Origin of the sequence: Micromonospora sp. NPDC050397 (assembly GCF_044901685.1) — a bacterium.
Taxonomy (GTDB): domain Bacteria; phylum Actinomycetota; class Actinomycetes; order Mycobacteriales; family Micromonosporaceae; genus Micromonospora_G.
The window spans coordinates 787,258-844,928 of the sequence record NZ_JBJDPS010000001.1; the positions used below are offsets into that span (position 1 = coordinate 787,258).

Annotated in this window: 46 protein-coding genes and 1 pseudogene (2 of these 47 only partly in view); 26 read left to right on the forward strand and 21 right to left on the reverse strand. The window is 70.9% G+C overall.

What is annotated here, in order from left to right; translation table 11 throughout:
- A protein-coding gene (locus tag ACI2K4_RS03005; RefSeq protein ID WP_404508257.1) for an ABC transporter ATP-binding protein crosses the window boundary here: on the reverse strand, positions 1–227 show its 5' end (the start). Its footprint begins 793 nt before the window's first position; only the first 227 of its 1,020 coding nucleotides appear in the window; its start codon is at positions 225–227; its stop codon lies off the left edge, out of view.
- Positions 208–1,209: an ABC transporter ATP-binding protein gene (locus tag ACI2K4_RS03010; protein WP_404508258.1), complete on the reverse strand. Its 1,002-nt coding sequence runs from the start codon at positions 1,207–1,209 to the stop codon at positions 208–210. The genes ACI2K4_RS03005 and ACI2K4_RS03010 overlap by 20 nt, the downstream gene beginning before the upstream one ends.
- Positions 1,210–1,457: 248 nt before the next feature.
- Between ACI2K4_RS03010 and ACI2K4_RS03015 the strand changes: the two genes are divergently transcribed.
- The 10 genes from ACI2K4_RS03015 (at position 1,458) to ACI2K4_RS03060 (ending at position 13,938) form a co-directional block, all read left to right on the forward strand.
- Positions 1,458–2,666, forward strand: coding sequence for a dipeptidase (locus ACI2K4_RS03015; RefSeq protein WP_404508259.1), 1,209 nt, complete (start codon positions 1,458–1,460; stop codon positions 2,664–2,666).
- Positions 2,667–4,250, forward strand: a complete 1,584-nt coding sequence (locus ACI2K4_RS03020) for an ABC transporter substrate-binding protein (protein ID WP_404508260.1) — start codon at positions 2,667–2,669, stop codon at positions 4,248–4,250.
- Between the two features lie 5 nt (positions 4,251–4,255).
- Positions 4,256–5,221, forward strand: a complete 966-nt coding sequence (locus tag ACI2K4_RS03025; protein WP_404508261.1) for an ABC transporter permease — start codon at positions 4,256–4,258, stop codon at positions 5,219–5,221.
- Positions 5,218–6,111, forward strand: a complete 894-nt coding sequence (locus ACI2K4_RS03030) for an ABC transporter permease (protein ID WP_404508262.1) — start codon at positions 5,218–5,220, stop codon at positions 6,109–6,111. Before ACI2K4_RS03025 ends, ACI2K4_RS03030 begins: the two co-directional genes overlap by 4 nt.
- Before the next feature lie 5 nt (positions 6,112–6,116).
- On the forward strand, positions 6,117–7,283 hold the full coding sequence (locus tag ACI2K4_RS03035; RefSeq protein ID WP_404508263.1) for a M24 family metallopeptidase: 1,167 nt from the start codon (positions 6,117–6,119) through the stop codon (positions 7,281–7,283).
- Between the two features lie 42 nt (positions 7,284–7,325).
- On the forward strand, positions 7,326–8,171 hold the full coding sequence (locus tag ACI2K4_RS03040) for an alpha/beta fold hydrolase (RefSeq protein ID WP_404508264.1): 846 nt from the start codon (positions 7,326–7,328) through the stop codon (positions 8,169–8,171).
- Entirely contained in the window at positions 8,161–9,156 is a 996-nt protein-coding gene (locus tag ACI2K4_RS03045) for an Lrp/AsnC family transcriptional regulator (RefSeq protein WP_404508265.1), read from the forward strand. The genes ACI2K4_RS03040 and ACI2K4_RS03045 overlap by 11 nt, the downstream gene beginning before the upstream one ends.
- Positions 9,157–9,457: 301 nt before the next feature.
- The gene (locus ACI2K4_RS03050; protein ID WP_404508266.1) at positions 9,458–11,587 is read left to right on the forward strand and encodes a hypothetical protein; all 2,130 of its coding nucleotides are present in this window, start codon (positions 9,458–9,460) and stop codon (positions 11,585–11,587) included.
- A 219-nt stretch (positions 11,588–11,806) separates the two neighbouring features.
- A complete protein-coding gene (locus tag ACI2K4_RS03055) occupies positions 11,807–12,691 on the forward strand; it encodes a 2-hydroxy-3-oxopropionate reductase (protein ID WP_404508268.1) in 885 nt (294 codons plus the stop codon).
- Between the two features lie 11 nt (positions 12,692–12,702).
- Positions 12,703–13,938: a pyruvate kinase gene (locus ACI2K4_RS03060; RefSeq protein ID WP_404508269.1), complete on the forward strand. Its 1,236-nt coding sequence runs from the start codon at positions 12,703–12,705 to the stop codon at positions 13,936–13,938.
- 66 nt (positions 13,939–14,004) lie between these two features.
- On the opposite strand, the gene ACI2K4_RS03065 is transcribed toward ACI2K4_RS03060, so the two are convergent.
- Together ACI2K4_RS03065 and ACI2K4_RS03070 are read right to left on the reverse strand one after the other, a co-directional pair.
- Positions 14,005–15,312, reverse strand: a complete 1,308-nt coding sequence (locus ACI2K4_RS03065) for a molybdopterin molybdotransferase MoeA (protein ID WP_404508270.1) — start codon at positions 15,310–15,312, stop codon at positions 14,005–14,007.
- Positions 15,309–15,557, reverse strand: a complete 249-nt coding sequence (locus ACI2K4_RS03070) for a DUF6457 domain-containing protein (protein ID WP_404508271.1) — start codon at positions 15,555–15,557, stop codon at positions 15,309–15,311. Before ACI2K4_RS03070 ends, ACI2K4_RS03065 begins: the two co-directional genes overlap by 4 nt.
- Positions 15,558–15,748: 191 nt before the next feature.
- Between ACI2K4_RS03070 and ACI2K4_RS03075 the strand changes: the two genes are divergently transcribed.
- Together ACI2K4_RS03075 and fdhD are read left to right on the forward strand one after the other, a co-directional pair.
- A complete protein-coding gene (locus tag ACI2K4_RS03075) occupies positions 15,749–17,119 on the forward strand; it encodes an MFS transporter (RefSeq protein ID WP_404508272.1) in 1,371 nt (456 codons plus the stop codon).
- A 79-nt stretch (positions 17,120–17,198) separates the two neighbouring features.
- Positions 17,199–18,056: a formate dehydrogenase accessory sulfurtransferase FdhD gene (fdhD, locus tag ACI2K4_RS03080; protein WP_404508273.1), complete on the forward strand. Its 858-nt coding sequence runs from the start codon at positions 17,199–17,201 to the stop codon at positions 18,054–18,056.
- Positions 18,057–18,147: 91 nt separating this feature from the next.
- Here the strand turns inward: fdhD and sucD are convergent, their stop codons facing one another.
- Together sucD and sucC are read right to left on the reverse strand one after the other, a co-directional pair.
- Entirely contained in the window at positions 18,148–19,035 is an 888-nt protein-coding gene (sucD, locus tag ACI2K4_RS03085; RefSeq protein ID WP_404509167.1) for a succinate--CoA ligase subunit alpha, read from the reverse strand.
- 5 nt (positions 19,036–19,040) lie between these two features.
- Positions 19,041–20,219: an ADP-forming succinate--CoA ligase subunit beta gene (gene sucC / locus ACI2K4_RS03090; protein ID WP_404508274.1), complete on the reverse strand. Its 1,179-nt coding sequence runs from the start codon at positions 20,217–20,219 to the stop codon at positions 19,041–19,043.
- 328 nt (positions 20,220–20,547) lie between these two features.
- Between sucC and frc the strand changes: the two genes are divergently transcribed.
- The 5 genes from frc to ACI2K4_RS03115 all read left to right on the forward strand — a co-directional run bounded on the left by frc (position 20,548) and on the right by ACI2K4_RS03115 (position 27,291).
- Positions 20,548–21,777 (forward strand): formyl-CoA transferase, encoded by a 1,230-nt coding sequence (frc, locus tag ACI2K4_RS03095; RefSeq protein ID WP_404508275.1) that lies wholly within the window; start codon positions 20,548–20,550, stop codon positions 21,775–21,777.
- Between the two features lie 67 nt (positions 21,778–21,844).
- Complete coding sequence (locus ACI2K4_RS03100) at positions 21,845–24,013, forward strand: acetate--CoA ligase family protein (RefSeq protein ID WP_404508277.1); 2,169 nt, start codon at positions 21,845–21,847, stop codon at positions 24,011–24,013.
- 146 nt (positions 24,014–24,159) lie between these two features.
- On the forward strand, positions 24,160–25,683 hold the full coding sequence (locus ACI2K4_RS03105) for an Nramp family divalent metal transporter (protein ID WP_404508279.1): 1,524 nt from the start codon (positions 24,160–24,162) through the stop codon (positions 25,681–25,683).
- 16 nt (positions 25,684–25,699) lie between these two features.
- Positions 25,700–26,257 carry a hypothetical protein gene (locus ACI2K4_RS03110; RefSeq protein WP_404508281.1) on the forward strand — a complete coding sequence of 186 codons (558 nt, stop codon included), beginning with the start codon at positions 25,700–25,702 and terminating at the stop codon, positions 26,255–26,257.
- A 2-nt stretch (positions 26,258–26,259) separates the two neighbouring features.
- Entirely contained in the window at positions 26,260–27,291 is a 1,032-nt protein-coding gene (locus tag ACI2K4_RS03115; protein WP_404508283.1) for a TerC family protein, read from the forward strand.
- Between the two features lie 7 nt (positions 27,292–27,298).
- Here ACI2K4_RS03115 and ACI2K4_RS03120 read toward each other — a convergent pair whose 3' ends face one another.
- Entirely contained in the window at positions 27,299–27,505 is a 207-nt protein-coding gene (locus ACI2K4_RS03120) for a hypothetical protein (RefSeq protein ID WP_404508284.1), read from the reverse strand.
- Positions 27,506–28,613: 1,108 nt separating this feature from the next.
- Here ACI2K4_RS03120 and ACI2K4_RS03125 point away from each other — a divergent pair.
- A complete protein-coding gene (locus ACI2K4_RS03125) occupies positions 28,614–30,341 on the forward strand; it encodes a thiamine pyrophosphate-binding protein (RefSeq protein ID WP_404508285.1) in 1,728 nt (575 codons plus the stop codon).
- A 276-nt stretch (positions 30,342–30,617) separates the two neighbouring features.
- Here ACI2K4_RS03125 and ACI2K4_RS03130 read toward each other — a convergent pair whose 3' ends face one another.
- From ACI2K4_RS03130 to ACI2K4_RS03160, 7 genes are all read right to left on the reverse strand, one after another.
- Positions 30,618–31,373, reverse strand: a complete 756-nt coding sequence (locus ACI2K4_RS03130; protein ID WP_404508286.1) for a GntR family transcriptional regulator — start codon at positions 31,371–31,373, stop codon at positions 30,618–30,620.
- Between the two features lie 243 nt (positions 31,374–31,616).
- Positions 31,617–33,332, reverse strand: a complete 1,716-nt coding sequence (gene gcl, locus ACI2K4_RS03135; RefSeq protein ID WP_404508287.1) for a glyoxylate carboligase — start codon at positions 33,330–33,332, stop codon at positions 31,617–31,619.
- A 156-nt stretch (positions 33,333–33,488) separates the two neighbouring features.
- Complete coding sequence (locus ACI2K4_RS03140; RefSeq protein WP_404508289.1) at positions 33,489–34,325, reverse strand: hydroxypyruvate isomerase family protein; 837 nt, start codon at positions 34,323–34,325, stop codon at positions 33,489–33,491.
- Between the two features lie 98 nt (positions 34,326–34,423).
- Positions 34,424–35,965 carry an aldehyde dehydrogenase family protein gene (locus ACI2K4_RS03145; RefSeq protein WP_404508291.1) on the reverse strand — a complete coding sequence of 514 codons (1,542 nt, stop codon included), beginning with the start codon at positions 35,963–35,965 and terminating at the stop codon, positions 34,424–34,426.
- Between the two features lie 394 nt (positions 35,966–36,359).
- Positions 36,360–37,361, reverse strand: a complete 1,002-nt coding sequence (locus ACI2K4_RS03150) for a 2-dehydropantoate 2-reductase (RefSeq protein ID WP_404508292.1) — start codon at positions 37,359–37,361, stop codon at positions 36,360–36,362.
- A 378-nt stretch (positions 37,362–37,739) separates the two neighbouring features.
- Positions 37,740–38,897 (reverse strand): NAD-dependent formate dehydrogenase, encoded by a 1,158-nt coding sequence (locus ACI2K4_RS03155; RefSeq protein WP_404508293.1) that lies wholly within the window; start codon positions 38,895–38,897, stop codon positions 37,740–37,742.
- A gap of 179 nt (positions 38,898–39,076) precedes the next feature.
- The gene (locus tag ACI2K4_RS03160; protein WP_404508294.1) at positions 39,077–40,027 is read right to left on the reverse strand and encodes a LysR family transcriptional regulator; all 951 of its coding nucleotides are present in this window, start codon (positions 40,025–40,027) and stop codon (positions 39,077–39,079) included.
- Positions 40,028–40,251: 224 nt separating this feature from the next.
- Between ACI2K4_RS03160 and sthA the strand changes: the two genes are divergently transcribed.
- Positions 40,252–41,655: a Si-specific NAD(P)(+) transhydrogenase gene (sthA, locus tag ACI2K4_RS03165; RefSeq protein ID WP_404508295.1), complete on the forward strand. Its 1,404-nt coding sequence runs from the start codon at positions 40,252–40,254 to the stop codon at positions 41,653–41,655.
- A 19-nt stretch (positions 41,656–41,674) separates the two neighbouring features.
- Here the strand turns inward: sthA and meaB are convergent, their stop codons facing one another.
- From meaB to ACI2K4_RS03180, 3 genes are read right to left on the reverse strand one after another with little or no spacing between them, the layout of a single operon-like run.
- Positions 41,675–42,670: a methylmalonyl Co-A mutase-associated GTPase MeaB gene (gene meaB, locus ACI2K4_RS03170; protein WP_404508297.1), complete on the reverse strand. Its 996-nt coding sequence runs from the start codon at positions 42,668–42,670 to the stop codon at positions 41,675–41,677.
- Positions 42,667–44,883, reverse strand: a complete 2,217-nt coding sequence (scpA, locus tag ACI2K4_RS03175; protein WP_404508299.1) for a methylmalonyl-CoA mutase — start codon at positions 44,881–44,883, stop codon at positions 42,667–42,669. The genes meaB and scpA overlap by 4 nt, the downstream gene beginning before the upstream one ends.
- Positions 44,883–46,742 (reverse strand): methylmalonyl-CoA mutase family protein, encoded by a 1,860-nt coding sequence (locus tag ACI2K4_RS03180; RefSeq protein ID WP_404508301.1) that lies wholly within the window; start codon positions 46,740–46,742, stop codon positions 44,883–44,885. The genes scpA and ACI2K4_RS03180 overlap by 1 nt, the downstream gene beginning before the upstream one ends.
- Positions 46,743–47,092: 350 nt before the next feature.
- On the opposite strand from ACI2K4_RS03180, the gene ACI2K4_RS03185 reads away from it, so the two are divergent.
- Both ACI2K4_RS03185 and ACI2K4_RS03190 read left to right on the forward strand, forming a co-directional pair.
- A complete protein-coding gene (locus ACI2K4_RS03185) occupies positions 47,093–47,959 on the forward strand; it encodes an alpha/beta hydrolase (RefSeq protein WP_404508302.1) in 867 nt (288 codons plus the stop codon).
- A gap of 181 nt (positions 47,960–48,140) precedes the next feature.
- Positions 48,141–49,187: a poly(3-hydroxybutyrate) depolymerase gene (locus ACI2K4_RS03190; RefSeq protein WP_404508306.1), complete on the forward strand. Its 1,047-nt coding sequence runs from the start codon at positions 48,141–48,143 to the stop codon at positions 49,185–49,187.
- 13 nt (positions 49,188–49,200) lie between these two features.
- Here ACI2K4_RS03190 and ACI2K4_RS03195 read toward each other — a convergent pair.
- A pseudogene (locus ACI2K4_RS03195) lies at positions 49,201–49,722 on the reverse strand (hypothetical protein); the annotation flags it as partial.
- Positions 49,723–49,867: 145 nt separating this feature from the next.
- On the opposite strand from ACI2K4_RS03195, the gene ACI2K4_RS03200 reads away from it, so the two are divergent.
- The 4 genes from ACI2K4_RS03200 to ACI2K4_RS03215 all read left to right on the forward strand — a co-directional run bounded on the left by ACI2K4_RS03200 (position 49,868) and on the right by ACI2K4_RS03215 (position 54,243).
- A complete protein-coding gene (locus tag ACI2K4_RS03200) occupies positions 49,868–50,764 on the forward strand; it encodes an ABC transporter ATP-binding protein (RefSeq protein WP_404508308.1) in 897 nt (298 codons plus the stop codon).
- Between the two features lie 139 nt (positions 50,765–50,903).
- Complete coding sequence (locus ACI2K4_RS03205; RefSeq protein WP_404508309.1) at positions 50,904–51,920, forward strand: aliphatic sulfonate ABC transporter substrate-binding protein; 1,017 nt, start codon at positions 50,904–50,906, stop codon at positions 51,918–51,920.
- A 128-nt stretch (positions 51,921–52,048) separates the two neighbouring features.
- Positions 52,049–52,888, forward strand: a complete 840-nt coding sequence (locus ACI2K4_RS03210; protein WP_404508311.1) for an ABC transporter permease — start codon at positions 52,049–52,051, stop codon at positions 52,886–52,888.
- Positions 52,889–52,995: 107 nt separating this feature from the next.
- Positions 52,996–54,243: an esterase-like activity of phytase family protein gene (locus ACI2K4_RS03215; RefSeq protein WP_404508313.1), complete on the forward strand. Its 1,248-nt coding sequence runs from the start codon at positions 52,996–52,998 to the stop codon at positions 54,241–54,243.
- 109 nt (positions 54,244–54,352) lie between these two features.
- Here ACI2K4_RS03215 and ACI2K4_RS03220 read toward each other — a convergent pair whose 3' ends face one another.
- Both ACI2K4_RS03220 and ACI2K4_RS03225 read right to left on the reverse strand, forming a co-directional pair.
- The gene (locus ACI2K4_RS03220; protein ID WP_404508315.1) at positions 54,353–55,063 is read right to left on the reverse strand and encodes a carbonic anhydrase; all 711 of its coding nucleotides are present in this window, start codon (positions 55,061–55,063) and stop codon (positions 54,353–54,355) included.
- Between the two features lie 289 nt (positions 55,064–55,352).
- Entirely contained in the window at positions 55,353–55,886 is a 534-nt protein-coding gene (locus ACI2K4_RS03225; RefSeq protein ID WP_404508317.1) for a TrmH family RNA methyltransferase, read from the reverse strand.
- A 262-nt stretch (positions 55,887–56,148) separates the two neighbouring features.
- Here ACI2K4_RS03225 and ACI2K4_RS03230 point away from each other — a divergent pair, with 262 nt between their 5' ends.
- On the forward strand, positions 56,149–57,141 hold the full coding sequence (locus ACI2K4_RS03230) for an endonuclease/exonuclease/phosphatase family protein (protein WP_404508318.1): 993 nt from the start codon (positions 56,149–56,151) through the stop codon (positions 57,139–57,141).
- Between the two features lie 75 nt (positions 57,142–57,216).
- On the opposite strand, the gene ACI2K4_RS03235 is transcribed toward ACI2K4_RS03230, so the two are convergent.
- Positions 57,217–57,671 carry the final stretch of an enolase C-terminal domain-like protein gene (locus tag ACI2K4_RS03235; RefSeq protein ID WP_404508319.1) on the reverse strand. 820 nt of this gene lie beyond the right edge of the window, so 455 of the gene's 1,275 nt are visible here — the last part of the coding sequence; its start codon lies off the right edge, out of view; its stop codon occupies positions 57,217–57,219.

The window sequence follows — 57,671 nt, forward strand, 5'->3', positions numbered from 1 at the left end:
TCGATGCTGCCGGAGTCGGGTCGCTCCAGGCCGACCAGCATCCGGGCCAGCGTCGACTTGCCGCAGCCGGATTCGCCGACGACGCCGAGCGACTCACCGGCGTGCAGGCGCAGGCTCACCCCGTCGACCGCGCTGACCCGTGACCTGCGCAGGCCGGACCGGCCGGTGGCGAAGGTCTTGTGCAGGTCTCGGGCGTCGAGCACCAGGTCACCCGGCGACGGTGGCATGGCGCACCTCCTCGCTGCGGTGGCAGGCCGCGGTGCGGCCGGCGGAGATGACGGTGAGCGCGGGTCGTTCGGTCCGGCAGCGGTCGACCACCAGGGCACACCGGGGGTGGAACGGGCAGCCGTCGGGTTGGTGGGCCGGGCTGGGTGGGCTGCCGGGGATGGCGTAGAGGTCCTGGCCGCGTTGGTCGGCCTGGGGCACCGAGCGCAGCAGCGCCTCGGTGTAGGGGTGTGACGGTTGGCTGAGCAGGTCGTCGGCGCTGCCGGCCTCGACCACCCGGCCGGCGTACATGACCATCACCCGGTCGGCGACCTCGGAGACGACACCGAGGTCGTGGGTGATCAGCAGGACGGCCATGTTCAGTTCGCGGCGCAGCTCGTCGAGGAGTTCGAGGATCTGGGCCTGCACGGTCACGTCGAGCGCGGTGGTCGGCTCGTCGGCGATGACGAGTTCGGGGCGGAGCGCGATCGCCATCGCGATCAGGATGCGTTGCCGCATGCCGCCGGAGAACTGGTGCGGGTAGTCGTCGACGCGGCTCGACGGGGCCGGGATGCCGACCTGTCCGAGCAGGTCGATCGCTGACGCGCGGGCCTGCCGGCGGGACACCTGCCGGTGGGTACGGAACAGTTCGCCGAGCTGGTCGCCGATGGAGAGGACCGGGTTCAGCGCGGAGAGCGCGTCCTGGAAGACCATGCTCATCCGGTTGCCCAGGATCTCGCGGCGTTGCCGGTCGGGCAGGGCGAGCAGGTCGGTGTCGCCGAGTCGGAGCTGGTCGGCGGTGACGGTGGCGTTGGGCGCGGAGAGGCCCATCATCGCGCGGGCGGCGGCGGACTTGCCGGAGCCGGATTCGCCGAGCAGGGCGACGAGTTCACCGCGCGCGACGTCGAGGTCGACGTCGACTACCGCGGGTACGGGACCGCGCCGGGTGCCGAACGTTACCGAGAGGCCGCGTACGTGCAACGCGGCGTCGGGCGGGTGACGCATGTGTTTCCTCCCGGTGAATCATCCGGACGCTTCTGCCCGTAGCTCGCTCACCGAGCACCATCAGTGCCCGTTCTTCTTTTGCATCTTGACTTCGGTGCCGGATTATTGCAAGCCTTGCATGGGTCGCCCCGGTCGCCGGTTTTCCGGCCGGAGCGGTGACCGAATCGCGCCATCACCCATTCGGCAGTACGGCGGCACTGAACGTCACCACCTGGTGGCAACGGGACGTCACGAAGGAAGGGGCTTTGATGCTTGACAGCGCAAAGCGATACACCGGCTACACCGCGTACGACTACCTTGAGCCGGGCAAGGACTACAGAATCTTCAAGTACGCCGAACAGATCAGCCGGGTCCCCGCCTACCAGGGGCTGGAGCTGTCGGACAGCCAACGGGAACGGACCGTTCGGCTACTCACCGACGAGATCGTGATCTCCCTGCACGACCACGTCCAGGTCTTTCCCGAGGACATGGGGCAGTTGCGCGAGCACATCCGGCAGGGCCGCGAACCCACCGGATACCAGGGCCTGGCCCGCTCCGGGATGACCGCGGTGTTCGACAACGGCATGGACGGCACCTGCTGCATCTCCAGCGACGCCGGCTGGAAGTACCAGGACGTCCTGTTCGACCTCGGCGTACGCATGGCCGACCTGGCCCACCAGGACTACGTCGTCAAGGCCGAGTCGCTCAGGGACATCCACCACGCGCACGAGACCGGGCGGCTCGCCCACGTCTTCGCGCTCGAGGCGGCCACCCCGATCGAGAACGAGGTCGACCGGCTCGACGTGCTGTACGGCTTCGGCGTACGGCAGATCGGCATCGCCTACTCCGAGGCCAACTACCTCGGCAGCGGGCTCAAGGAGCGGGGCGACGGCGGGCTGACGTACTTCGGTGAGCGGGCCGTGGAGCGGATGAACAAGCTCGGCTTCGCCATCGACATCTCGCACTCCGGCGACCGCACCGCGCTCGACGTCATCAACTACTCCAAGAAGCCGGTCCTGATCACCCACTGCGGCTCCCGCGAGGTCTGGCCGACCAACCGGATGAAGCCGGACGCCCTGATCAAGGCGTGCGCCGAGCGCGGCGGTGTGATCGGCATCGAGGCCGCACCGCACACCACGCTCTCCGCGGCGCACCCGAACCACTCGCTCGAATCGGTGATGGACCACTTCACCCACCTGGTCGACAAGATCGGCATCGACCACGTGACGTTCGGCCCGGACACCCTCTTCGGCGACCACGTCGGCCTGCACGACGCGTTCTCCAGCAACCTGTCCATCTCCCAGGCGCACGGCCACGTCGAGCACCCGAAGGTGGAGTACGTCGACGGCCTGGAGAACCCGGCCGAATGCTTCTACAACATCATCGGATGGCTGGTCAGCCACGACTACTCGGACGACGAGATCCGCAAGGTCGTGGGCGGTAACACCATCCGGGTTCTCGAGGAGGTCTGGGTCTAGATGCGTGTTCGACTACCCCTCGTCGCGGTCGCCGCCCTCGCCGTCGCGACCACGGTCGCCGCCTGCGGCCCCTCCGCCCCGTCGAAGACGGCCGGCGGCAGCGACACGACGCTCACCATCGCCACCACCACCGACGTGGTCAACTTCAACCCGCTGGTGGGCAACAGCCGTACCGACAACTGGATCACCAGCCTGATGTACCCCCGGCTGCTGACCATCGACGCCAACGGCGCCAAGCAGCCCTACCTGGCCAAGTCGTTCGGCTACACCAACCCCACCACCGGTTACTACGAGCTGCGCGACGACATGAAGTGGAGTGACGGCAAGCCGGTCACCGCCGCCGACGTCGCGTTCACGATCAACGCGATCCTGAAGGACAAGCCGGCCGGCAACACCACCTACGGCCAGCTCGTCAACGTCGACACCGCCACCGCGCCGTCGCCGACCCGGGTCGAGCTCAAGCTCAAGACCGCGGACTCGACCGTGGTCAGCGAGGCCGGCTTCTGGATGAACGTGGTCCCGCAGCACGTCTTCGAGCCCGCCGGGAACGTGGCCACCTTCCCCAACAACAGCAACTGGGTCAGCGCCGGGCCGTACAAGCTGACCAGCTTCGCCAAGGGACAGAACTACACCCTGGAGCGGGTCACCCCGTACCCGTTCGCGCCGAACGGCACCCCGACCGTGGCGAAGATCGTCTACCGGGTCTACCCGGACGTGAACACCGAGATCCTGGCGTTGAAGAACGGCGACGTCGACCTGATCGCCAACGCCCTGCCGCCGGCCCAGGTGAAGAACCTCCAGGGCGCCCCCGGGGTCAAGGTGCAGGAGGTGCCCGGCCTCGGCTACGCGCACATGACGTACAACATGAAGCGCAAGCCGCTGGACAACGTCAAGGTCCGGCAGGCCCTCGCGCACACGGTCGACTACAACGCCATCCGTACGGTCGTGTTGCAGGGCCAGGCGGTCACCACCGGATCCAGCCCGATCCCGCCGGTGCTCAAGGAGTTCGTCGACCCGTCGCTCGAGGAGTACAAGTTCGACCCCGAGCTGTCGAAGCAGCTCCTCGCCGAGGCCGGCTACGGCGCGGGCAAACCTCTCTCGCTGACGATGATCTACTCGCTCCAGGACGCGGTGACCTCGCAGTGGGCCACCATCGTCAAGGACGACGCGGCCAAGGCCGGCATCACCATCAACCTTCAGGGGATGGACCGCAACACCTACCTGGCCAAGACCGACGCCGGGGAGTACGACATCTACGCCGGCAACTTCGCCATCATGGACGACCCGACCACCAACATGGCGCTGACCTACCTGCCCGGCGGTGCGATCAACTACTCGCTGGTCGACGACCCGGCGCTGAACGCCCTGATCACCCAGGCGCAGGCCAGCACCGACCGGGCGCAGCAGCGCTCGCTCGCCCAGCAGGCGGCCAAGCTGGTCCACGCCAACGTGTACGACAACGTGATGTACATGCAGAACCTCTACTTCGCGCACAGCGACAAGTGGAGCGGTTTTGTGGTCAAGCCCAGTGAACTGCTCTCCGTGGTGGACCCGCAGTCGCTGGCCAACGTGACGAAGGGCTGACGCCCATGCCCCAGGCTGTCCGATTCGCGGTCCGCAGACTCGGTAGGGGACTGCTGACCCTGTGGTTCGCCGCCACGGTCACCTTCCTCCTGCTCCGGCTGCTGCCGGGTGACCCCGCGCTGGCGGTGGCCAGCCCGAACATGACTCCGGAAGCGCGCCAGATCCTGCTCCACCAGTACGGTCTGGACCAGCCGCTGCTCACCCAGTACGGCAAGTACCTGTGGCAGTTGCTGCACGGCAACCTGGGGATCTCCTTCACCCAGCAGATCTCGGTCACCGACGTGCTCCTGGAGCGCCTGCCGTGGACCCTGCTGCTGACCATCTCGTCACTGGTGGTGACGGTCGCCGTCGGCATCCCCCTGGGGGTGCTGGCGGCGACCCGCCCACGCGGCTTCCTGGATCGCCTGGTCCAGGTCGGCGGCGTGACCGGCCAGTCGCTGTTCGTCCCGAGCGTCGGCATCTTCCTGCTCTTCGTCTTCGGGCTGCAACTGCACTGGCTGCCCATCGGCGGCGCCTACAGCCCCGGGGTCTACGGCCCGGCCTGGTACGGCGACGTCGCCCTGCACCTGGTCCTGCCCTGCTTCAGCCTGGTCCTGGTGCAGCTCGGCTCGTACGTGCTGACCCTGCGCTCCACCCTGATCGACTCCCTGGGCGAGGACTACTGCGTGCTCGCCCGCGCCAAGGGGCTGCCCAACCGCAAGGTGGTCTGGAAACACGGGCTGCGCAACGCCCTGCTGCCCACCACCACCCTGGTCGGGTTGCAACTCGGCTTCCTCGTCGGCGGAGCGGTGTTGACCGAGACCGTGTTCGCGTACCCGGGCATCGGCCGGGGTATCTACGAGGCGGTCACCCAGCTCGACTTCCCGGTCCTGCAGGGCGCGTTCGTGCTGCTGGCCGCCGCCGTGGTGATCGCCAACGTGTTGACCGACCTGGCCTACGGACTGCTCGACCCGAGAGTGAGGACGGCATGACCACGGCAGCCACCGCCGGAGTCGGCCCGCTGGAGACCGTCGCCGCCGACCAGGTCACCGCCGCCCGCGCCACCTGGGCCGCCTTCCGGCGCAACCCGCTCGGCCTGGCCTCGGTCGGCATCCTCGCCGTACTCGTGATCGTCGGGGTCTGCGCGCCGCTGATCACCGACTCCCCGTCCGGGTACGGCGAACAGGTGCTCCAGGGCCCCTCCGGGGCGCACTGGTTCGGCACCGACAACCTCGGTCGGGACATCTTCGCCGAGGTGGTCTGGGGAGCCCGGCTCAGCATCGTCATCGCCGCCCTCTCCTCCGCGCTGGCGATCGTGATCGGGGTGCTGGTCGCCGTGCTCGGCGCCTACTTCCCCAGGGCGGACCCGGTGATCGGCACGATCGTCGACCTCTGCCTGTCGCTGCCGGTGCTGCCGCTGATGATCCTGGTCGCCGCGCTGGCCGGGCCGAGCCTGGTCACCCTGGTCCTGGTCATCGCCTTCTTCTCCTGGCCCGAGGTGACCCGGGTGGTCCGCTCCCAGGCCCTGTCGGTGGTCCGGCTGCCCTACATGGACGCGGCGCGGCTGACCGGCGGCTCGCACGTCTGGATCATCCGCAAGCACCTGCTGCCCGCGGTCGCCCCGGTGATCGTGGTGTCGGTGGTGCTGACCGCCTCCCGGGCCGTACTCTCCGCCGCCGGCCTGGCCTTCCTCGGCCTCGGTGACCCGAACAGCTGGTCCTGGGGACGGATCCTGTACGAGGCCCAGCAGTCCGGCGCGATGTCGAGCGCCTGGTGGACCACCCTGTTCCCGTCACTGGCCATGCTCGCCTTGGTGGTGTCGGCCACCCTGATCTCGATCGCCTACAACGACGCCCGCAACCCCCGCACCCGGGAGGACTAGCAACGATGCTGGAAACCCAACGGCTGTCACCCACCTTCTACAAGGCACTCCAGGACGACCTGCGCGCCGACCTGGCCCGCCGGGGCCTCGACGCGATGCTCGCCGACGACCCGCAGGACGTCGCCTACCTGACCGGTTTCTTCCACCACCCGGGCGAGCGGCCGGTGGCGGTGCTGCTCCCGGTCGACGGGACCACCCGACTGCTCCTGCCCGAGTTGGAGCGGGAGCACGCCGAGGCGCAGCACAGCGCCGCCGAACTGGTGGCGTACCCGGAGTTTCCCGGGCTGCGCCCCCAGTTCGAGCACCTGGCCCCGGTCACCGGCCGGATCGGGTACGCCGGCAGCATGAGCGTGGACCGGCTGGCCCAGGTGACGGCGGCCTTGCCGGGCGCCACGTTGGTCCGTACCGACGCGGTCACCCGGGCCCGGTTCCGCAAGCGGCCGGAGGAGATCGCGCTGCACGCGGAGGCGGCCCGGATCACCGACCTGATGCTCGCCGCCGGCCGCACCCTGGTCGAGGACGCCGTCGCCGCCGGAGGCGAACTGCCCAGCGAGGCGGAACTGGCCGACCACATCACCACCGTCGGCACCCGCACCATGTACGCCGAGCACGCCGACGTGGTGGTGGTCTCGCCGCTGGCCGGCGGGCTGGTCTACGCCGGCCCGAACAGCGCCCGCCCGCACGCCCTGCCCTCGGGTTACCGGCTGCGTCCGGGTGACACCTTCATGCTCTCGCTCGGCTGCGCGGTCGGCGGCCGGTTCGTCGAGGGGGAGCGGACCTTCATCCTCGGCGAGCCCACCGCCGACCAGCGCCGTTACTACGAGGCGGTACGGCGGGCACAGCAGGTCGGCGGCGAGGCGCTGCGCCCCGGGGTGCCCTGTTCCCGGGCCAACACCGAGTGCCTGGACGTGATCCGGGAGGCAGGTCTCGCCGAGTACCTGCGGCACCGGCAGGGCCACGGCATCGGGCTCGGCATGCACGAGCCGCCCTGGCTCGCCGACGGTGACGACACGCCGCTGGAGAGCGGCATGGTTGTCTCCAACGAGCCCGGCATCTACATCCCCGGTCACGCGGGCTACCGCATCTCCGACTCGATGCTGATCACGAGCGACGGCGCCCGGCCGTTCACCGCGTACCCGCGCTCGCTCGACGACGTCGTCATCGCGTACTGACCGCGACCACCCCCAAGCAGGACCAGTAAGAGAGGTACGACTGTGCGGCTCACCATCAACGGCAACGAGCTGGAGGTCGAGGTCTTCGGCGCCGACGACGCCCCGGTCCTCATCGCCCACCACGGCGCGCCCGGCCTCGGCTCACGCAGCGAACCGAGGGCGACCTTCAGCCCGTTCGCGGACACCTTCCGGGTGATCGTCTTCGACGCCCGGGGTTCCGGGGCGAGCGAGGGGCAGCCACCGTTCAGCCACGAGCAGTGGGTCGCCGACGTGGACGGCCTGCGCGAGTGGGCCGGGGTGGAACGGTTTGTCATGGCCGGCGGCTCGTACGGCGGTTTCATCTCGATGGAGTACGCCATCCGTCACCCCGAGCGGGTCCGGGCGCTGGTGCTTCGGGACACCTCGGCCGACCACGAGAACGACAAGGCCGCCCGGCACAACGCCGAGACCTCCACCCGGGTCACCATCGACCTGGAGAAACTCGACCGGATCAACAACGGACTGACCCGCGACGACGCCGACCTGCGCGACTGCTGGCGGGAGATCCTGCCGCTCTACGACCACGTGTACGACCCGGCGAAGGTCGCCGAGCGGGTGGCGGCCACCCCCTACCGCTACCAGACCCACAACTACGCCTTCGCCGTCAACATGCCGAACTACGACATCAAGTCGCGGCTGCACCGGATCACCTGCCCGACCCTGGTCACCGTCGGCCGGGACGACTGGATCACCCCCGTGGCGAGCAGTGAGGTAATTGCATCCCTGATTCCGGACGCTAGGCTCGTCGTGTTCGAGAAGTCGGGTCACTCGCCGCAGGTCGAAGAGGCGCCACGCTGGCGGCAGGTGGTACGCGACTTCCTCCACGAGATTGGCGCCGATGAGCAGTAGCACCGACGACCTGGACGACCTCGACCGCCGCATCATCGCGGCGTTGCAGAGCGACGGCCGGGCGAGCTGGACGGAGATCGCGGAGCTCTCCGGCAGCTCGGTCGCGACCGTTGCCCGGCGCGGGCAGCAACTGCTGCGCGAGGGGGTCGTCCGGGTCGCGGCCATCCCCGGTAACAACCACGCCGGCGCGGCGGACCTGTTCGTCCTGCGCATCACCTGCGAGCCGGGCACCCAGATGGAGGTGGTCTCGGAACTGGTCCGCCACAGCGACCTGCGCTTCCTCAGCCTGGTGACCGGTCCGTACGACATCCTGGCCGAGCTGAACCTGCGACGGGAGGAGTCGTTACAGGCCCGGATCGTCGAGCGGATCCTGGCCATCAAGGGGGTGCAGCGCTGCGACACCGACCTGACGCTGCACGTCTACAAGGTGTCGCACGACTGGAGCCGGCAGTTGCTCGGCGACGACCCGCCGGAGGAGGTGGCCGAGGCGCACCAGTGCGACCCGAGCCACTTCGACGCGGTCGACCGGCAGATCATCGACCTGATGCGCGAGGACGGCCGGTCCAGCTTCCGGACCGTGGCGGCCGAGGTCGGACTGAACGAGAGCACCGTACGCCGACGGTTCGAGACCCTGCTCAGTCGCGGCTGCATCCTGGTCACCACGCTGGTCCCGGCACCGGCGCTGGGCTTCGAGTCGGAGATCGTCCTCAACGTCACCGTCGCGCCGCCGTTCCTCGACTCGGTCGCCCGCACCCTGTCGCGTTACCGGGGCGTGCGGTACGTCGCGGCGATGCTGAGCAACAACGCGCTGATGTGCGAGCTGATCCTGCCGACCACCCAGGACCTCTTCGAGTTCACCACCAACACGCTCGGCCGGCTGGAGGGTGTGCAGGGCTGGACGGCGAGTGTGGTGCTGCTCGTGCTGCGTCGTGGTTTTGTCGAGACGCCCTGGTGGCGGGGGAGCATCGAGACCGCGCAGCGGTGAGCGGCGGGGCGCCGTACCGGGTGTGTTGTCGGCTCCGGCCCTCGTCCGTGAGCGGGCTCCGGTAGCCGTCTGGTTGCCGTACGGGATCGTGCCTGGTTGCCGGTGCGCCGGTCGCGTTGCCGTGCGGTGATGACCTGACCGCGTCGATCGACAACCGGTGCAGGGTCTATGTTGTGGGGGCGTTTCTGGTGGTTCGGCGCGGTTGCGACGCCGAACGACGTACCGAGGCGGACCGGTGCCACCCGCTTCCACGACCGCCGGGCCAGCGGCGGTCGGCCCCGACGAGAGGAACCGCGACCCGATGTCTGCTGCCCAGGGCGGTTACCGGCAGGACGACCCGGTGCGCGGGCTGCCCGGCGGGCAGGGCCGGGAAACTCAGCCGCCGGTCGGTGGGCCACCGCCGGAGGAGGACGCCGACCTGGCCTCGGCGGTGCGTTCGACCACCCGGATGCGTACCGCGTTCTACGTGGTGGTGCTGCTGATCGCGCTCGGCGGCCAGGTCTCCGGCGCGATGGAGGCGCTCGGCATGCCCTGGTACGTCGCGCTGCCGGCGGTCGGCGCGCTCGAACTCGGCGGCATGGTGGTGCTGGCCAACGCGGACGTACGGCGACGCCTCGGCGAGCACGCGACCCTGTCCCGGCTGCTGTCGGCCGGGATCGCGGGCGGTGCGGTGGCCTTCAACTGGCTGGCTCACGAGAACCACCTCGAAGGCGGCTTCTACGGCGGCATGTCGCTGCTCGGCTACCTGGTGTGGCTGATGAACACCGAGAACAAGCGCCGCGACCGGTTGCGGGCCAAGCGGCAGCTCCCGCCCACACCACCCGCGTACGAGGTGGTCGGGCACTGGTTGCGGCACCCGCTGCTGACCCGGCGCGCGCGTACCCTGGCCAAGGCGGCGCCCTCGCTCGGCCTCTACGGCTCGCTGGAGGCCGCCCGTACCCAGGTCCGCACCGAGCGGCGACAGGCGGCCCTGTCCAAGGTGCTCCGTCGCAAGATCAGGCGCGCACTGGACGGAACCACGGCCGACATCGCGGTGGCGGTCTACGACCTCGACGAGATCGCCCGGCGGTTGGCCGAGCGCGCGGACTACGACGGTCTGACCGCCCTGATCGCCGCCGACCTGGCGCCCGCCCGGGTGCTCGCGGGCAACCTGCCGGCGGGACGCAGGCGGTGGTGGCGACGGCGCTCCGGCGGCCCCGACGCGGTGGCGCTCGCCTCGGCCGACCGGCTGCTCAACGACGCGCTGGCGGTCCCGGACCCGGGCCGGATCCACCCGGCACACCGCGCCGCCGCCGAACTGGCACCGGCACCGGCACGGGTCGCCGAGCCGGTCACGTACGCGACGGGACGGAACGAACCGGCGATGGCCGACACCGACCGGTTCGACCCGCCGACGGTGGTCGAACGCCTCGACCCGCCGTCGCCCGCCAGCGGTGAGCGTCCGCCGGAGGAGGCCGACCCGACGGCCGAGAAGGCCGACCCGGCCGCGGACCAGGCCGACCAGGCGGGGGAGAGGGCCGAGCCGGTCCTGACCGACGAACACGTCGAGCGGGGCGTGCGGAGCGAGCCGGTCGAGCAGGGTGTGCGGAGCGAGCGTGCTGTCCGGACCGCCGAGCCGCGCGCGGAGCGTGGGCAGCGGACGAACGGGCGGGCCAGCCGCGCCGTCGACCGCGCGGCGGGAGCGGAGCCGGAGCAGTCCGGGCAGCCCGACGTGGTCGACCGGCCGGAGCCGGCCCGGCCCCGCTGGGACGCGCTGACGGCCGAGGTGAGCGCCATTTTCTCGACCGCGCAGCGGCGTCCCGCGCGCACCTCCGTCGAGCGGGAGGCGGCGGCCCGATCGGCGCCGGCCGAGCCCGAGCCACCGGCGAGCCCCGAGCCCTCGCCGGGTTCGGTGACCCGGTCCGAGGTGGCTGACCAGCCTGAGCCGGTGACCCGGCCCGGGATGGTGCACCAGCCGGTGACCCGGCCTGGAATGGTGCATCAGCCTGACGCGGTGACCCGGTCGGCGTCCGAGGCCGCGAGCCCGTTCGAGCAGTCGCCGTCCGAGCAGCCACCGGTCGTGCCGATCACCGAGCGGCCGTTGCCCGACCTGGTCGCGGCGGCGGCGACCCGTACGCTGCCGCCGTCGCAGGTCGCCCCCCGGGCCTCGGTCGAGCCGGTGCGGGTGGCCCGGGGCGTGGCGTCGGTGCCGTCCGGTGGCGAGGGTTCGTTGCGCTCCCGGGTGTACGCGGCGCTGGACGAGCTGGTCTCGCCCGACGACGAGCGGGACAACGCCACCCTGACCGACCTGATGATGACCGACCTCCGGCTGACCCCGGCCGACCGCACCAACGTGGTCAAGTACGTCCGGACCTGGCGGGCCGACACGACCGCCGGGCGTCGTTCGCCCGCTGACGCGGACCGACGGGTGCGGGCGGTGCCGGGGCAGTAGTCCTCGGACGACGATCCATCCTCGCGGCCGGCATCCTCGGATGCCGGCCGCGCCCGTGTGTACCGCTTCGACGACCATGCCTTGACGGACCTCCATACTGCATACAGAATCCTATGAGGTGACAGCGGTATCACCGTCGGTGGTAGGCGGGCGGCGGCCCGACCTACCGCCCCACCGCGCCGGCAGGGCGACCTGGAGCAACGTGAGGAGATCGCTGAGATGACACGCGTGGGTTTCATCGGCCTCGGCATCATGGGCGGCCCGATGGCCGGCAACCTGGTCAAGGCCGGCTTCGACGTGATCGGTTACGACTACAGCCCGGCCCGGACCGAGGCGCTCGCCGCCGCCGGTGGCCGTGCCGCCAGCGGAATCACCGAGGTGGTCCGGGAATCCGACGTGGTCGTCACCATGGTTCCCGACTCGCCGGACGTGGAGGCGGTGGCCCTCGGCGAGGACGGCATCCTCGCCACCGCCCGGCCCGGTCAGCTCTACGTCGACATGAGCAGCATCTCGCCGAAGACCGCCCAGGCTGTTGCCGAGGCCGCGAAGCCGTACGGCGTACGGGTGCTCGACGCGCCGGTCAGCGGGGGCGAGCAGGGGGCGATCGAGGGCACCCTCTCCATCATGGTCGGTGGCGACCCGGCCGACTTCGAGCAGGCCCGCCCGGTGCTGGAGGTGGTCGGCGCGACCATCGTGCACGTCGGCCCGCACGGCTCCGGTCAGACGGTCAAGGCGGCGAACCAGTTGATCGTCGCCGGAACCATCGAACTGGTCGCCGAGGCGATCGTCTTCCTCGAGGCGTACGGGGTGGACACCGAGGCGGCCGTCCGGGTGCTGGCCGGCGGTCTGGCCGGCAACCGCATCCTGGACCGCAAGGCGGCCGGGATGCTGGCCCGCCAGTTCCAGCCCGGGTTCCGGATCGACCTGCACCACAAGGACATGGGCATCGTCACCTCGGCGGCCCGCGAGGCCGGCGTGGTGATCCCGCTCGGCGCCGCTGTCGCCCAGCTCATCGCCTCGCTGAAGGCACAGGGGCACGGGGGACTGGACCACTCGGCGCTGCTCAAGCTGGTCGAGCAGCTCTCCGGTCGTACCTCCGACTGAGGCCGCTCCCGATGGCCCGCCGCGCGAAGATCGTCTGCACCCTCGGACCCGCGACCGCGAGTGCGGAGCGGCTACGGGAGCTGGTCGAGGCCGGGATGGACGTGGCCCGGCTCGACCTGGGGCACGGCACCCGCGCCGACCACGCCGCCACCTACCACCTGGTACGCGAGGTCGCGGCGCGCGCCGGTCGTACCGTCGGCGTTCTCGCCGACCTGCGCGGACCGCAGATCCGGTACGGACGCCTCGCGACCGGCGCCGCGCTGGCCGAGCAACGCGCCGCGGACCTCCGGTTCGTCCTCGGTCTCGGCGTCGACCTGGTGGCGCTGTCGTTCGTCAGCTCCGCGGGGGACGTGGCGGTCGCCCGGGAGGTGATGGCGGATCTCGGGGTGTGGCGACCGGTCCTGGCCAAGTTGGAGACCCCGACGGCGGTGGAGCACCTCGACGCCATCGTTGACGCCTTCGACGGCGTGGTGGTGGCCCGCGACGACCTCGGGGTCGAGTTGCCGCTGGACGAGATCCCCCTGGTCCAGAAGCGGGCCGTGCGGCGCTGCCGCGAGCTGGCCAAGCCGGTGGTCGTGGCCGCGCAGATGCTCGACTCGATGGTCGAGCAGCCGCGCCCCACCAGGGCCGAGGCGTCCGACGTGGCGAACGCGGTGCTCGACGGCGCCGACGCGCTGCTGCTCGCCGACGAGACCAGCGTCGGTGCGTTCCCGGTGGCGGCGGCGGCGATGATGGCGCGGATCGTCGAGTCGGCCGAGGCGAGCGCTTCGGCCCGGCCTCCCGTGCCGGCCGCCGGGCCGGTGGAGAACGCGGACGCGGTCACGGTGGCCGCGACCGAGGTGGCCCAGTCGCTGACGGTCGGCGCCATCTGTTGCTTCACCCGGTCCGGGGCGACCGCGCGACAACTGGCCCGGCACCAGCCGGAGATGCCGCTGCTGGCGTTCACCCCGGACCGGGGCGTACCCGCCCGGCTCGCCCTGACCTGGGGCGTCGAGACGTTCACGGTGCCGGTCGTCCGGCACACCGACGAGATGGTCCACCAGGTGCAGGACACGCTGCTGTCGTTGGGCCGTTTCCAGGTCGGCGACCTGGTGCTGATCGTCGCCGGCAGCCCGCCCGGACTGCCCGGCTCGACCAACACGATGCGCCTGCTCCGGCTGGGTGACCGGGTGATGGCCCGGCCCCCGGCACACGCGGCGGTACGACTGCTCCAGCGGGCCGCCCCCAGCCCGGAACCGGTGCCCTGACCGCGCCGGAGCGCACCCACCCGTCACCGGTCCGTGCTGGTCTGACCGCGACCGTCGCCGACGGCCTCACCCCTCGGCGACGGTCGCGGTGGCCAGCGGCAGCCGGTCGGGCAACCGGAGGGCGCCGCCGGGCGGTTCGGCGACCCCACGGGGTGCCCGCTCCACACTGTCCGGCGTGGTGGGACCGTCGGTCGCCAGCCGTACCATCGCGGCGACGGCGGTGTCGGCGTCCGGCAGGGCGAGCAGTTCGACCTCGTCGCCCTGCCAGCCGGGCGGCACCACGGCCAGCGCGTTCGCCTCGGCGGCACCCCAGAGCAGGCCGGGCCGGTCGTGACCGACCGGCACCACGGCCGAGCCGTCCCGCGCCACCGGCACCAGTCGGGTGTCCCGGTCGAGGACCTTGACCGGGCCGACCAGCCGGGCGGTGACCGGGCGCCGCTCCGACCGCCCGGCCAGCCGACCGAGCAGCGGCGCGAGCAGCGTCAACGCGGCGACCAGGGCGGCGTACGGATTTCCGGGCAGGCCGACGACGCAGCGCCCGTCCGGCATGGTGGCGAGCAGTTGCGGGTGACCGGGCCGGCAGGCGACCCCGTGCACCCGTACCCGGGCCGCCACCGTCTCCAGCGCACCGCGCAGGTGGTCGGCGGCGCCGACCGAGGTGGCGCCGCAGACCACGATCACGTCGGCGTCGGCCCGTCGCATCGCCTCCACCAGCGCGGTCAGGTCGTCGGTGACCCGGGTCGTCCAGGCGATCTCACCGCCGGCCGAGCGCACCAGACCGGGCAGCATCGGGCTGATCGCGTCCCGGACCCGACCGGGTGACGGCAGTCCGGCGGAGAGCAGTTCGGCGCCGGTCACCACCACCCCGACCCGGGGCCGCCGGTGTACGGCGAGCCGGTCGTGGCCGAGGCTCGCCGCGAGTCCGAGCAGGGTCGGCGTGACGAGGGTGCCGGCCGGCAGCACCTCGGCGCCGAGCGGGCAGTCGTCGCCGCGTCGGCGGATGTGCCGGCCCGACTCGATCTCCCCGTGCACCTGGTCACCCCGGAACCGGGCCCGCTCGTACGGCAGCACGGCGTCGACGCCCGAGGGCACCAGGGCACCGGTGGCGATCTCCATCGCGCTTCCCGGACCCAGCGGCTCGACCGGTCGCGCGTCACCGGCGAGGATCCGGCCGAGCACCTGCCACGGTCCGGTGCCGGCGACGGCGTACCCGTCCATCGCGGCGGCGTCGTACGCCGGCAGCGGGGAGAGGGCGACCAGCGGCTCGGCCAGGGTGGCGCCGAGCGCGGCGGGCAGCGGGACGTCGACCGGATCCAGCGGGGTGCCGGCCTGGCGGGCGATCCGGCGGGCCTCCGGCCAGCTCGTCGCGCTCATGACCGGCTGCCCCGTTCCGGCCAGCCGGCGGCGAGCGTGGCCAGCCGCTCGGCGGCCTGTCGCGGGTCGGCGCCCCGGCCGACCGCGACGCCGAGCAGGTAGGTGGTCAGTGGTGCCGCGGGTCGGGCCACCCCGTGCGCGACGTCGCGGGCCAGGTCCAGGACGCGCTTCTGGTCGAGCGTGCCCTGGTCGAGGCCGAGTTCGTCGAGCGCCTGGCGGGTCCAATCCTCCAACTGGCTCATCAACGCTCCTCGTTGTTCTCCGGTCGGTGGCGCCTGTGCCCTCCATCGTGCCCGACCCCGGGGGTGCGGACCGATTGAACCTGGACAGGCGCTCGTCCCTGGTAGACACTAGTGCACGTAACATACTGTATACAATGGCCGCCGGTGGGTGGATCACGACGCTCGCCGCACGGGTGACAGGCGGAGGTACGAGCATGCCGGACCCCAGTAACGCCCTACCCGTCCGCGAGGTACGTGACGTCTACGGGCGCCGCTACCGGGTCGGGGAGACCGACGTCGACCTCACCGGACGATCCCGGGCCTGGATGCTCCGGCTCTGCTGGGCCTCGATGCTCGCGATCAGCCTCTTCCAGTACGGCTTCGGCGCCGCGATCCCGGCGCTGACCCGGGCCAACGGCTGGACCCTCTGGGAGGCGTTCGGCGTACTGGCGGTCTGGATCGTCTGCCAGGCCGGCACCGCGCTGCCCGCCGTCTGGCTCTACCGGCGGGCAAGGGTCCGCCTCGCCGCGCCGATGCTCGCCGGCGCGTCGCTCAGCCTGGTCGCGCTGACCACGCTCGGGCAGAGCCGGGACCTGACCACGGTCCTGCTGGGCTACGCGGTGCTCGGCGGGATCGGCGCCGGCCTGGTCTACATGACCTGCATCGCCACCGTCACCGAGTGGTTCCCCGAGCGGACGGCCACCACGGTCGGCGTGGTCAGCGGCGCCTTCGGCTACGGTGCGATCCCGTTTGTCGTGGTCGCCGCGTACGTCCTGGCGCCGGAGAACCTGCCGCTGGTCCTGAACGGCACCGCGATCGCCGTGTTCGCCGTGGTGGCCACGAGCGGGCTGCTGCTGCGCAAGCCGCCCCGGCACTGGTGGCCGGCGGAGATCGACCCGCAGCGCTGGGCGGTCGACCGCCGGCTCAACCGGAGCATCCCGAACAACATGCCCGCCATCCGTGCCTACTCGCCCCGGGCGGCGGTACGCAGCGGCATGCTGCCCCTGATGTTCTTCCTCGTGGTGCTGACCGCCGCGATGGCGCTGTTCGACATCGCGTACCTGGTCGGGTTCGCCCACCACCGGGTCGACCAGCCGTTCCTGATCGTCGCCTCGATCGGCGTACTCGCCGTCGCCACCGGGATCGGCCGGGCGGTCACCAGTTCGCTCTCCGACCGGCTCGGCCGGCGCCGTACGCTCGGGCTCGCCCTGGCCGTCGGCGGGGTCGCGCAGTTCGGGCTGCTCGCCGCCGTACAGGCCGAGCAGGTGCTGGCGGTGGTGGCGTTCGCCGGACTCGCCGGCGCGGGCACCGGAGCCGGATACTCTCTGTTGGTCAGCCTGGTACGGGACTGGTTCGGCGGCGAGGCCACCCTGTTCAACTACGGCATCGTCTACACCGGCAAGGTGGTCGGCGGGCTGGCCGGCATCGGCCTGGCCGGTCTGGTGACCGGCACGCCCGGGGCGATCGCCGCCTTTGTCGCGGCTGGCTGTCTCGGCCTGTTCGGTGCACTGTTGACGAGCGGGATGCGCCAACCGGGACGACCGACGCTGTCGGTGCTGCCCCGGCTGCGCCCCGACAAGCTCTGACCGTGGTCCCGGTCGCCGGTCGAATCCGGTTCCCGGACGACCCCGGACCGGTACCGGATCGACTGATGGGTGGTGGCTGATGGGACGCGTGACAAGCCGGCGGCGCGTGGTGCGGGTGGTCGACGGGAAGGCCACCGAACCGGTGGACACCCTGGTGGCCGAGGAACCACTGGAGATCCGCGTCAACGGACGCGCGCTCACCATCACCATGCGTACGCCCGGCGACGACTTCGACCTGGCGGCGGGCTTCCTGGTGAGCGAGGGCGTGGTGCAGCGCGGCGAGCACGTCGCGGGGATTCGCTACTGTGCCGGCGCGACCGACGACGGGGTCAACACCTACAACGTGGTCGACGTGGTGTTGGCGGCCGGGGTGCCGGCGCCGGACCCGTCGTTGGAGCGCAACTTCTACACCACCTCCTCCTGCGGGCTCTGCGGCAAGGCCAGCCTGGACGCGGTGCGTACCACCGCCGCCTGGTCGGTGGCGGAGGACCCGCTGCGGGTCGACCCGGACCTGATCGCCGCCCTGCCCGACCGGCTCCGGGCGGCCCAGCGGGTGTTCGACCGCACCGGCGGGCTGCACGCGGCCGGACTCTTCGGCGCCGACGGGGAACTGCTCTGCCTGCGCGAGGACGTCGGCCGGCACAACGCGGTCGACAAGGTGGTCGGCTGGGCGCTGCGCTCCGGCCGGGTGCCGCTGCGCGGCACGGTGCTGCTGGTCAGTGGCCGGGCCTCGTTCGAGCTGGTGCAGAAGGCGGTGATGGCCGGGGTGCCGGCGCTCGCCGCGGTCTCCGCGCCCTCCTCGCTCGCCGTGGACCTGGCCGAGGACTCGGGACTCACCCTGGTCGGCTTCCTGCGCGGCGCGTCGATGAACGTCTACACCGGCGCGCACCGGCTGGGGCTCGCCGAGCACGCACCGGCCGCGAGCGCGCTCTCCTGAACCCCGGCGTACGCCCGCCAGCTCGCGCCGTACCCCGACAGCCTCCCGGCCTCCCCCGCCTGACGGTGGGGGAGGCCGGGATTCGGCGTTCCTACCGGGTGGCCATCCGGGACAGCAGGGTCTCGCGCATCAGCCGGGCCGTCTCCGACGGCGTCTTCCCGACCCGTACGCCGACCGCCTCCAGCGCCGCCTGCTTGGCGGCGGCGGTGCCGGACGACCCGGAGACGATGGCCCCGGCGTGTCCCATGGTCTTGCCCTCCGGGGCGGTGAAGCCGGCCACGTAGCCGACCACCGGCTTGGTGATGTTCGCCGCGATGTACTCGGCGGCCCGCTCCTCCGCGTCACCGCCGATCTCGCCGATCATGACGATCGCGTCGGTGTCCGGGTCGTCCTGGAACGCCTGGAGGCAGTCGATGTGGGTGGTCCCGACGATCGGGTCGCCGCCGATCCCGACGCAGGTGGAGAAGCCGAAGTCGCGCAGCTCGTGCATGAGCTGGTACGTCAGCGTCCCGCTCTTGCTGACCAGGCCGATCCGTCCCGGACCGGTGATGTCGGGCGGGATGATCCCGGCGTTGGACTGTCCCGGGCTGATCAGGCCGGGACAGTTCGGGCCGATGATCCGGGTCTGGTTGCCGGTGGCACGGGCGTACGCCCAGAAGGTCGCGGTGTCGTGCACCGGAATGCCCTCGGTGAGCACGACGACCAGGGCGAGCCGCGCGTCGATCGCCTCGATCACCGCGCCCTTGGCGAACCGTGGCGGTACGAAGACCACCGAGGTGTCGGCGCCGGTCGCGGCGATCGCCTCGGCGGTGGTGTTGAAGACGGGGATGCCGTCCACCTGCTGGCCGCCCTTGCCCGGGGTCACCCCGGCGACGATGTTCGTGCCGGCGGCGACCATCCGTCGGGTGTGCTTGGTGCCCTCGGCTCCGGTGATGCCCTGGACCAGCACCCTGCTGGCGTCGGTGAGGAAGATTGCCATCGCGGTCATGCCCCCTTCGCGGCGAGTTCGGCGGCGAGGCGGGCCGCGCCGTCCATCGTGTCCACGGTCCGTACGCAGTCCAGGGCGGCGGCGTCGAGGATCCGCCGCCCCTCCTCGGCGTTGTTGCCGTCCAGCCGGACCACCAGCGGTTTGGTGATCTCGGCGCCGTCGCGGGTGAGCAGCTCGATCGCCTGCACGATGCCGTTGGCGACCGCGTCGCACGCGGTGATGCCGCCGAAGACGTTGACGAAGACGCTGCGTACGGCCGGGTCACCGAGGATGATCTCCAGGCCGTTCGCCATCACCTCGGCCGAGGCGCCGCCGCCGATGTCGAGGAAGTTGGCCGGTTTCACCCCGCCGAACTGCTCTCCGGCGTACGCGACCACGTCGAGGGTGCTCATCACCAGGCCGGCACCGTTGCCGATCACCCCGACCTCGCCGTCCAGCTTGACGTAGTTGAGGTGCTTCTCGGCGGCCAGCGCCTCGAGCGGGTCGGCCGCCGCGCGGTCGACGAAGTCGGCGTGGTCGGGGTGGCGGAACCGGGCGTTGTCGTCGACGGTGACCTTGCCGTCGAGGGCCCGGATGGAGCCGTCGGCCAGCTTCGCCAGCGGGTTGATCTCCACCAGGGTCGCGTCCTCCTGCTGGAAGACCGTCCAGAGCCGGACCAGCACGTCGGTGACGCCCTCGTGGACCTCGGGCGGGAGCTTGGCGTCGACGCAGAGCCGGGCGGCGGTCGCGGCGTCCAGCCCCTGCGCCGGGTCGACCGGCAGCCGGATCAGCGCGTCCGGGTTCTCCGCCGCGACCTGCTCGATCTCCATCCCGCCCTCGCGCGAGACCATGGCGAGGAACGAGCGGTTGGAGCGGTCGAGCAGGAGCGAGACGTAGTACTCGTCGGCGATGTCGCTGGCCTCGGTGACCAGGACCCGGCCGACGGTGTGGCCCTTGATGTCCATGCCGAGGATCGCGCTGGCGCGCTCGTACGCCGCGTCCGGGTCGTCGGCGAGCTTGACGCCGCCGGCCTTGCCCCGACCTCCGGTCTTCACCTGAGCCTTGACCACGACCCGACCACCGATCTCGGCGGCGGCCTCCCTGGCCTGTTCGGCGGTGCTGGCGACGCGGTACCTACCCACAGGTACGCCGTGTTTGGCGAAGAGGTCCTGTGCCTGGTGCTCCAACAGATCCACTGAGGGCCTTCCTCTCTTCCGACCTTCGTGGTAAGTCGCGCCCGGACTCGGGACGGGTGGGCGCCGACTGGCGAAGCGGGCGTGGGACTGCGGGCGTTCCGCAGGTGAGGCCGGCCCGCGCGGGGTTCGCAGGAATTCGTTTTGCTACCCCCTAGACACCCCGCTGTTACATGCGCCACGATATTGCCTACCCCATACGGTATGCAATCCCCGAGGACGCGGAGGGTGCCGATGACCCGACGGTCAGGCCCGGCCCGCTCCGAGCGGATCTCGGGTCTCTTTCCCCTGATCAGCAACACGTGGCGTGTCACGTACAGGAGGTTGGCTCATGGGTAAGGCACTGGAGGGCATCCGGGTCCTCGACATGACGCACGTGCAGTCCGGTCCCTCGTCCACTCAGATCCTGGCCTGGCTCGGCGCCGATGTCATCAAGTTGGAGGCGCCCGGTTCCGGCGACATCACCCGGGGCCAGCTCCGCGATCTGCCCGATGTGGACAGCCTCTACTTCACGATGCTCAACTCCAACAAGCGGAGCATCACCCTGAACATGAAGAGCGAGCAGGGCAAGGAGGTCTTCACCTCCCTGGTGTCCGGGGTGGACATCCTGGTGGAGAACTTCGGACCCGGGGTGGTGGAGCGCTTCGGCTTCCCCTGGGAGCGGCTCCAGGAGATCAACCCCAAGCTGGTCTACGCCTCGATCAAGGGCTTCGGCCCCGGCCGGTACGCCAACTTCAAGGCGTACGAGGTGATCGCGCAGGCGATGGCCGGCTCGATGAGCACCACCGGTTTCGAGGACGGCCCGCCGACCGCCACCGGCGCCCAGATCGGCGACTCCGGCACCGGCATCCACCTGGTCGCCGGCATCCTCGCCGCGCTCTACCAGCGCACCAACACCGGCCGCGGCCAGCGGGTCCAGGTCGCCATGCAGGACGCGGTGCTGAACCTGTGCCGGGTCAAGCTGCGCGACCAGCAGCGGCTGGCGCACGGGCCGCTGGGGGAGTACCCGAACGAGCAGTTCGGCGACGAGGTGCCGCGCTCCGGCAACGCCTCCGGTGGCGGCCAGCCCGGCTGGGCGGTGCGCTGCGCGCCCGGCGGGCCGAACGACTACATCTACGTGATCATCCAGCCGGTGGGCTGGAAGCCGATCACCGAGCTGATCGGCAAGCCCGAGCTCGCCGACGACCCGGCCTGGAACACCCCGGCGGTCCGGCTGGCCAAGCTCGACAAGGCGTTCGCGCTGATCGAGGAGTGGACCGAGAAGCACACCAAGTGGGAGGTCATGGAGAAGCTGAACGCCCACAACATCCCCTGCGGCCCGATCCTGTCGACCAAGGAACTGATCGAGGACGAGACCCTCGCCGAACTCGGCTCGGTGGTCTCCGTCGACCACCCCGAACGGGGCGTCTACAAGACGGTCGGCAACCCGATCAAGCTGTCCGACTCGACCGTCGAGATCGAGCGCTCGCCGCTGCTCGGCGAACACACCGCCGAGGTGCTGGCCGAGCTCGGCTACGACGAGCGGCAGGTCGCCGACCTGCGCGCCGCCGGCGCGATCTGACCATCCCGCTGTTCACAGGCGTCCGCCACCACCGGCGGGGCGTACGGCTCGAAGGAGAGACGAGGAAATGCCAGATATCGCAACCAGTTACGACCGCGAGGCGGTACGCCGGGTCCTCGACCAGGTCCGTGCCGAGGGCCGCGACTCGCTGACCGCACCCGAGGGTCGGCTGGTGGTCGAGGCGTACGGCATCGCGACACCGAAGGAAGGACTCGCCACCAGCGCCGACGAGGCGGTGACCCTGGCCACCGAGATCGGCCTGCCGGTGGTGCTGAAGATCGTCTCGCCGGACATCCTGCACAAGACCGAGGCCGGTGGCGTGCTGGTCGGGCTGAAGACCCCGGCCGAGGTGGCCGACGGCTTCCAGACCATCATCGACAACGCCAAGGCGTACCAGGCCGACGCCCGGATCGTCGGCGTGCAGGTGCAGCAGTTGCTCTCCTCCGGCCACGAGGTGATCGTCGGCACCGTCACCGACGAGACCTTCGGCAAGGTGGTCGCCTTCGGGCTCGGTGGCGTGCTGGTCGAGGTGCTCAAGGACGTGACCTTCCGGCTCGCCCCGACCGACCACGTGACCGCGCTGTCGATGATCGACGGCATCGCCTCGGCCGAGATCCTGCGCGGCGTACGCGGCGCCGAGCCGGCCAACCGCGAGGTGCTCGCCGGCCTGATCCAGCGCCTCTCCGACCTGGTCACCGACTTCCCGGAGCTGGCCGAGGTCGACCTCAACCCGGTGCTGGCCACCTCGACCGGCGCGACCGCGGTCGACGTGCGGATCCTGATCGACGAGAACGCGGCGAAGACGCCGGAGCGCTTCACCGAGGCCGAGATCCTGGCCAGCATGAACCGGATCATGCGGCCCACCGCGATCGCCGTGATCGGCGCCTCCGCCGAGACCGGCAAGATCGGCAACTCGGTGATGAAGAACCTGGTCAACGGCGGCTTCCAGGGCGAGATCTACCCGATCAACCCGAAGGCCGACGAGATCCTGGACCGCAAGGCGTTCCGGAGCATCTCCGACGTACCGGGGCCGGTCGACGTCGCGGTCTTCGCCATCCCGGCGAAGTTCGTGCCGCAGGCGCTGGAGGAGGTCGGCGCCAAGGGCGTGGCCGGGGCGATCCTGATCCCGTCCGGCTTCGGCGAGACCGGCAACCACGAGTTGCAGGAGGAGGTCGTCGCGATCGCCCGCCGGCACGGCGTACGGATCCTCGGCCCCAACATCTACGGCTACTACTACACGCCGGAGAACCTCTCCGCCACGTTCTGTACGCCGTACGACGTCAAGGGTGGCGTCGCGCTCTCCTCGCAGAGCGGCGGCATCGGCATGGCGATCCTCGGCTTCAGCCGCTCGGCGCAGATGGGCGTCTCGTCCATCGTCGGCGTCGGCAACAAGGCCGACATCGACGAGGACGACCTGCTGACCTTCTTCGAGTCCGACGACAACACCCAGCTCATCGCCATGCACCTGGAGGACCTCAAGGACGGCCGGGCCTTCGCCGACACCGCCAAGCGGGTGTCGAAGACCAAGCCGGTGCTGGTGCTCAAGGCGGGGCGTACCGACCAGGGCGCCAAGGCGGCCAGCTCGCACACCGGGGCGCTGGCCGGCAACGACAAGGTGTACGACGACATCCTGCGGCAGAGCGGCGTGATCCGCGCCCCCGGCCTCAACGACCTGCTCGAGTACGCCCGGGGCATCCCGCTGCTGCCCACCCCGCAGGGCGAGAACGTGGTCATCATCACCGGCGCCGGTGGCTCGGGCGTCCTGCTCTCCGACGCCTGCGTCGACAACGGCCTGAGCCTGATGGAGATCCCCGGCGATCTCGACGAGGCGTTCCGCAAGTTCATCCCGCCCTTCGGCGCGGCCGGCAACCCGGTCGACATCACCGGCGGCGAGCCACCGTCGACCTACCGCAACACCATCGCCCTCGGTCTCTCCGACCCCCGTATCCACTCGCTGATCCTCGGTTACTGGCACACCATCGTCACCCCGCCGATGGTCTTCGCCGAGCTGGTCGTCGACGTGGTCGAGGAGTTCCGGGCCAAGGGCATCCACAAGCCCGTCGTCGCCTCGCTCGCCGGCGACGTGGAGGTAGAGCAGGCCAGCGAGCACCTGTACCGGCACGGCATCGTGGCCTACCCGTACACCACGGAGAAGCCGGTCGCCGTACTCGGTGCGAAGTACCGCTGGGCCCGGGCCGCCGGTCTGGTCGGGGCCGACCCGAGCACCAGCGGCTGATCCGACACACCCGCGGCACACCGGTCTCGCCGAGGGGAAACCTGCGACATCGACCGCTCCGCGGCCAGGAGGCAAACAGGACATTACGTCAGGGTCTGGTTCCGTCCCCCAGACCCTCCAGCCACTAGGTCCCGAGGAGGTCCAACGTGGACGCTTCGAACACTCCCGCCCCCCACGGGGGCGGGACCACCGCTCCACCCAGCACCACCACACCCACGGTCGGCGGCGAACAGCGCGTCTGGCGGGCCGGCAAGCTCGAACCGATGCCGATCCGGGAACTTCCCGACGCGCCACCCTCGATCCACCTGCTCGGCCCCACCGTGTTCCTCGTCGCACTCGGCGTGGGCATGGGCGAGGCGTACATGTGGCCCCGGTTGGTCCTGGTCTTCGGCCCGGAGATCCGGTGGCTGTTCCTCATCGGTGTGACACTGCAGGCGTTCGTCATGCTCGAAATGGCCCGGTACGCGATGGCGACCGGCGAGAGCATCTTCTTCGGCGCCGCCCGGGTGTTCAAACCACTGATGTGGTTCTTCTTCGGGGTGGCGATCCTGGTCTATATCTGGCCGGGCCATCTGTCCACCGGCGCCGCCGCCTTCGAGGAGGTCAGTGGCGTACCCTGGGTGGTCACGGCCTGCATCGGCCTGATCGTGGTCGGCATCCTGTTCAGCCTGGCCTCGGTGATCTACCCCCTGCTGGAGGGTCTGCTCGGCATCCTGATCGGCGTGCTGGTCGTCGGCACCGCCGTGGCGGCCTCGCTGGTCGGCCAGTGGAGCGACGTCACCGCGACCCTCGGTGGCATGTTCCGGTTCGGCTACTTCCCCGAAGAGGCGATGTCCGCCGCCTGGTTCCCGGTACTGGTCGGCGCGATCGCGTTCGCCGGGCCGTCCGGCATGCAGCAGATGTGGTACACGCTGCACCTGCGCGACTCCGGGGCCGGCATGGGCGCGCACATCCCGAAGATCCGGGGTCTGCGGGCGGCGGGCCAACAGGAGGAGATGCCGTCGCGCGGCTTCATGTTCGACACCGACAACCCGGCCGAGATGCGCAAGTGGAAGGGCTGGCGCAGGTGGGTGACCTTCGACGCGGTGCTGCTCTTCTGGGGCATCACGATGCTGGTCACCATTTCGTTCACCGTGCTGGCCCAGACCGCCGCCCGGGAGAGCCCGAACGTCGCGAACCTGATCCGCGACGGGGAACGAGAGGTCGCCCTCACCGCCATGGCGGACGCCTTCGCCTCGGCCGGCGCGCCGGTCCTGCGCGGCATCTTCCTCGGCTTCATCGCGCTGATCGGCCTCAACGCCACGCTCGGCCTGTTCGACTCCTTCTCCCGGGGGCAGGCGGACATGACATACCACTTCGTCCGTGGGGCGAAGCGGTTCAGCATGTCGAAGCTCTACGCCGGCTTCCTCTGGGGGGTCATCACGTTCGGGATCCTGATCCTGCTCTTCGGTCCCGCCGACGGTCCGGGCGCGATCCTCGACATCCTGGCCTTCCTGTCCACCTTCGCCATGGGCATGTACTGCGTGGTGCTGCTGCTGGTGAACAACCGGATGTTGCCCAAACCGATCAGGCCGGGCATCCTGCAGAACCTGGTCATCGGGTTCGGTGCGGTGTTCTACCTGGGCATGCTCGTCTACAGCCTGCTCCGCTTCGGCGTGGTAGTGAACTGAGATGACTACCAACGGGATGAGAGAGCTCGGCCAGATCGCGGTCCCCGGCGTCGCCATCGGCGCCAGCGCCGGAGTGGCCGGGCTGGGACTGGCCCTGATCGTCGGTCAACCGATCGGCTGGGCGGTGGCCACCGGGGTGGCCCTCAGCCTGCCGCTCGCACTGCTGGGAGGCGGGTTCGGTGCGTTGCTCGGGGCCGGGATCGTCACGCCCGGCGTGTTCGCACCGGCGGGGCTCTACTGGTTCATCGGGTTCCCGCTGGCCAGGCTCGCCCATGAGGTGCTGGCCGGTCTGCTGATCGCGGGCCGGCCGGTACTGCCGGCGGACGTGCTCGGGTTCCTCGCGTACCAGGCGATGGTCAGTCTCGGGTTCGCGATCGGGTTCAGTTGGCTGCACGAGCGGTTCGCGCCGGGCTGGCTGCGCCGGATCAAGGACGACAACCCGTCGGCCGACCGGCTGTACGCCTTCTACCTGCGGCACGCCGAAGCCCAGTGGCAGGCGAAGGAGAACCGGCGGCGGAACCGCGGCGCCGGGCAGGGGTTGGGCCGGCTGCTGCGGCCCGGAACCGGGAGGTAGGCATGAATCTGCCCGACTGGGTGTGGGCGGTCACCATCACCGCCTTCGCCGTGATGATCGCCATCGACTTCTACCTGGTGGCCCGCAATCCACGCGATCCCTCGTTCCGGGAGTGTGTGGCGTGGGTGAGCTTCTACATCCTGGCGGCGGTCGTCTTTGGCCTCATCCTGACCGGGACGGCAGGTGCCACGTACGGCGGGCAGTTCTTCGCGGGTTGGCTCACCGAGTACTCGCTCAGTGTCGACAACCTGTTCGTGTTCGTGATCATCATGACCCGGTTCGCGGTGCCGGTGAAGTACCGGCAGAAGGTGCTGCTCATCGGCATCGTGATCGCGCTGTTGCTGCGGGGCGTCTTCATCGCCGCCGGAGCCCAGGCGATCACCCGGTTCGACTGGCTCTTCTACCTGTTCGGCGCGTTCCTGATCTACACGGCGATCAAGCTGGTGGGGCCGCAACAGGAGGACGAGTTCTCGGAGAACGTCGCGCTGCGGACGGTCCGTCGGGTGCTCCCTACGACCGAGGGTTACCACGGCGCGTCGGTGCTGACCAAGATCGATGGGCGGCGGATGGTGACCCCGATGCTGATCGTCATGGTCGCCATCGGCACCACCGACCTGCTGTTCGCGCTCGACTCCATCCCGGCGATCTTCGGCCTGACCCAGGAGCCGTACCTGGTCTTCACCGCGAACACGTTCGCGTTGATGGGCCTGCGGCAGCTCTACTTCCTGATCGGTGCCCTGCTGGACCGGCTGGTCTACCTGAGCAAGGGCCTGGCGCTGATTCTCGCGTTCATCGGTGTCAAGCTCGTGCTGGAGGCGCTGCACCACGACGGAGTCGGTTGGGCACCGGAGGTGCCGATCGTCGCCTCGCTCGCGGTCATCATCGGAACCCTGCTGGTCACCACGGTTGCCAGCCTGGTGAAGACCCGGCGGGACGGACAGCGGGCCCCCCAGCCCGCCGCCGCCCACGCCGTCACAACGGACGATCAGCCACGTGCGTCGGAGGTCGCCATGGCGGAACGTGATGCGTCCTGAACAGTTGTCACACCTTGACCAGGTCGTCGCCGGTGTGCTCGCTCAACAGCCGCGCGATCTCCTCGTCGCTCGGCCGGGCCGCTCGCCGCTGGGACTCCAGCGCGAGCGCCAGGCCGAGCCCGAGGGTACGACCGTCGGCGTTGAAGCCACGCGGAAGGTTGAGTCCGCGTTGGATTCGGTTGAGGAAACGAACGAACTCTCCTTGGGTTGCCATGACCTTCTCACCTCGATGGGTTTTGGCGATCCCGCGGGACGACGCCCCGTGGGAGGGTGTGCACCGGCCGCGCGTCGGAGACTGGGTGCCTCGTCGCCCCCAGTGGGACGGGCGCGTGTGCTCGCTGTGGTCGCCGAGGGCTCGGGCCGAAAGGCTCGGGCCCTCGGGCGTTGTGGTGGTGACTCGGGTGCGGTGTTCGGCGCGGCGGCTGGTGGTCCGCCGCTGGTCCGCCGGCGCGTCGTGGTCCCCGCCGCCGGGCCGTCGGGAGTCGAGTGTCTGCCTGGTCCCTCGTTTGTCCGGAGCCCCGGTGTGACCGGAGGGTCCGTCCGGTCGTGGGGGCGATGGTTCCGTTCACCGTGGGCCTGCTTCTTGTTGCTCGATTCCCGTGACCGCTCGGGCTCCAGCATACAGGCTTTTGTATGCAAAATTTGATCCAGTGACCAAGGCCACGGCAGGCTGGACCCGGTCTCGCCGCTCGTCGCGCCGGGCATGGGAGTGACCCTCCCTCCTGGACCCGTGCACTCCGTACCCCGGCTGGCTCACTACCCCCGGTGACTCCCGCCGAAACGTGCGGGACGGCGTACCCGTGAACAGATCCGGGTTGTCCAGGGTGGCGAGAGGAGGTGTCGGTCGGCGAGGCGAACGGGTGGCCGGACTCACCGTCACAGGGTGCGTCGGTACGACACCGAGGTAGACGGGGGGAGGCGGTCGCCGCTCTCGCGGAAAACCTTCTGCTACCCCCTAGACACTCCGCTGTTACATGAGCCACGATATTGCCTACCCCATACGGTATGCAATCCTTGAGGGTGGCGGAGGAGAACCCCATGACTCGTCAGCGACATCGAGCCCGTGCGGCGATCCCCGCTGGCGTCCTACTTCACGCGCGGTCCGCGCCGACCGGCCCGTCCCGGCCGGCGACGCGGAACCGCGCCCACCCGTGGACAGGGGAGGTTGCCGTGGTCGAGCAGCCGATGCGGAGCCGTGCGCCGGGCGCGCCCGCCGCGCCGCGCCCGCGTACGTCCCGGAGCAGTTTTCCAGCCCAACACCGCCGGATTCGGGGCGCGCACGCGCCCAGGTCGTCGGCGGCGACTCAAGGGAGTTGAGAAACATGGTTCAGACCGCGAGGGAATCCGCCGTGGACCCGATCCTGGCCGAACCGAGTCGCGACCCGGAGCGGATCTCGGGCGGACACCTGGTGGCCAAGGCCCTCAAGGCCGAGGGCGTCGACGTCATCTTCACGCTCTGCGGTGGCCACATCATCGACATCTACGACGGATGTGTCGACGAGGGCATCGCGGTGGTGGACGTCCGGCACGAGCAGGTCGCCGCGCACGCGGCCGACGGTTACGCGCGGGCGACCGGCAAGCCGGGATGCGCCGTCGTCACCGCTGGTCCGGGTACGACCGACGCCGTGACCGGCGTGGCGAACGCGTTCCGCGCGGAGAGCCCGATGCTCCTGATCGGCGGCCAGGGCGCGCTCAACCAGCACAAGATGGGCTCGCTGCAGGACCTGCCGCACGTCGACATGATGACCCCGATCACCAAGTTCGCCGCCACCGTGCCGCACACCGCGCGCGCGGCGGACATGGTCTCGATGGCATACCGGGAGGCGTACAGCGGGGCACCGGGACCCTCCTTCCTGGAGATCCCGCGTGACGTGCTCGACGCCGAGGTACGCCTGGCCGACTGCACCATCCCCGAGCCCGGCCGCTACCGCGCCTCGACCAAGAGCATCGGCGACCCGGCCGCGATCCAGCAGCTCGCCGACATCCTGGTCAAGGCGAAGAAGCCGGCCGTACTGCTGGGCACCCAGGTGTGGACCGGCCGGGGCAGTGACGCCGCGATCGACTTCGTCCGGACGCTGAACGTTCCGGCGTACATGAACGGGTCGGCGCGCGGCACGCTGCCCCCCGGCGACCCGCACCACTTCCACCTGTCCCGGCGTTACGCGTTCAACAACGCCGACGTCATCATCATCGTGGGCACCCCGTTCGACTTCCGGATGGGCTACGGCCGCCGGCTGCCCAAGGGGGCCACCGTGGTGCAGATCGACATGGACTACCGCACCGTGGGCAAGAACCGGGACATCGACCTGGGCCTGGTCGGCGACCCGGGCTCGATCCTCGCCGCGGTGACCCAGGCCGCGTCCGGTCGGATCGACAACGGCGCCGCCGGGCGCAAGCCCTGGTTCGCCGAGCTGCGGTCCGAGGAGACCTCGGCGTACGAGAAGCGGCTGCCGCGTCAGCTCTCCGACGCCAGCCCGATCCACCCGCTGCGACTGGCTCACGAGATCAACGAGTTCCTCACCGAGGACTCGATCTACATTGGTGACGGCGGCGACATCGTCACCTTCTCCGGCGGTGTGGTGCAGCCGAAGTCGCCGGGCCACTGGATGGACCCGGGGCCGCTGGGCACCCTCGGCGTCGGCATCCCGTTCGTGCTCGCCGCCAAGTACGGCCGGCCGGACAAGGAGGTCGTCGCGCTCTTCGGCGACGGTGCCTTCAGCCTCACCGGCTGGGACTTCGAGACCCTGGTCCGGTTCAACCTGCCCTTCGTCGGCGTGGTCGGCAACAACTCGTCGATGAACCAGATCCGCTACGGCCAGGCGGCGAAGTACGGTGCCGCCCGCGCCCGGGTCGGCAACACCCTCGGCGACGTCCGGTACGACGAGTTCGCCCGGATGCTCGGCGGCTACGGCGAGGAGGTCCGCGACCCGGCGGACATCGGTCCGGCGCTGCAGCGGGCCCGGGAGTCGGGGCTGCCCTCGCTGATCAACGTCTGGGTCGACCCGGACGCGTACGCCCCGGGCACCATGAACCAGACCATGTACAAGTGAGGGCCTTCGGCCCGAAACCGGAATTGGTGGTTGCGGTTTAGGGCGGGGCGGCTCGCCCTCGGGGACCAGCACTGACGGCCAGTGGGGATTGGCCGGACCAGCGTCGACCGGCGCGGCGGAAGCCGTACCGGTCGACGCTGGCGTGTGGGGCCGGTGGCGACGACGGTCCCGGAGGGTCCGCGCGGCGGCCTTCAGGATGCCGCTGCCGGCGCGAACAGCCACAACGCGTACCGCCACCACCCCGGTCCGGGTGGTGGCGGTACGGACGTCCTCAGGTCAGGCCAGGGCCTCCCGCTCGGCGGCTTCCTTGCGCCGCTTGTGGTAGCTCTCCCGGGTGCGTTCGGTGTGCCGGCGCATCATGTCGCCGGCGCGCTTGCCGTTGCGGCTGGCGATCACCTCGATCAGCGCGGCGTGCTCGTCCCACGCCTCCCGGCCACGGGAGCGGGCGATCGGCAGGTAGTACCACCGCACCCGGCGGTCGACCAGGGCGATCAGTTCGGCCAGCACGTTGTTGCCCGACATCGACACCACGTACGCGTGCAGCGCCGCGTTGGCGGCGACCATGCCCTCCTGGTCGTCGTCGCTGAGCGCTTTCTCGCCGGCGCGCTGCAACCCCCAGAGGTGCTCGATGTTCTCCGGCGTCGCCCGCCGGGCGGCCAGCCGGGCCGACTCGGTTTCGAGCAGCGTGCGGGCCGCCAGCAACTGGTCCGCCTCGGCCTCGGTGGGCACGTGCACAAACGCGCCGAGCGCCGGGCGCAGGTCGACCCAGCCCTCGCTGTGCAGCCGTTGCAGGGCCTCCCGGACCGGCTGCCGGCTGACCCCGAGCTGGGCGGCCAGCTCGTTCTCGACCAGGTGCTCGCCGGGCTGCAGCTCGCGGTTGATGATCATCTCGGCGATCACGTCGTAGACCGCCTGGCGCAGCGGTGCGGGGCGTTCCAACGGCTGGCGTACGGCGCGAGCCTCGGCTCGTGCGGCGGCGAGCCGTCGTCCGCCGCTGGCTGCGGCTGGCGGGCTCTGGTCCCAGTCCGTCATGGAAACCTCCGGCTTCGCTGGATCGACCGGACGCGATGCCGATCGAATGTGTTCATAGCATACAGTCGCCGAGAAACAATGCGTCGACGCCACCACAGCGGTGACGAGCTGCGTCGATGTCGAGGCGCCGTTGCCTCCGGCCGGACCTCGGCCCGTACCTCGGGGTGCCGCCAGCGCACGCCCACGGAGGTGGGCGTGCGCTGGTCGGTTCGATGTGGCCGCCGGTGCGGCGGTGACGTCCGGTCAGTGCGCGGTCGGCTCCGCCTCGGGCACCGGCTCGAACTCGTTGACCTTCGCGATGGAGACCCCGTGGGCGGTGTTCGCCTCGCGCTCGATCATCACCTCGACCAGCACCGGACGGCTGGTACGCCGGGCCTCCTTGCTGGCCCAGGCGAGCGCGTCGCTGATCTCGCCCGGTTCGGTCACCCGCCGGCCGGAGCAGCCGTACGCCTCCATGATCTTGACGTTGTCGGTGCCGTACTCGTCGTAGTGGATGTCAACCTCGAAGTTCATGTCGTAGCCGATCTCCGCCTGGCGGATCAGGCCGAGGTACTCGTTGTTCAGCATCACCAGCACGAACGGCACGTTGTACTGCGCCGCCACCGCCAGCTCCTCCACCAGGAACTGGAACGAGTAGTCGCCGACCACGCCGACGACCTCGGCCTCCGGCCTGGCCGACTTGACCCCGATCGCCGCCGGGATCTCCCAGCCGAGCGGCCCGGCCTGGCCGCAGACCTGGTAGTGCCGGGGCTTGAACACGTTCTGGAACTGCCCGGACCAGATCTGGTAGAGGCCGATCGCGGTGACGAAGTAGGTGTCCGGGCCGAAGAACTCGTTGATCTCCCGGAACACCCGGGGCGCCTTGATCGGCACCGAGTCGAAGTCGTCCCGACGGGTGAGCGTGCGGCGCAGCGTACGCACCCGCGACACCCACTCGCTGCGGTCGACCCGCTCGTCACGGCGGCGCACCGCGGCGAGCAGCGCCTCCAGGAAGGCGCCGGTGTCGGAGACGACGCCGAGGTCCGGACCGAACACCTTGCCGATCTGGGTCGGCTCGATGTCGACGTGGATGAACTTCCGGTTCCCCCGGTAGGTCTCCAGGTCGCCGGTGTGCCGGTCGCCGAACCGGGCGCCGAGCGCGAGCACCAGGTCGGACTCCAGGAAGGACGCGTTGCCGTACCGCTGGGTGGTCTGGATGCCGGTTATGCCGGCGAACAGGTCGTGGTCCTCGGGCAGCGAACCCTTGCCCATCAGGGTCACCTGGACCGGGATGTCCAGCGTCTCGGCGAGTTCGCGCAACAGGTCGGTGGCCTCGCCGAGGATGACCCCGCCGCCGGCCAGGATGAGCGGCCGCTCGGCGGCCAGCAGCAGGTCCAGGGCCCGTTCCACCCGGGGCGGGTGCGGCTCGACCCGGGTCACCGGCAACGGGGCGTCGATCGACGCGTCCCACTCGATCTCCTGGCGTTGCACGTCGAGCGGCAGGTCGATGAGGACCGGTCCGGGCCGACCGGACCGGGCGATCCGGAACGCCTCCCGGAAGATCCAGGGAGCCTGGGCGGCCTCCTTCACCTGCACCGCCCACTTGGTCACCGGCTTGGCGATCTCGACGATGTCGACCGCCTGGAACGCCTCCTGGTGCAGTTTTGTCGTCGGCGCCTGCCCGGTGATGCAGATCATCGGGATGGAGTCGGCCTGCGCGGTGTACAGGCCGGTGATCATGTTCGTGCCGGCCGGGCCGGAGGTGCCGATCGCGACCCCGACCTTTCCGTTGGTCCGGGCCCAACCGTCGGCCATGTGCGTGGCGCCCTCCTCGTGCCGCACGATGAGGTGCTTGATGTCGCTGTTCTTCAGGGCGGCGTAGAGCGGCAGGATGGCGGCGCCGGGGCAACCGAACGCGATGTCCACGCCCTCCGACGCGAGCACGGCGACCACCGCTTCCATACAGGGGATCTTGGTCATGGTTTCCATACCTCTCGGGTGCGGGGGAGACGCTCGGCAGCGGACGGAGCGGGAGTCTTCGGGGAGCGGGCCGGGCGGGGCCGGGCCGCGTCCGGGTGGCGGTCACGTTGCCGCGTACGCCGCCACCCGGACCGCGGTGGACCCCGGGGTACGGGGTCAGAGCCGGGCGGACGCGCGCCGCTGCCGGGGGAGCCAGTCGAAACTGTCCGCGCTGGCGCCGAGCGGCTTGTACTCGCAGCCCACGTAACCCCGGTAGCCGGCCCGTTCGAGCTGGGCCAGCAGCCCGTCGATGTCGAGCGTGCCGGTGCCCGGCTGGTTACGGCCCGGGGTGTCGGCGATCTGCACGTGCCCGATGTGGCCGGTGTGGGTGGTGATCACCTTGTCCAGGTCCTCACCGTTGCTGGCCAGGTGGTACAGGTCGCAGAGCAGCCGGACGTTGTGCTGGCCGGAACCGACCCGTACCCGGTCGATCACCGCCCGTACGTCCGCTGCGGTGGCCAGCGGGTAGGCCGGGTTCTGGGCGATGTTCAGCGGCTCGACCAGCACGATCGCGCCGGCACCGGCGGCCGCCTCGGCGGCGAGCGCGAGGTTCTCCGCGGCCAGGTCGTCCTGGGCGGCCGGATCCACCCCGTCCACCCGGTTGCCGTACAGCGCGTTCAGGGCCCGGCAACCGGTCGCCTCGGCGATCCCGATCGCCGCGTCGATGTTGGCCCGGAAGCGGGCCGAGTTCGCCGGCTGGGAGAGCAGCCCCCGGTCCCCGGCGGCCATGTCACCGGCGTCGAAGTTCAGCCCGACCAGCCGGACCCCGGCGCCGTCGAGCGCGTTCAGGAAGGCGGTGACGTCCCGGTCGGAGGGCACCGGTTCGGTGAACGGCCACCAGAACTCGACCGCGTCGAATCCGGCCTCGGCCGCGGCCGCCGGCCGTCGCAGCAGTGGCAACTCGGTGAACAGGATGGAGAGGTTCACGTCGAAACGGAGATCGTGTGCCGTCATGGGCGGGGACTCCTGCGGGTCGGGCGGACGGTGGACGGGGACCGGCGCCGCCGCCCGTGCCGGTCGCGACGGCACGGGCGGCGGCTGGCGGTGGAGGGTCACACCGCCGGGTACCGGGCATGGGACGGGAAGTTGCCGTACAGGCGCTCGTCGGCCGGGCCCTCGGTGACCGCGTGGACCAGCAGCTTGCCGCCGACGAAGGCGCCCCGCCAGGACGCGCCCTTGCCGCCGAAGACCTCCTGCCGGTCGCCTCGGGACCGGGGCCGGTTGATCCCGACCTTGAACGCCTGCAACTCGCGGCTGAGCCGGTGCGCCGTCGCCTCGTCGTCACAGGCGATCGACGCCACCAGGGCCCCGTTGCTGGCGTTCATCGCGGCCAGCAGCTCGGCCTCGGTGTCGACCAGGACGATGGTGTCCACCGGCCCGAACGGCTCGGCGTGGAACAGCGGTGAGGAGGGCGGCGGGGCCAGGATCGCGGTCGGCGGCAGGTACGCCGAGGTGTCCTGACCCGGCAGGAAACGGCCGCCGTCGAGGGAACCCCGGTACAGCGGCACCCCGCCCTTGGTGATCGCCTCGTTGATCGCGTCGTCGAGTTCCTTGACCTTGGCGTCCTTGATCAGCGGTCCGAAGTCCAGTTCGGGGAACTCCTCCTGACCGGGCTCCACCGCCAACGGGTGGCCGAACCGCACCCCGCGCACCGCGGGCAGGTACGCGGCCAGGAACTCGTCGAACAGCGACCGCTGCACCACGTAACGCGGGTACGCGGTGCACCGCTGTTTGCCGTACTCGAAGGACTTGCGCACGTTGGTGGCGAGCAGGTCCCAGTCGCCGAACTCCCACACCCCCCAGCAGTTGAGTCCCTCCTGCTCGAGGACGTGGCGCTTGTCGGAGTCGACCAGCCCGGCGGCCACCTGGCTGCCGACGTCCCGCCCGCCGACGAAGAAGACACAGCCGATCTCGGGCGCGGCGACCAGCACCGAGGAGAGTTCGGCGCCGCCACCGCTGATCAGGGTGAACGGCAGGTTGTGCCGGGCGGCGATGGCCACGGCCAGGGTCAGGCAGCTCACCCCGCCGTCGGACGGTGCCTTCGCGATCACGGCGTTGCCGGCCAGCGCCTGCACCAGCATCGCGTGCATGATCACGCTCATCGGGTAGTTCCAGCTCGCGATGTTGCTCACCGGACCGGCGAGCGGGGCGCGACCGTCGACCATGTCGTCGATCTCCTCGACGTACCAGCGCACGCCCTCGATGCACCGGTCGACGTCGGCCCGGGCCAACCGCCAGGGCTTGCCGATCTCCCAGACCAGGAGCAGGGCCAGCAGGTCGCGGTGCGCGTCGAGTTCGTCCAGCGCCGCGCTGACCCGGGCCTTGCGGGTGGCCAGCGGCAGCCGGGACCAGACCCGGTGGGTGTCGAGGGAGGCCCGGACCGCGGCGGTCGCGGTCTGCCCGGTGACCCGGGGCGGGCCCGCGATCGCCGTACCGTCCACCGGCGAGGTCGCCGGGGTCGGCGAGCCGTCCGGCTGCCAGCGGCCGTCCCAGTAGTTGCAGAGGCGGCCGTCGTGGAACGCCTCGGGTGCTACCTCCCGGCATCGGGCATAGACGTCTGACCACGCGGTGCCGGGTTTGAGGATCAGGGGCACGGGAGCCTCCAGGGCGTCGGGTGTCCTGCGGGTGTCCTGCGGATGTGCTGGCGGGCCGGGTCGCGTCAGGCGTCTGGTACGCCGAGGACGCCGGCGTCGCGCCGCTGGCTGGCCGGCACCGGATCCCGGTGTTCACGGCTGAGCCTTTCGCGCGTACTGCATACAGTATGCCGTTGCCCGGACCGGTGGCAAGGCTTCGTCCGGCCGGGATGGCTGGGGTGCGGGTTCGCGACGGTGCTGTTTCTCGGTGGTGCGGTTCGCGACCGAGCCGACGGACGCGTGACCGCTACCGGTCCGCCGTGGGTGCGGCGGTGGGGACGGGTCGGTGGGGGATGGTGACGGCGTGGTCGGGTGCCGTACCGGGCGGACGGGGATGCCGACCGCCGGGCGAGGGTCAGGCCGCGGCCATGGTGGGGCTCGCGGCCCGCCGGGAGACCGACTTGGCGAGCAGTTCGGTGGCGGCGTAGACGGTGCGCAGGGTGGGCGCCGGGGCACTGGTGATGTCGGCCATCTCGACCACGGCCGCCACGATCGCGTCGAGTTCGAGTTCCTTGCCGGCCTCCAGGTCCTGCAACATGGAGGTCTTGTGGTGACCGACCCGCTGGGCGCCGTCGATCCGCTTGGCGATGGAGATCTCCGGGTGGCTGCCGACCCGGGACGCGATGTCCAGGGTCTCCTCCATCATCTGCGCGACCACCTGCCGGGTCCCCGCGTTCTCGCAGATCTCGATCATCGTGGCCCGGGTCAGGGCGCTGATCGGGTTCAGTGAGACGTTGCCCATCAGCTTGATCCAGATGTCGTCACGGAGCTGCGGCTCGACCGGGCACTTCAGGCCACCGTCGATCATGGCGGCGCTGAACTCGGTGCACCGGCGGGAGATCGTCCCGTCCGGCTCGCCGATCGAGAAGCGGGTCCCCTCGAGGTGTCGGATCACCCCGGGCGACTCGATCACCGTGGCCGGGTAGACCACGCAACCGATCGCCCGCTCCGGCTCCATCACCGCCGAGGTCGCGCCGCCCGGGTCCACCGCCTCGATCCGCTGGTTCTCGTACGGACCGGCGAGCTTGTGGAAGTACCACCACGGGATGCCGTTCTGGCCGGCGATCAGGGCGGTGTGCGGGCCGAGCAGCGGGGACAGCAGTGGCCCCGCCGAGGCGTACGAATGCGCCTTGAGGCCGAGGAAGACGTAGTCCACCGGACCGACCGAGGCCGGGTCGTCGGTGGCGTGCGGATGCGCGGCGAAGTCCCCGCGCGGACTGAGGATCCGGACTCCGTTCTGTTGTAGGGCGGCGAGATGCGCACCGCGGGCGATCAGGTGGACGTCCACTCCGGCGCGACAGAGGGCCGCGCCTACGTAGGCGCCGATGGCGCCGGCTCCGAGCACTGCGACTCGCACGGGCTGCTCCCTTCGAGCGCACACAAAAGACAGGCTTCTGTATGCGTTATGGGGAGTACAGTATGCAATAGGGGTTCGGCACTGACAACCCTCGGTACGCCCGTGCCGGGAATGGGCGTGGGTGACGTCTTGCCTCGAACCGGCCGGCGCGCACCGCCCGCGGCGCCGCCACGGCACCATCCGAGCCGGCCATACAAGACGCCCCGACCAGGCAGGACCTGGGCGGGGCGGGGTGGATCGAGACGCGTCTGAGGCCCGGCGCCGTACCGGTGGGGGCCCGGTGGAAAGGCGTGACATTCCGGGTCGCCCTGGACGGCGTAGACCGGCGGTGGGACCACCGGACCTACGCCGCCACGGGGCGGCTACAGCACGGTCGTACTACGCCGCGCTGTACGAGTGCTGGCCCGTCCCGGCCAGCCTCCCGCCGTCAACGATCAGGTACTCCTCGCGGATCGCCCGGCCCTGGAAGTAGGACTCGAGGATCTCGCGGGTGCCGGCGGCGTAACGCGCCTGCGCCGACAGGGTGGTGCCCGAGGTGTGCGGGGTCATCCCGTGGTGCGGCATGGTCCGCCAGGGGTGGTCGGCCGGGGCGGGCTGCGGGTACCACACGTCGCCCGCGTAGCCGGCGAGCTGCCCGGACTCCAGTGCGCGTACCACCGCGTCCCGGTCGACGATCTTCCCCCGGGCCGTGTTGATCAGGTACGAGCCGCGCCTCATCTTCGCCAGCAGCGCGTCGTCGAACATGTTCTCGGTCTCCGGGTGCAACGGGCAGTTGATCGTCACCACGTCGCAGACCCGGACCATCGACTCGGCGTCCGGGTGCCAGGTCAGGTTCAGCTCCTTCTCGACCTCCGGGGCGAGCCGGTGCCGGTCGGTGTAGTGCAGTGCCACGTCGAACGGCTTGAGCCGGCGCAGCACGGCCAGCCCGATCCGGCCGGCGGCGACCGTACCGACCGCCATCGCCTCCAGGTCGTAGGCGCGGGCCGAGCAGTCGGCGATGTTCCAGCCGCCGTCGCGTACCCACTGGTGCGACGGGAGGTAGTTGCGGACCAGCGACAGCGTCATCATCACCACGTGTTCGGCCACGCTGATGCTGTTGGAGAACGTCACCTCCGCGACCGTGATGCCGCGCTCGATCGCGGCGCTCAGGTCGACGTGGTCGGAACCGATGCCGGCGGTGACCGCCAGCTTCAGCTTCGGCGCCTTGGCGATCCGCTCGGCGGTCAGGTACGCGGGCCAGAACGGCTGCGAGATGACGACGTCGGCGTCGACGAGCTCCCGCTCGAAGACCGAGTCCGGGCCCTCCTTGTCCGAGGTGACCACGAGGGTGTGGCCCTGGGACTCGAGGTAGGACCGCAGGCCGAGTTCACCCGAGACGCTGCCGAGCAGTTGCCCGGGAGTGAAGTCCACCTTCTCCGGGCTCGGTACGGTCTGCCCGCCCGGGTAGTGGCTGATCTGCGGCACGCTGTCCCGGGCGTACGAGGTGGGGTAGCCGGTGACCGGGTCGTCGTAGAGCACACACAGGACTTTGGCCATGAGTGATGTCCTCTCTCATTACGATCGGGGACGGATCACGGCCCGGAATCGCCGTCGGTGCTCTTTCTTCGCGCCATTCCTGGTGCGGGAGTTCCGGGTCGCTCCGTGAACAGTTCCCAGCCTGCTCCGCGTACCGGATCGCCACAATGAGCAGTTCCCGAACGTACGATCGGCGTTGCCTATCGATCCGGGCCGGCGGCGTCGGCGACCAGGTCCACCGGGACCAGGTCGTCCAGGGCGCGTTGCAGGTCGAGGTCGGCCGCGACGTGCAGCAGCGCGCTGGCGACCAGCGGGGGCGGGTCGCGGTCGAGGACGACCAGCCCTACCGTGCTGGTGGCGGCGGGTTTGGCCAGCGGCAGCACCCGGGTTCCCGGTGGCACCCCGAGCAGGCCGAGCCACGCCTGCGGGATGACACTCGCCCACCGCCCGCTGCGTACGTGGGAACAGAGCGTCGAGACCGAGTTCGTTTCCATCCGGGGCGTCACGGTGACACCGGCCCGCCGGAACAGGCCGTCGAGAATGCGCCGGTTCTGCATGTCCGGGGTGAGTAGACAGAGCGGCAGTCCGGCCGCCTCGGCCCAGCCGACCTCGGACCGCCCGGCGAAGTCGCCGCTTTCGGGAGCGAGCAGTACGTAGCGTTCGGAGTAGAGCGGCACGGTCCGGAAACCCGCCGTCGGTTCGACCGGCAGGTAGGTCAGTCCCGCGTCGAGTTCGAAGTCGGTCAGTCGGCGCAGGATCTCGTCGGAGGTCAGCGACAGTACGGTGAGACTGGTGTCGGGGTGCCGGTCGCGGAACGGTCCGGTGAGCAGCGAGACCGGTGGCAGTGACGCCGGCACGGCACCGAGGCGCAGTTGCCCGCTCAAGCCCTGACGACTGGTCTGGCCGAACTCGTGCATGAGCTGGTCGCGGTCGGCGAGCAACCGTCGGCCCCAGGCCAGCAGCCGTTCGCCCTCGGGGGTCAGACCTTCGAAACGGTGTCCGCGACGGACCACGGCGACCCCGAACTCGGCCTCCAGCTTGCGGATGCCGTCGGAGAGCGTCGGTTGGCTGACCCAGCAGGCGGCCGCCGCGCGGCCGAAGTGACCCTCGCGGGCCAGGGCGCTGAGGTATTCCAGATGCCGCAGAAACACGTCTACCAACCCTCCGATGGCCATCCCCGTGGCCCGTAAGCATGGCGCACCCCATCACACCTAGCCTCCTAGGATGCGCTAGTCGGGGTGTGCCCGTCCACACCGGACGAATCGGATCACCGGCAGCGCCCTCGTCGGTGCCGCTGATCTCGATTGGGCCGCGAGCCGAGAGCTGTTCGCGTACGGCATGGGCAACCGAAACCTGATCTTGGAAGACTGTAGCGATGTATGACTTCGATCTACTCGTGCTCGGCTCCGGACCGGGCGGGCAGAAGGCGGCGGTCGCGGCGGCGAAGCTCGGCCGGCGGGTGGGCGTGGTCGAACGCGTCGACATGGTCGGCGGGGTGTGCATCAACACCGGGACGATCCCGTCGAAGACCCTGCGTGAGGCCGTGCTCTACCTGACCGGGCTGAGCCAGCGTGAGACGTACGGTCAGAGTTACCGGCTCAAGGACGACATCACGGTCGCCGACCTCGCCGCCCGTACCCAGCACGTGATCGGGCGGGAGATCGACGTCATCCGCAACCAGCTCTCCCGCAACCGGATCCGGCTGATCGGCGGCACCGGCCGGTTCACCGACCCGCACACGATCGCGGTCACCGACCACAACGGGCGCGAGTCGGCGGTCACCGCCGAGAAGGTCGTCATCGCGGTCGGCACCCGCCCGGCCCGGCCCGCCGGGGTCGCGTTCGACGAACGTACGGTGGTCGACTCCGACGGCATCCTCAACCTCGAACAGGTGCCCAACTCGATGGTCGTGGTCGGCGCCGGTGTCATCGGCATCGAGTACGCCTCGATGTTCGCCGCGCTGGGCACCAAGGTCACCGTGGTCGAGCGGCGCGACCGGATGCTCGACTTCTGCGACCTGGAGATCGTCGAGGCGTTGAAGTACCACCTGCGCGACCTCGCGGTCACCTTCCGGTTCGGGGAGGCGGTCGCCTCGGTCGAACGGCACCCGCGCGGCGCGATCGCGGTCCTGGAGAGCGGCAAGCGGATCGCCGCCGACACGGTGATGTACTCCGCCGGCCGCCAGGGCACCGCCGACCGGCTGGACCTGGAGCGGGCCGGGCTGAGTGCGGACAGCCGGGGCCGGATCAAGGTGGACGAGTGGTTCCGCACCGACGTGCCGCACATCTACGCGGTCGGTGATGTGATCGGGTTCCCGGCGCTCGCCTCGACCTCGATGGAGCAGGGCCGGCTGGCCGGACACCACGCCTGCGACGAGCCGGTACGCGAGCTGTCACGGCAGCAGCCGATCGGCATCTACTCGATCCCGGAGATCAGTTTCATCGGTCGGACCGAGGACGAACTCACCTCCGCCCGGGTGCCGTTCGAGGTGGGTGTGGCCCGCTACCGTGAGCTGGCCCGGGGGCAGATCGTCGGTGACTCGTACGGGATGTTGAAGCTGCTCGTGTCGCCGGCCGACGGGACCCTGCTCGGGGTGCACATCTTCGGCACCAACGCCACCGAGCTGGTGCACATCGGGCAGGCGGTGATGGGCTGCGGTGGCGGTGTCGACTATCTGGTCGACGCGGTGTTCAACTATCCGACGCTGGCCGAGGCGTACAAGGTCGCGGCTCTGGACGCGATGAACAAGCTGCGGCACATCGCCCAGTTGCCGCAGTGAGGCTCCGGTGGGAACCAGCTCAGGGCGGGTCGTTGAAGGCGGCGAGCAGTTGGTCGGCGGCGAGTGCCGGGGTGAGGGTGCCGTCGAGGACCCGGCGTTCCAGGTCCGGCGCGAGTGCGGTGACCGCCGGGTCGGCCCGTAGCCGGTCGAGCAGCGCCGAGCGGACCAGGTCCCAGAGCCAGCCGACCTGTTGGCGGCGTCGGCGGGCGTCGAGTTCGCCGCTGGCGCGGCGGGTCTCCTGGTGTGCGACGAGTTGTCGCCAGACCTCGGTCAGCCCGGTGCCCTCGCGGGCGCTACAGGTGAGCACGGGTGGTTGCCAGCCGCCGCCGTCGCCCGTACGCAGTAGTCGCAGGGCGCTGCCGAGTTCGCGGGCGGCGCCACGGGCCTCGGTGGCGTGCGGGCCGTCCGCCTTGTTGACCGCGATCACGTCGGCGAGTTCGAGCACGCCCTTCTTGATGCCCTGGAGTTGGTCGCCGGTGCGGGCGAGGGCGAGCAGCAGGAACGTGTCGACCATGTCGGCGACGGTGGTCTCGGACTGTCCGACGCCGACGGTTTCGACGATGACGACGTCGTAGCCGGCGGCCTCGACGACGACCATCGCCTCGCGGGTGGCCTGGGCGACGCCGCCGAGGGTGCCGGCGGTGGGGGAGGGACGGACGAAGGCGGCCGGGTCGGTGGCGAGTCGGGCCATCCGGGTCTTGTCGCCGAGAATGCTGCCGCCGGTGCGGGTGGAGGAGGGGTCGACGGCGAGTACGGCGACCCGGTGTCCGTCGGCGGTGAGTTGGCTGCCGAGCGCGTCGATGAAGGTGGACTTGCCGACGCCGGGCACCCCGGTCACCCCGATCCGGCGGGCGTTGCCGGCGTGCGGGGTGAGGGTGACCAGCAGTTGTTGGGCGAGTGCCCGGTGGTCGGGGCGGCGGGACTCGACCAGGGTGATCGCGCGGGCGATCCAGGCCGGGGTGCCGGCGAGTACGCCCTTGGCGTACTCGCCGACGTCGGGGGCGGGTCGGGTCATGTGCTGGGCGCCGGGTGACCGAGCCGGCCGGAGAGCTCGGTGAGCAGGTCGAGGGCGGCGTCGGCGATGACGGTTCCGGGCGGGAAGATGGCGGCGGCTCCGGCGGCCCGGAGGGCGTCGAAGTCCTGCGGGGGGATGACTCCGCCCACGATGATCATGATGTCCTGGCGGCCGTGCGCGGCGAGTTCGTCGCGTAGCGCGGGGACCAGGGTGAGGTGCCCGGCGGCCAGGGAGTTGACGCCGACGATGTGCACGTCGGCCTCGACGGCCTGGCGGGCGACCTCGGCCGGGGTCTGGAACAGGGGGCCGACGTCGACGTCGAAGCCGAGGTCGGCGAAGGCGGTGGCGATGACCTTCTGGCCCCGGTCGTGTCCGTCCTGACCCATCTTGGCGACGAGGATGCGGGGTTGGCGTCCCTCGGCGGCGGCGAAGGCGGCGGTCGCGGCGCGGGCCTGTTCGATGGTGCTGTCCGGGCCGGCTTCGTCGCGGTACACCCCTGATATGGTACGGATCTGGGCCGCGTGCCGGCCGTAGACCTGCTCGAGGGCGTCGGAGATCTCCCCGACGGTGGCCTTGGCGCGGGCGGCGTCGACGGCGAGCGCGAGCAGGTTCCGCGACAGGTCGCCCTGGGTGCTGGTGTCGGTGCTGGCCGCCGCGTCGCGCAGGGCGTCGAGCGCGGCCGCCCAGGCGACGGGGTCCCGTTCGGCGCGCAGGCGGCTGAGCTTGTCGATCTGTTCGGCGCGTACGGCGGTGTTGTCGACCCGGAGTACGTCGATCGCCTCGTCGGCGGTGGGCCGGTAGGTGTTGACGCCGATGACGGGTTGGCGGCCGGAGTCGATCCGGGCCTGGGTGCGGGCCGCCGCCTCTTCGATCCGGAGCTTCGGGATGCCCTGGTCGATGGCCTGGGCCATGCCGCCGGCGGCTTCGACCTCCTGGATGTGCTGCCAGGCGCGGGTGGCGAGGTCGTGGGTGAGGCGTTCGACGTACGCGCTGCCGCCCCACGGGTCGATGACGCCGGTGGTGCCGGATTCCTGGGCGATGACGAGTTGGGTGTTGCGGGCGATGCGGGCGGAGAAGTCGGTGGGCAGGGCCAGTGCCTCGTCGAGCGCGTTGGTGTGCAGGGACTGGGTGTGGCCCTGGGTGGCGGCCATCGCCTCGACGCAGGTGCGTACGACGTTGTTGTAGACGTCCTGGGCGGTCAGTGACCAGCCGGAGGTCTGGCAGTGGGTGCGCAGGCTCGACGACTTGGGGTTCTTCGGCTCGAACTCGCGCAGCAGCTTGGCCCAGAGCAGGCGGGCGGCGCGGAGTTTCGCGACCTCCATGAAGAAGTTCATGCCGATCGCCCAGAAGAACGACAGCCGGGGGGCGAACGCGTCGATGTCGAGTCCGGCGGCCCGGCCGGCACGGAGGTATTCGATGCCGTCGGCGAGGGTGTAGGCGAGTTCGAGGTCGGCGGTGGCCCCGGCTTCCTGGATGTGGTAGCCGGAGATGGAGATCGAGTTGAACCGGGGCATCCGGGTGGAGGTGTAGGCGAAGATGTCGGAGATGATCCGCATCGACGGCCCGGGTGGGTAGATGTAGGTGTTGCGGACCATGAACTCTTTGAGGATGTCGTTCTGGATGGTCCCGGAGAGTTGTTCGGGGCTGACGCCCTGTTCCTCGGCGGCGACGATGTAGAGCGCCAGGACCGGCAGGACGGCGCCGTTCATGGTCATCGACACGCTCATCCGGTCGAGCGGGATCCCGTCGAACAGCTCCCGCATGTCGTAGATGGAGTCGATGGCCACCCCGGCCATGCCGACGTCGCCGGTGACCCGGGGGTGGTCGGAGTCGTAGCCCCGGTGGGTCGGCAGGTCGAAGGCGACCGACAGTCCCTTCTGACCGGCGGCGAGGTTGCGCCGGTAGAAGGCGTTGGACTGTTGGGCGGTGGAGAATCCGGCGTACTGGCGGATCGTCCACGGCTGGGTGGTGTACATGGTCGGGTACGGTCCGCGCAGGAACGGCGCGATGCCGGGCAGGGTGTCGAGGAAGTCCAGGCCGGTCAGGTCGTTCGCGGTGTAGAGCGGGGCGACGCTGATCCCCTCCGGTGTCTCCCAGGCGAGTTTGTCCGGGTCCACGCCGGTCTGGTCGCGTACCATCGCCCGCCACCGGTCGAGGTCGACTCCGCCCGGGTCGGGTTCGCCGAGTTCGATGTCGGTGAAGTCGGGAATCATCACGCCACCCCCAGGTCACGTAGCGTCGTTTCGAGTACCCGCACCGCGTCGCAGCCGGTGTACAGGTAGGAGTCCACGTGGTCGTACCCGGCCGGTCGGCCGGCGACCCAGACCCGTCGTGCGCCGGCCGCGGCGAGGGCCGCCGCCACCGGTTCGGCGAGTGTGCCGTACGCCTTGTCGGTGCCGCAGACGCAGGCGACGGTGGCGCCGCTGGCGGTGAACGCGGCGGCGATCTCGGTCGGGTCGGTCCCGGCGCCGCCTCGGGTGGTGGCGACTCCACCGGTGGCGAAGAGGTTCGCGGCGAAGCTGGCCCGCCCGGTGTGGGCGGCGATCGGACCGAGGGTGGCGAGGAAGACGGTCGGCGTGGTGCCGGTGGCCGTGGTGTGGGCGTCGGAGCGGTCCCGGAGGGTTTCGAACCGTTCGGCGTACCGGTGTCGGGGCAGCCCGCCGGTCGGCGGCGCCGGTGCCGGTGGGCGTTCCGGTCGGACCTCGTCGAGGAGGGGGAACTCGCTCACCCCGGTGATCGGGTCGCGCCGGTGGTCGATGTTGTCCGTACGTCGCTGCCAGGTGGCGGCGAGCCGGTCGGCGACCAGACCGCCGTGCAGTGCCGAGGCGAGTCCGCCGGCGCGTTCGATGTCGACGAACCAGGTCCACGCGGCCCGGGCCAGTTCCTCGGTGAGCCGCTCGACGTACCAGGAGCCGCCGGCGGGGTCGATCACCCGGCCGATGTTCGCCTCGGCCAGCAGCAGTGACTGGGTGTTGCGGGCGATCCGGCGGCTGAACCCGTCGGGGAGGCCGAGTCGGGCGTCGAACGGTTGCACGGTGACGGCGTCGGCCCCGCCGACCCCGGCGGCGAAGCAGGCGAGGGTGGTACGGAGCATGTTCACCCACGGGTCGCGGGCGGTCATCATCGCCGACGAGGTGACGGCGTGCTGGTGTTGCGCGCCCGCGTCGGGTACGCCGCAGACCTGTGCCACCCGCGCCCAGACCCGTCGTGCGGCCCGGAGTTTGGCGATGGTGAGGAACTGGTCGGCGGTGGCGGCGTACCGGAACTCCAACTGTCCGAGGGCGGTGGCCGGATCGAGCCCCTGGTCGGTCAGCGCCCGCAGGTAGGCGACCCCGGCGGCGACCGCGCAGCCGAGTTCCTCGGCGTCGCTGGCACCGGCGTCGTGGTAGACGGTGGCGTCGACGGTGATCGCCCGTAGCCGGGGGTGGTCGGTGGCGCACCGGGTGGCGAGTGCGGCGGTCGGGCGGAGGTCGGCGGCCTCGCCGGTGCGGGCCTGCCAGCCCAGCGGGTCGGCGCCGAGGCTTCCGTTGAGTTCGCGCGGGTCGACCTTCGGGTTGGCGGCGGCCAGGGCGAACAGCGCGGTGGCGGCCTGCTCGGTCGCCGGTCCGGCGTCGAGGACCAGCCCGGCCACGTCGAGGTAGACCCCGTCGAGCACGGCGGGCAGGGCGGCCGGGTCGAGTCCGCCCGGTGGCAGCGCCAGCCAGATCGAGGTGACGCCGTTCTCCAGGTCGGCGAGGATCGCCTCCCGGGTGGTGGTGGGGTTCGGGTCGGCGTGCCGTTGGCGTACGTCCCAGCCGGCGCCGAGGGTGCCGGTCGGCTGCCCGCCCCGGGTGAACGGTGCTGTCCCGGGCGGGGTGGCCGGGGGGAGGGCGTCGGCGGCGGTGTAGAGCGGGGTCACTCGGATGCCGTCGTACGTCGTCCGCGCGAGCAGGTCGTCGACGGCTTCGGCGGGGGTGTCCTCGTCCGCGACACCGCTCTTGCGCAGCACCGCGAGCGCCAGTTCGCGCCACTGGGCCGGTGTTGTGGGCGGGAAGTCAGCGGCCAGGCTCGGCTCGGCTGGTAACCGGGTCATGAACGGAGACTAGGCGCTTTGGTTCTCGGTCCGCTCACCGGTGGGTGTCCGAACGGTGACGTATCGATCACGGTGCCAGTGCTACTGGTCGGTGTCGCACTGGCCGCTTCCGTCCGGGCCGGATCCGGACAGGGAGCATCTGACCAGCCAGAAGTGCACTTCCGGTACGGGCCGTGGCGGCGGGACGGCGGGACGGCTGGTCGACCGGTGAGGTTGGGTGGGTCCGTCGGTGGGCTTGGTAGTTCTGCCGGTGGGTTGGTTGTTCCGTCCGTGGGGTTGGCTGGTCTGTCGGCGGGTAACCGCCCCGGGCGTGTGCATACCCCGTCCGCCGTCACGGCCAGGAGGAGATCATGAGCAGCAGCCCCGCCGATCGCAGCTCGGCCGACACCATCGTGCTGATCCACGGGCTGTGGATGACGCCGCGCAGTTGGGAGCAGTGGGTCGAGCACTACAGCCGGGCCGGTTTCCGGGTGCTGGCCCCGGCCTGGCCCGGGATGGACGGCGAGGTCGAGCAACTCCGGCGGAATCCGGCGCCGATCGCGAAACTCAACGTCACCCGGATCATCGACCACTACGACCGGATCATCCGGGACCTGGACCGCCCGCCGATCATCATGGGCCACTCCTTCGGTGGGGCGTTCGCCCAGGTGCTGGCGGACCGGGGACTCGGCGGGGCGACGGTGGTGATCGACTCGGCCGCGGTGAAGGGCGTCTACCGGCTGCCGCTGTCGACGCTCCGGTCCGCCTGGCCGATCCTGCGCAGCCTGGGCAACCGGCGCAAGGCCGTACCGCTGAGTCCGGACCAGTTCCACTATGCCTTCACCAACACCCTCAGCCGGGAGGAGTCCAACCGGATCTACGGGCGTTACCACGTGCCCGCTGCCGGGGGAGTGCTGTTCGAGGGGGCGATGGCGAACTTCAACCCCCGCTCGGCGCTGCGGGTCAACTTCGCCAACAGCGACCGGGCGCCGCTGCTGTTCATCGCCGGTGGTGCCGACCATGTCTGCCCGGCGGTGTTGAACAAGTCCAACGCGGGCCGCTACCGGCGGTCGCGGGCCATCACCGGTTACCACGGGTATCCCGGCCGGACACACTTCACCCTGGGGCAGCCGGGCTGGCAGGAGGTCGCCGACTACGCCCTGGAGTGGGCGGTCGAGGCGACCGCGACGCACAAGCCCGACTACCAGCGCCAGCCGGCGCCGGTCGCCGGCCAGTGACGACGACGCCCTGACCTCCGACGGCCCGACCCGCTGCCGCGAGGTCGGGCCGTGGCGTCCGGCCACACTGGTACGCATCGAACCATGTCACCGGAAAGGGTGTTGTCTCCCGGCGCGCCCCTCCTAGCCTCGGTGCACGCCGTGCCCCAACCGTCGGCGTCTTCGGCCAGGAGGGCGTCCCATGAGGTTCCTCGCACGTACCGTCGCCGCCACCGCCGCGACCCTTCTGCTCCTCGCCACCGCCACCGCCACCGCAGCCGCTCCGGCCCAGGCGGGGGTCAACCCGTACACGAAGGTGCCGGTGGCCGGCTCGCTCGGGACGTACCAGGTCTCCGGGGTGTACGTCGCCGGGGTCTCCTCCGGTGGTTACCTGGCCACCCAGATGCAGGTGGCCTACTCCGGCAGGATCAAGGGGGCGGCGGTCTTCGCCGCCGGGCCGTACTACTGCGCCCAGAACAACGTCAGCCAGGCGCTGTACGGATGTGCCGACAACAGCCTGCCGACGTACCTGACCAACCTCCAGGCGTACACCCGCACCTGGGCCGGTTACGGCTGGGTCGACCCGGTCAGCCGGCTCTCCGGCCAGCCGGTGTACGTCTACCACGGCAACAACGACACCGCGATCAAGAAGTCGGTCACCGACGACCTGGTCCGCTACTACCAGCACTTCGGGGCGAGCGTGCAGTACGACAGCGGTTCGTCGGCCGGGCACGCCTGGGTCACCCCGTACGGCACCGGGGCCTGCGCGGCGACGGTGTCCCCGTTCCTCAACGACTGCGGCACCGACCCGCAGAACACCTTCCTGCGCAAGCTGCTCGGCACGGTCGCCGCGCCGAACCCCGGCCCGCTCGGTGGCACGTTGACCAGCTTCAACCAGAACACGTTCGCGGTGAACGGGTACGCCGCCGGGCTGAGCATGGGCGCGACCGGGTTCGCGTACGTGCCGTCGACCTGCGCGTCCGGGCAGTCCTGCCGGTTGCTGGTGGCGCTGCACGGCTGCCAGCAGGGCTACAACAGCGTGGGTACGGCTTTCGTGGACCGGGCCAACCTCAACCAGTACGCCGACACCAACCGGCTGATCGTGCTCTACCCGCAGGCGACGGCGTCGGCGGTGAACCCGAACGGGTGCTGGGACTGGTGGGGGTACCTGGGCAGCACCGCGTACCCGATCAAGGGTGGGTTGCAGTTGGAGACGGTGATGAACATGGTGCGCCGGCTCGGCGGCTGACGCGGGTTCGCGCCCGTTCCGGGTAACCGATCCCGGCCAGGTCCTCGGCGAGGTCGTCCGTTGTCAGGTCGGCGCTCAGGCGTCGCACCAACTCGTCGGTGAGCGGACGCAGCGCGAAGACCTCGCCGACCGCGTCGACGTCCACGGCTGTCTCGTAGTAGTCCTCGGCAAAGCGTTGGTACGCCGCCGGGGTGCCCTCCACCAGCACCTCGAACAGCCGGTTGGCACCGTCCGGGTCATCACCGTCCGGGAAGTCGATAACTCCGGCGTGCCACCGGTCGTCGCCGTACCGCCGCCACAGGCAGACCGTCGCCTCCAGCGTGCCCTCGAAGCTGAACGCCGGCTCGTCGACGCAGGCGGCAAAGACCTCCGGCACGGTGTCGACCAGCCCGGGCCACAGTTCGTCGTAGTTGCCGGCGGGGCTCATCGGCGACTCGTGGTCGAAGCCCCGGACGAACGCGCCGGCCGGCGAGAACACGATCGACCACGCGTTGCCGGACCCGTTCCGCATGGACGCCATCTGTTCGTCCGGCGCAGGCGTGGTCTCGCGGACTCACCCCGGAACCCGACTTCAAGTCTGCTCAACCGATAGGAAATGTCGGTAAGGTGTGTCGGTCAGGTTCGGCACCCGGGCGAATCCGGTGCCGACGGATACGTCGTCGGGCGCCAGGGAGGCCGGAGTGTCGATCGTGGAGCGAGCGCCACGAGCCGCAGGCCGGACGCCGGCCACCCGGCCCGCACCGGTACGGCTGGACCGGGTCGGCCGCACCTTCGGCGGCGGCACCGCCGCCCGTACCGTCCTGCGCGACATCAGCCTCGACGTCGCCGCCGGTGAGGTCGTCGCCCTGCTCGGCCCCTCCGGCTGCGGCAAGTCCACCCTGCTGCGCCTCGTCGCCGGGCTCGACCGGGCCACCGGGGGACTGGTCGAGGTGGACGGGCGACCGGTACGCGGAATCGAGTCGCGTACCGCCGTGGTCTTCCAGGAACCCCGCCTGCTGCCGTGGCGGACCCTGGCCCGCAACGTCGCCTTCGGGCTGCCCGCCGGTGTCGAGCGCGCCGAGGCCCGGGCCGAGGTGGACCGCCTGCTCGCCGTCGTCGGGCTGGCCGAGTTCGCCGGACACCGCCCTCGCCAGGTCTCCGGCGGCATGGCTCAGCGCACCGCGCTGGCCCGGGCGCTGGCCCGCCGACCGGGGGTGCTGCTGCTCGACGAGCCGTTCGCCGCCCTGGACGCGTTGACCCGTTTGCGGATGCAGGACCTGGTCGACGACGTGCAACGGGCTACCGGAGCCACCGTCCTGCTGGTCACCCACGACGTCGACGAGGCACTGCGCCTCGCCGACCGGATCGTGCTGCTCGGTCCGGCGCGACCCGGGGGATCCGATCCGGGTTCGACGATCCAACTGGTCGTCGACGTGCCGTCGGTACGCCCACGGGACCGGGCCGACCCCGTTCTGACCGGACTGCGCGGCGAGCTGCTCGACCGCCTCGGGGTACCGCGACGTACCCCGGCGACCTCTGCCGACGTGGCCGCCCGGACGGGCCTCGAGCCTGCGGACGTGGCCGCGCAGACGCCCTGAGCCCGCGTCGACCGGGCCGCGTCGACTGGGCCGCGTCGACCGGGCCGCGTCGGCGGGAAGGCCCTTAGGCCACCCGCCACCGGCGACCACCAGCACCCGGCCCGTCCGGGCACCATCCGACCGTCCGAAGGGATCTGCTGTGCGAAAGACCATCCGTGTCCCGGTCCGGGCCGCGCTCACGCTGGCCGCGATGGCGGGGCTGCTGACCGGCTGCGTCGCCGGTGAGGACTCGGGATCGAAGGCCACCGACGGGTCGACGGTCGCGCTGCGGCTCGACTACGCCTACTGGAACCCGGAGAGCCTCGTGCTGCGGGACCAGAAGTGGCTGGAGACCGACCTAGCCGCCAAGGGGGTCACGGTGAGCTGGCAGCTCTCCGCCGGCAGCAACAAGGCCAACGAGAACCTGCGCGCGGCGGTGATCGACATTGGTTCGACCGCCGGGGTGGCGGCGCTGGTCGCCCGCGCGAACGGGTCGCCGATCAAGACCGTCGAGGTCTTCAGCCAGCCGGAGTGGGCCGCCATCGTGGTGGCCAAGGGTTCCCCGGTCACGTCGGTCGCCCAGCTCAAGGGGCGCAAGATTGCCGCGACGAAGGGCACCGACCCGTACTTCTTCCTGCTCCAGGCGCTCGACGGGGCCGGACTGTCGCCGTCGGACGTCTCGGTGGTCAACCTTCAGCACGCCGACGGCAAGACCGCGCTGGAACGCGGTGACGTCGACGCCTGGGCCGGGCTCGACCCGCACATGGCGCAGAGCCAGGTCGACGCCGGGTCGAAGCTGATCTACCGCAACCTCGACTTCAACACCTACGGCGTGCTCAACGCCCGGGAGGAGTTCATCGCCGCCCATCCCGAGCTGGTGCAGGCGGTGGTCGACGCGTACGAGCGGGCCCGGGCCTGGCTGACCGAGCACCCGGACCAGGCGGTGGAGCTGCTGGCCCGGGAATCGAAGGTCTCCGCCGAGGTGGCCCGGGTCGTGCTCGCCGAACGGACCCGGCTCGCCGTCGATCCCGTACCGGGACCGGCGCAGCGGCAGGTCTTCGAGCGGGTGCTGCCGATCCTGGTCGCCGACGGCAACGTACGCAGTGACGCCGAGGCCCGTGCCGCCCTCGACACGCTGTTCGAGCCCCGGTTCGCCCAGTCGCGGGCCAAGCCGTGACGCTGGCAGCCGAGCATGGCGCGGATGGAACGGATGGCACGGGTGGCGCGGGTTTCGCAGGTGGCACAGGTTTCGGAGGTGGCGCAGGTGGCGCGGGTGGCGCGGGTGGCGTGATTGGCGTGGGTGGCGTGATTGGGGGTGAAGCGGACCGGGCCGGGCCGCTGCCACCACCGGAGCGGTCCGGGTCCGGACCAGCCAATTCCGGGACGCGCCGCCGCCGGCGGCTGCTGCACGCCGCCGCCGGTCTGCCGGTGCCGCTCGCCGTACTCGCGATCTGGCAGGCGGTGGTCGCGGCGGAGATCTACTCCCCGGCGCAACTGCCGCCGCCGTACGACGTGTTGCTGGCCCTGCGCGAACTGCTGGCTCGGGGCGAACTGTGGCACCACGTCGCGATCAGCAGCCAGCGGGTGGTGATCGGGTTCCTCGTCGGCAGCGGCGCCGGCCTGGCCCTGGGTGGCCTGGTCGGGCTCTCGCCGTTGCTGCGGGTGCTGCTCGGCCCAACCGTGCAGGCGCTGCGGGCGATTCCGTCGCTGGCCTGGGTGCCGCTGCTGCTGCTCTGGCTCGGCATCGGCGAAACCCCCAAGGTCGTGCTGGTCGCGATCGGCGCCTTCTTCCCGGTCTACACCACGGTCGCGTCCGCACTGGCGCACGTCGACCCGCACTTCGTCGAGGTCGGCCGGGCGTACGGCCGCAGCGGCGTACGACTGCTCGGTACGGTGCTGCTGCCGGCCGCGACACCGCCGGTGCTCGCCGGCCTGCGCCTGGCGTTGGCCCAGTCGTGGCTGTTCCTGGTCGCCGCCGAGCTGATCGCCTCCTCGATGGGGCTGGGGTTCCTGCTGATCGACAGCCAGAACACCGGCCGCACCGACGTGATCCTGCTCGCCATCCTGCTGCTCGCGTTGCTCGGCAAGCTCAGCGACACCCTGCTCGCCGTGGCCGAGCGGCGACTGCTCGCCAACCGCACCTGACCCAGGCGTTAGGAAGGGCCCCTTCCTATACAGAAAGCGATAACAAGGGGCCCTTCCTTACCCCGGTGGACAGGCGGTGTTCAGGTGGGACGCCTACCGTGCCGGCCATGACAGCTACCGCTCGACGGCTCGGGCTCGGCCTCGGAATCGGCGCGTTGACGCTCGCCGTACTCGCCGTGCCCACCGCCGCGGCCAACCTCATCGGGGCCGACCGTACCGAGGTCAACCTCACCGGGCAGGGTGGACCGGCGAAGCCGTTCCGCCAGGCCACGCTCACCAACTTTGCCTCACTTCCGGCCCTGACCTGGGTCCCGGGCAGCGAGCCGTCCGGCTCACTGCTCGGCACCGCCCCGGTCAACGGGGTCACCGCACCCTTCGCCGACCAGCCGGTGCAGGGCTTCAGTGGCGTACAGCGCAACGCCGACGGCACCTTCGACGTGCTCTCCGACAACGGCTTCGGTAACAAGGCCAACAGCGCGGACTTCGTGCTGCGGATCCAGCGGGTCGCGCCGAACTTCGGCACCGGCGGCGTCGACGTACTCGGCGGCCTGAGCCTGACCGACCCGAACAAGTTCGTGCCGTTCCCGCTGACCCGGGCCGACCGGGTGCTGACCGGCGCCGACTTCGACGTCGAGTCGATGGTGCGCGGCAAGGACGGTTCGTACTGGCTCGGTGACGAGTTCGGCCCGTACCTGCTCCACTTCGACCGGGCTGGCCGCCTGCTCCAGGCGCCGGTGCCGCTGCCCGGCGTCCGGGCCCCGGAGAACCCGGAGGGTCAGCCGAACCTGCCCAGCAGCAAGGGCTTCGAGGGCATGGCGCTCTCCCCGGACGGCCGCTCGCTCTACCCGCTGCTGGAGGGCACCGTCGCCGGTGACCCGGCCGGAGCGTTGCGGCTCTACCAGTTCGACCTGGTCGCCGGCCGTTACACCGGGGCGACGTGGACCTACCAGCTCGACTCGCCGAACCACGCCATCGGTGACGCGATCAGCGTCGACAACAACCGGATGCTGGTCATCGAACGCGACGGCGGCGAGGGTGCCGGTGCCCTGGTCAAGAAGGTCTACCTGATCGACCGGCGGGACCGGGACCGGGACGGCAAGGTCGACAAGACCCTGGTCGCGGACCTGCTGAACATCGCCAACCCGCACAACATCGGCGGGTTCGGGCCGGTGTTCCGGTTCCCGTTCACCACCATCGAGGGCCTGGTCGTGCTCGACGACCGGACGCTCGGCGTCCTCAACGACAACAACTTCCCGTCGTCGAACGGACGTACCCCGGGCCAGCCGGACAACAACGAGTTCATCACCATCCGGCTGAGCGCGCCCCTGGACGCGGACAAGCGCATCCTGCCGTAACCGGCGGTCGTACCGACAAGAACGAGGTGCCCCGGTCCGCTCGACGCGGACCGGGGCACCTTGCCGTCCGGACCCGGGGGGAGCCGGGCCGGCCGGTGGCCGGGTGGGCTCAGCCGAGCAGGGTCACCTTGCCGTTGTCGAGGTCGTAGCGGGCGCCGACGACGCCCAGGGTGCCCGCGTGCACCTTCTCCCGGACGATCTCGCTGTGGTCGAGCAGGTACTGGACCTGGGCGAGCACGTTGGCCCGTACGCCCGCCTCGACCACGTCACCGGGACCGCCGATCAGGGGCTCGACGATCGGGCGCAGCGCCGCCACGATGCTGCCGATGTGCCCCGGGGCCTCGCCGCCGTGCTCGATGGCGTCCACGGTGGCGGTGATGGCGCCGCACCGCTCGTGGCCGAGGACCACGATCAGCGGCACCCCGAACTCCTCGATGGCGAACTCGATGCTGCCCAGCATCAGGTCGTCGACGACGTTGCCGGCGACCCGGTTGTCGAACAGGTCACCCAGGCCCTGGTCGAACAGGAGCTCCGGCGCGACCCGGGAGTCGGCGCAGCCGAGCGTGATCGCGAACGGGTGCTGGCCGTTCGCCAGTTCCCGCAGGTCCTTCATGCTCTGGTGTGGGTGCCGGGCGTCACCCTTGTAGAAGCGCTTGTTGCCCGCGACGAGGCGGTTGAGCGCGGTGGTGGGGGTCGGTGCCGGCGGCTCGGCAGGCTGGGCGGCGGCCGGGGTGGCGATTGCCAGCACACCGGCGGCGCCGGCGGCGGTGAGCCCGCCCGCAGCCAGCAGCGAGCGGCGGGAAACGGTCTGCTGAGACAAGGGGTGTCTCCTCGTGGTGGGTGGAACGGGAAAGAGGATGGGATCCGCCGGATGGTGGTGCCCGCGACCGGCGGAACCTCGCCGATACTGCGCCTACCGGCTGACACGCGAAACCCCGATTCGGTACGGGTGACCGGGGCGGTCGAGGCGACCTGCGCAAAGACAAACAGTCAACAACCGGACAGTGATCTGGACAACGGCCCGGCTCGTCATTCCGGGTGGACGGACACCGCGCACCGCACCGCCCCGCGGACTCGGAGCCCAGGTGCACGGTGGGTACGTTCCGCGATCAGGTGAGTCCGGCGAGTTTGTAGAGCACCAGCGAGCCGGCCACCGCCACGTTCAGGCTCAACCCGGTGCCGACCATCGGGATCTCGACCACGGTGTCGAGCAGGTCCAGCGCCTCCGGCGGGATGCCGTCCGCCTCGTGCCCGAGCAGCACGACCGTACGGCGGCGGGCGGGCGGCAGGTCGGCCAACCGGACCGCCTCCTCGGCCAACTCCACCCCGAGGATGTGCGAGCCGGAGGCGCGTTCGGCGGCCAGCCAGCGCAACGGGTTGCCGACCCGGTGCACACAGGTCGGCCGGCGTAGCGTGTTGCCTCGTTGCAGGGCCCGGTCCACCCAGCCGAACGGCGGCACCGCCAGGCAGGCGCCGACCGCGTCGCAGGTACGTAACAGGGTGCCGAGGTTCGCCTCGTGCAGCGGCCAGAGCGGGGCGGCGATCAGATGGCCCCAGCAGCGGTGCGCTCGGGGGCGGCGGGCCGCGCGCAGGTCGGCCCGGGATCGGATCCGGACGCTCGGGCCCGGCTGGGCCGGGCTCACGCGATGCTGGCGGTTCCGCCAGTTCGGTTGTCGTTCACGGGAAACGTGCTTCGCGGCGCACGCGGGCCATCGACGGTGAGGCACTGACCCCCCGAGCATACCGGTGCCGGACCGGACCGGGACGGTGCGCGTCGGCGCTGCCGCAAGGGTGGGGCAGCGGTCGAGGGCGAAGCGGGCGATGGGCTATTTTGGGCCGGATCTCACCCGCCGCGGGTGCGGCATCGACGGCGTTACCGCCGGTGACGGACGGATTGGCGTACGGATGACTTCCTCCCCGAGGCGCTCGTGGCACCGCGCGATCCGGTCCGTCGCCGTGCTCGCGGTGCTGCTGATGGCGGCGGTGCTCGGCGGAGACGCGTTCGTCCGGTCGGACCGGTCGGCGGTGGGCGTGGACCCGGTGGCCGAGGTCCATACCTTCTGCCCCGGGGCGGGACCTGGCCCCTGCGCCGAACTGGGCGGGCTCGGCGGTGCCGCGTACGACCAGGTGGCCGGTTCGGACGTGTCGGGGCCGCCCGGCACCCCTCCGGCCAGCGTCTTGCAGCTCAACCTCTGCAACAGCGGGTTCGCCGGCTGCTACCCGGCGCTGAACAAGGGCCGGGCGGTGGAGGAGGCGTACTCGGTCATCACCGAACTCCGTCCGCAGATCGTGACGCTCAACGAGATCTGCCGCGACGACGTGGCGAACCTGCACCCGGCGATGGCCGGGGATTTCCCCGACGACCACGTCTTCTGGGCGTTCCAGCCGGCGGCCGAACTCGTCGACGTGTCGCGACCCTACCGGTGCCGCAACGGTGACCGGTACGGCATCGGAATCCTCGGCCGGGTGCCCGTCGCCCGGTGGGCCGGCGTGTCGGTGTTCAACGGGCTCTACCCCGACCAGGGTGGCAGCCCGGACGAGTCGCGGGTCTGGCTCTGCGTCGCGGCGCTCGGAAACTACCAGGCCTGCACCACCCACCTGACCTTCATCGCCGGGTCGATCGCGCTGGCGCAGTGCCGGCGACTGTTCGACGTGGAGATACCGGCGATGCGGGCGACGCTCGGCCCGACCGCTCCGGTGGTGGTCGGCGGTGACTTCAACCTGCGCGAGGGCGGGTCGCCGGACATCCGGGCCTGCGTCCCGACCGGTTACCGGCGGATCGGGGACGGCAACGTCCAGCAGTTCGTGGTCAGCGACGGTCTGCCGATCGCGCGGACCAGGGCGTACCCGATGCGCCGCACCGACCACGCCGGCTGGTTCGTCACCTTCGGCCGTTGAGCGGTGGCTGGTTGGTCACCTTCGGCCGTTGAGCGGCGGTTGGTTCGTCACCTTGGATCGATGAGCGCCGGCCGGTCAGGGGGCCTCGATGCCGCCGTCCGGACGACGTACCCGGGCCGACCAGCGTTCGTGCAGGTGGGTCTCTGGCGGATACTTCGCCGCCACCCGCTCGTCGAGCTCGATGCCCCAGCCCGGGGCGTCGTTCGGGTAGAGGTAGCCGTTGCGGGCCACCAGCGTGCCGGGGAAGACCTCGCGGGCGGCGTCGTCGTACTCGTGTCCCTCCTGGATGCCGAACGCGGGTGTGGTCACGTCCAGGGCCACGTTCGCCGCCGCCCCGATCGGCGACACGTCCGCCGGGGCGTGCCAGGCCGTCTTCACCCCGGTCAGCTCGCAGAGCGCCACCAGCTTGCGGGTCGGGGTCAGGCCACCGACCGCGGTGATGTGCAGCCGCAGCAGGTCGACACCGCCGCCGAGGACCAGCCGGGCGGCGTCCGCGACCGAGCTGACCTGTTCGCCGACCGCGATCGGCA

Coding starts and splice junctions, on each gene's coding strand:
- ACI2K4_RS03010 (WP_404508258.1), bottom strand. CDS start 1,209: ATGCGTCACCCGCCCGACGCCGCGTTGCACGTACGCGGCCTCTCGGTA.
- ACI2K4_RS03015 (WP_404508259.1), top strand. CDS start 1,458: ATGCTTGACAGCGCAAAGCGATACACCGGCTACACCGCGTACGACTAC.
- ACI2K4_RS03020 (WP_404508260.1), top strand. CDS start 2,667: ATGCGTGTTCGACTACCCCTCGTCGCGGTCGCCGCCCTCGCCGTCGCG.
- ACI2K4_RS03025 (WP_404508261.1), top strand. CDS start 4,256: ATGCCCCAGGCTGTCCGATTCGCGGTCCGCAGACTCGGTAGGGGACTG.
- ACI2K4_RS03030 (WP_404508262.1), top strand. CDS start 5,218: ATGACCACGGCAGCCACCGCCGGAGTCGGCCCGCTGGAGACCGTCGCC.
- ACI2K4_RS03035 (WP_404508263.1), top strand. CDS start 6,117: ATGCTGGAAACCCAACGGCTGTCACCCACCTTCTACAAGGCACTCCAG.
- ACI2K4_RS03045 (WP_404508265.1), top strand. CDS start 8,161: ATGAGCAGTAGCACCGACGACCTGGACGACCTCGACCGCCGCATCATC.
- ACI2K4_RS03050 (WP_404508266.1), top strand. CDS start 9,458: ATGTCTGCTGCCCAGGGCGGTTACCGGCAGGACGACCCGGTGCGCGGG.
- ACI2K4_RS03055 (WP_404508268.1), top strand. CDS start 11,807: ATGACACGCGTGGGTTTCATCGGCCTCGGCATCATGGGCGGCCCGATG.
- ACI2K4_RS03060 (WP_404508269.1), top strand. CDS start 12,703: ATGGCCCGCCGCGCGAAGATCGTCTGCACCCTCGGACCCGCGACCGCG.
- ACI2K4_RS03065 (WP_404508270.1), bottom strand. CDS start 15,312: ATGAGCGCGACGAGCTGGCCGGAGGCCCGCCGGATCGCCCGCCAGGCC.
- ACI2K4_RS03075 (WP_404508272.1), top strand. CDS start 15,749: ATGCCGGACCCCAGTAACGCCCTACCCGTCCGCGAGGTACGTGACGTC.
- fdhD (WP_404508273.1), top strand. CDS start 17,199: ATGGGACGCGTGACAAGCCGGCGGCGCGTGGTGCGGGTGGTCGACGGG.
- sucD (WP_404509167.1), bottom strand. CDS start 19,035: ATGGCAATCTTCCTCACCGACGCCAGCAGGGTGCTGGTCCAGGGCATC.
- frc (WP_404508275.1), top strand. CDS start 20,548: ATGGGTAAGGCACTGGAGGGCATCCGGGTCCTCGACATGACGCACGTG.
- ACI2K4_RS03100 (WP_404508277.1), top strand. CDS start 21,845: ATGCCAGATATCGCAACCAGTTACGACCGCGAGGCGGTACGCCGGGTC.
- ACI2K4_RS03110 (WP_404508281.1), top strand. CDS start 25,700: ATGAGAGAGCTCGGCCAGATCGCGGTCCCCGGCGTCGCCATCGGCGCC.
- ACI2K4_RS03115 (WP_404508283.1), top strand. CDS start 26,260: ATGAATCTGCCCGACTGGGTGTGGGCGGTCACCATCACCGCCTTCGCC.
- ACI2K4_RS03120 (WP_404508284.1), bottom strand. CDS start 27,505: ATGGCAACCCAAGGAGAGTTCGTTCGTTTCCTCAACCGAATCCAACGC.
- ACI2K4_RS03125 (WP_404508285.1), top strand. CDS start 28,614: ATGGTTCAGACCGCGAGGGAATCCGCCGTGGACCCGATCCTGGCCGAA.
- ACI2K4_RS03130 (WP_404508286.1), bottom strand. CDS start 31,373: ATGACGGACTGGGACCAGAGCCCGCCAGCCGCAGCCAGCGGCGGACGA.
- gcl (WP_404508287.1), bottom strand. CDS start 33,332: ATGACCAAGATCCCCTGTATGGAAGCGGTGGTCGCCGTGCTCGCGTCG.
- ACI2K4_RS03140 (WP_404508289.1), bottom strand. CDS start 34,325: ATGACGGCACACGATCTCCGTTTCGACGTGAACCTCTCCATCCTGTTC.
- ACI2K4_RS03155 (WP_404508293.1), bottom strand. CDS start 38,897: ATGGCCAAAGTCCTGTGTGTGCTCTACGACGACCCGGTCACCGGCTAC.
- sthA (WP_404508295.1), top strand. CDS start 40,252: ATGTATGACTTCGATCTACTCGTGCTCGGCTCCGGACCGGGCGGGCAG.
- meaB (WP_404508297.1), bottom strand. CDS start 42,670: ATGACCCGACCCGCCCCCGACGTCGGCGAGTACGCCAAGGGCGTACTC.
- scpA (WP_404508299.1), bottom strand. CDS start 44,883: ATGATTCCCGACTTCACCGACATCGAACTCGGCGAACCCGACCCGGGC.
- ACI2K4_RS03180 (WP_404508301.1), bottom strand. CDS start 46,742: ATGACCCGGTTACCAGCCGAGCCGAGCCTGGCCGCTGACTTCCCGCCC.
- ACI2K4_RS03185 (WP_404508302.1), top strand. CDS start 47,093: ATGAGCAGCAGCCCCGCCGATCGCAGCTCGGCCGACACCATCGTGCTG.
- ACI2K4_RS03190 (WP_404508306.1), top strand. CDS start 48,141: ATGAGGTTCCTCGCACGTACCGTCGCCGCCACCGCCGCGACCCTTCTG.
- ACI2K4_RS03215 (WP_404508313.1), top strand. CDS start 52,996: ATGACAGCTACCGCTCGACGGCTCGGGCTCGGCCTCGGAATCGGCGCG.
- ACI2K4_RS03230 (WP_404508318.1), top strand. CDS start 56,149: ATGACTTCCTCCCCGAGGCGCTCGTGGCACCGCGCGATCCGGTCCGTC.